At 46.3% G+C, this 56,286-nt stretch carries 65 protein-coding genes, 1 pseudogene and 2 riboswitches (2 of these 68 running past the window's edge); of the genes and pseudogenes, 14 read left to right on the top strand and 52 right to left on the bottom strand.

All coding sequences use genetic code 11. From position 1 onward, the window contains the following. A protein-coding gene (locus ACH33_RS06535) for a YktB family protein (RefSeq protein WP_057898279.1) crosses the window boundary here: on the top strand, positions 1-460 show its 3' portion. The gene continues 230 nt to the left of window position 1, outside the view; only the last 460 of its 690 coding nucleotides appear in the window; the start codon falls outside the window, past its left edge; its stop codon occupies positions 458-460. Positions 461-708: 248 nt separating this feature from the next. On the opposite strand, the gene ACH33_RS06530 is transcribed toward ACH33_RS06535, so the two are convergent. Further along, positions 709-1,686, bottom strand: coding sequence for an NAD(P)H-dependent flavin oxidoreductase (locus ACH33_RS06530; RefSeq protein WP_057898278.1), 978 nt, complete (start codon positions 1,684-1,686; stop codon positions 709-711). Positions 1,687-1,921: 235 nt separating this feature from the next. Between ACH33_RS06530 and ACH33_RS06525 the strand changes: the two genes are divergently transcribed. Continuing rightward, complete coding sequence (locus ACH33_RS06525) at positions 1,922-3,391, top strand: aminotransferase class I/II-fold pyridoxal phosphate-dependent enzyme (protein WP_057898277.1); 1,470 nt, start codon at positions 1,922-1,924, stop codon at positions 3,389-3,391. Positions 3,392-3,448: 57 nt separating this feature from the next. Here ACH33_RS06525 and ACH33_RS06520 read toward each other — a convergent pair whose 3' ends face one another. Next, positions 3,449-3,565 carry a GapA-binding peptide SR1P gene (locus tag ACH33_RS06520; protein WP_057898276.1) on the bottom strand — a complete coding sequence of 39 codons (117 nt, stop codon included), beginning with the start codon at positions 3,563-3,565 and terminating at the stop codon, positions 3,449-3,451. 341 nt (positions 3,566-3,906) lie between these two features. Further along, entirely contained in the window at positions 3,907-4,200 is a 294-nt protein-coding gene (locus ACH33_RS06515) for a DUF3055 domain-containing protein (RefSeq protein WP_057898275.1), read from the bottom strand. Positions 4,201-4,429: 229 nt separating this feature from the next. Here ACH33_RS06515 and ACH33_RS06510 point away from each other — a divergent pair, with 229 nt between their 5' ends. Beyond that, a complete protein-coding gene (locus ACH33_RS06510; protein ID WP_057898274.1) occupies positions 4,430-5,404 on the top strand; it encodes a 4Fe-4S binding protein in 975 nt (324 codons plus the stop codon). A gap of 28 nt (positions 5,405-5,432) precedes the next feature. Here ACH33_RS06510 and ACH33_RS06505 read toward each other — a convergent pair whose 3' ends face one another. Continuing rightward, entirely contained in the window at positions 5,433-5,954 is a 522-nt protein-coding gene (locus ACH33_RS06505; RefSeq protein WP_057898273.1) for a MarR family winged helix-turn-helix transcriptional regulator, read from the bottom strand. Positions 5,955-6,164: 210 nt separating this feature from the next. Here ACH33_RS06505 and ACH33_RS06500 point away from each other — a divergent pair, with 210 nt between their 5' ends. Then, entirely contained in the window at positions 6,165-6,632 is a 468-nt protein-coding gene (locus ACH33_RS06500; RefSeq protein ID WP_057898272.1) for a DUF1885 family protein, read from the top strand. A 47-nt stretch (positions 6,633-6,679) separates the two neighbouring features. Here ACH33_RS06500 and ACH33_RS06495 read toward each other — a convergent pair whose 3' ends face one another. From ACH33_RS06495 to ACH33_RS19115, 5 genes are all read right to left on the bottom strand, one after another. Beyond that, positions 6,680-7,060: a DUF4912 domain-containing protein gene (locus tag ACH33_RS06495; protein ID WP_057898271.1), complete on the bottom strand. Its 381-nt coding sequence runs from the start codon at positions 7,058-7,060 to the stop codon at positions 6,680-6,682. 117 nt (positions 7,061-7,177) lie between these two features. Further along, positions 7,178-7,801 carry a stalk domain-containing protein gene (locus tag ACH33_RS06490; protein WP_057898270.1) on the bottom strand — a complete coding sequence of 208 codons (624 nt, stop codon included), beginning with the start codon at positions 7,799-7,801 and terminating at the stop codon, positions 7,178-7,180. A 288-nt stretch (positions 7,802-8,089) separates the two neighbouring features. After that, positions 8,090-8,710: a superoxide dismutase gene (locus tag ACH33_RS06480; protein WP_057898268.1), complete on the bottom strand. Its 621-nt coding sequence runs from the start codon at positions 8,708-8,710 to the stop codon at positions 8,090-8,092. 345 nt (positions 8,711-9,055) lie between these two features. Then, the gene (locus ACH33_RS06475) at positions 9,056-9,610 is read right to left on the bottom strand and encodes a phosphatidylglycerophosphatase A family protein (protein ID WP_057898267.1); all 555 of its coding nucleotides are present in this window, start codon (positions 9,608-9,610) and stop codon (positions 9,056-9,058) included. A 285-nt stretch (positions 9,611-9,895) separates the two neighbouring features. Next, a complete protein-coding gene (locus ACH33_RS19115) occupies positions 9,896-10,057 on the bottom strand; it encodes a hypothetical protein (protein WP_156424006.1) in 162 nt (53 codons plus the stop codon). A 105-nt stretch (positions 10,058-10,162) separates the two neighbouring features. Here ACH33_RS19115 and ACH33_RS06470 point away from each other — a divergent pair, with 105 nt between their 5' ends. Continuing rightward, positions 10,163-10,609 (top strand): GNAT family N-acetyltransferase, encoded by a 447-nt coding sequence (locus ACH33_RS06470; protein ID WP_057898266.1) that lies wholly within the window; start codon positions 10,163-10,165, stop codon positions 10,607-10,609. Positions 10,610-10,656: 47 nt separating this feature from the next. On the opposite strand, the gene ACH33_RS06465 is transcribed toward ACH33_RS06470, so the two are convergent. Together ACH33_RS06465 and ACH33_RS20325 are read right to left on the bottom strand one after the other, a co-directional pair. After that, a complete protein-coding gene (locus tag ACH33_RS06465; protein WP_057898265.1) occupies positions 10,657-11,496 on the bottom strand; it encodes a PHP domain-containing protein in 840 nt (279 codons plus the stop codon). A gap of 6 nt (positions 11,497-11,502) precedes the next feature. Continuing rightward, the gene (locus tag ACH33_RS20325; RefSeq protein WP_257721586.1) at positions 11,503-11,631 is read right to left on the bottom strand and encodes a hypothetical protein; all 129 of its coding nucleotides are present in this window, start codon (positions 11,629-11,631) and stop codon (positions 11,503-11,505) included. 160 nt (positions 11,632-11,791) lie between these two features. Here ACH33_RS20325 and ACH33_RS06460 point away from each other — a divergent pair, with 160 nt between their 5' ends. Further along, complete coding sequence (locus ACH33_RS06460; RefSeq protein WP_057898264.1) at positions 11,792-12,004, top strand: aspartyl-phosphate phosphatase Spo0E family protein; 213 nt, start codon at positions 11,792-11,794, stop codon at positions 12,002-12,004. Between the two features lie 463 nt (positions 12,005-12,467). Here ACH33_RS06460 and spo0A read toward each other — a convergent pair whose 3' ends face one another. The 26 genes from spo0A to spoIIIAA form a co-directional block, all read right to left on the bottom strand. Beyond that, entirely contained in the window at positions 12,468-13,247 is a 780-nt protein-coding gene (gene spo0A, locus ACH33_RS06455; RefSeq protein ID WP_156424005.1) for a sporulation transcription factor Spo0A, read from the bottom strand. 227 nt (positions 13,248-13,474) lie between these two features. After that, on the bottom strand, positions 13,475-14,776 hold the full coding sequence (spoIVB, locus tag ACH33_RS06450; protein WP_057900272.1) for a SpoIVB peptidase: 1,302 nt from the start codon (positions 14,774-14,776) through the stop codon (positions 13,475-13,477). Positions 14,777-14,913: 137 nt separating this feature from the next. Then, the gene (gene recN / locus ACH33_RS06445) at positions 14,914-16,641 is read right to left on the bottom strand and encodes a DNA repair protein RecN (protein ID WP_057898262.1); all 1,728 of its coding nucleotides are present in this window, start codon (positions 16,639-16,641) and stop codon (positions 14,914-14,916) included. Positions 16,642-16,663: 22 nt separating this feature from the next. Further along, the gene (gene ahrC, locus ACH33_RS06440; RefSeq protein ID WP_057900271.1) at positions 16,664-17,113 is read right to left on the bottom strand and encodes a transcriptional regulator AhrC/ArgR; all 450 of its coding nucleotides are present in this window, start codon (positions 17,111-17,113) and stop codon (positions 16,664-16,666) included. 31 nt (positions 17,114-17,144) lie between these two features. Beyond that, complete coding sequence (locus ACH33_RS06435) at positions 17,145-18,002, bottom strand: NAD(+)/NADH kinase (protein WP_091259550.1); 858 nt, start codon at positions 18,000-18,002, stop codon at positions 17,145-17,147. A 128-nt stretch (positions 18,003-18,130) separates the two neighbouring features. Next, positions 18,131-18,943 (bottom strand): TlyA family RNA methyltransferase, encoded by an 813-nt coding sequence (locus tag ACH33_RS06430; protein ID WP_057898261.1) that lies wholly within the window; start codon positions 18,941-18,943, stop codon positions 18,131-18,133. Between the two features lie 3 nt (positions 18,944-18,946). Beyond that, a complete protein-coding gene (gene dxs, locus ACH33_RS06425; protein ID WP_057898260.1) occupies positions 18,947-20,830 on the bottom strand; it encodes a 1-deoxy-D-xylulose-5-phosphate synthase in 1,884 nt (627 codons plus the stop codon). A gap of 165 nt (positions 20,831-20,995) precedes the next feature. Next, positions 20,996-21,892 carry a polyprenyl synthetase family protein gene (locus tag ACH33_RS06420; protein ID WP_057898259.1) on the bottom strand — a complete coding sequence of 299 codons (897 nt, stop codon included), beginning with the start codon at positions 21,890-21,892 and terminating at the stop codon, positions 20,996-20,998. After that, positions 21,889-22,134, bottom strand: coding sequence for an exodeoxyribonuclease VII small subunit (xseB, locus tag ACH33_RS06415; protein WP_057898258.1), 246 nt, complete (start codon positions 22,132-22,134; stop codon positions 21,889-21,891). The genes ACH33_RS06420 and xseB overlap by 4 nt, the downstream gene beginning before the upstream one ends. Continuing rightward, positions 22,131-23,489: an exodeoxyribonuclease VII large subunit gene (gene xseA / locus ACH33_RS06410; RefSeq protein WP_057898257.1), complete on the bottom strand. Its 1,359-nt coding sequence runs from the start codon at positions 23,487-23,489 to the stop codon at positions 22,131-22,133. The genes xseB and xseA overlap by 4 nt, the downstream gene beginning before the upstream one ends. Before the next feature lie 20 nt (positions 23,490-23,509). Further along, complete coding sequence (gene folD, locus ACH33_RS06405) at positions 23,510-24,376, bottom strand: bifunctional methylenetetrahydrofolate dehydrogenase/methenyltetrahydrofolate cyclohydrolase FolD (protein ID WP_057898256.1); 867 nt, start codon at positions 24,374-24,376, stop codon at positions 23,510-23,512. A gap of 113 nt (positions 24,377-24,489) precedes the next feature. Further along, the gene (locus ACH33_RS06400; protein WP_091261144.1) at positions 24,490-25,473 is read right to left on the bottom strand and encodes a tRNA (adenosine(37)-N6)-threonylcarbamoyltransferase complex transferase subunit TsaD; all 984 of its coding nucleotides are present in this window, start codon (positions 25,471-25,473) and stop codon (positions 24,490-24,492) included. Next, entirely contained in the window at positions 25,474-25,908 is a 435-nt protein-coding gene (nusB, locus tag ACH33_RS06395; RefSeq protein WP_057898254.1) for a transcription antitermination factor NusB, read from the bottom strand. A gap of 252 nt (positions 25,909-26,160) precedes the next feature. Further along, positions 26,161-26,379 (bottom strand): DUF2273 domain-containing protein, encoded by a 219-nt coding sequence (locus ACH33_RS06390; protein ID WP_057898253.1) that lies wholly within the window; start codon positions 26,377-26,379, stop codon positions 26,161-26,163. Positions 26,380-26,389: 10 nt separating this feature from the next. Beyond that, positions 26,390-26,956, bottom strand: a complete 567-nt coding sequence (gene amaP, locus ACH33_RS06385) for an alkaline shock response membrane anchor protein AmaP (protein ID WP_057898252.1) — start codon at positions 26,954-26,956, stop codon at positions 26,390-26,392. 39 nt (positions 26,957-26,995) lie between these two features. After that, complete coding sequence (locus ACH33_RS06380; protein ID WP_057900269.1) at positions 26,996-27,412, bottom strand: Asp23/Gls24 family envelope stress response protein; 417 nt, start codon at positions 27,410-27,412, stop codon at positions 26,996-26,998. Positions 27,413-27,503: 91 nt separating this feature from the next. Continuing rightward, positions 27,504-28,856, bottom strand: coding sequence for an acetyl-CoA carboxylase biotin carboxylase subunit (gene accC / locus ACH33_RS06375; RefSeq protein ID WP_057898251.1), 1,353 nt, complete (start codon positions 28,854-28,856; stop codon positions 27,504-27,506). Between the two features lie 12 nt (positions 28,857-28,868). Beyond that, positions 28,869-29,399: an acetyl-CoA carboxylase biotin carboxyl carrier protein gene (accB, locus tag ACH33_RS06370; protein WP_057898250.1), complete on the bottom strand. Its 531-nt coding sequence runs from the start codon at positions 29,397-29,399 to the stop codon at positions 28,869-28,871. Between the two features lie 242 nt (positions 29,400-29,641). Next, positions 29,642-30,238 carry a SpoIIIAH-like family protein gene (locus ACH33_RS06365; protein WP_057898249.1) on the bottom strand — a complete coding sequence of 199 codons (597 nt, stop codon included), beginning with the start codon at positions 30,236-30,238 and terminating at the stop codon, positions 29,642-29,644. Between the two features lie 12 nt (positions 30,239-30,250). Continuing rightward, complete coding sequence (gene spoIIIAG / locus ACH33_RS06360) at positions 30,251-30,835, bottom strand: stage III sporulation protein AG (protein ID WP_057898248.1); 585 nt, start codon at positions 30,833-30,835, stop codon at positions 30,251-30,253. Position 30,836: 1 nt separating this feature from the next. Next, positions 30,837-31,517, bottom strand: a complete 681-nt coding sequence (gene spoIIIAF / locus ACH33_RS06355; protein ID WP_057898247.1) for a stage III sporulation protein AF — start codon at positions 31,515-31,517, stop codon at positions 30,837-30,839. A 13-nt stretch (positions 31,518-31,530) separates the two neighbouring features. After that, positions 31,531-32,730: a stage III sporulation protein AE gene (gene spoIIIAE / locus ACH33_RS06350; RefSeq protein WP_236781980.1), complete on the bottom strand. Its 1,200-nt coding sequence runs from the start codon at positions 32,728-32,730 to the stop codon at positions 31,531-31,533. A 17-nt stretch (positions 32,731-32,747) separates the two neighbouring features. Continuing rightward, positions 32,748-33,137: a stage III sporulation protein AD gene (spoIIIAD, locus tag ACH33_RS06345; protein WP_057898246.1), complete on the bottom strand. Its 390-nt coding sequence runs from the start codon at positions 33,135-33,137 to the stop codon at positions 32,748-32,750. A 12-nt stretch (positions 33,138-33,149) separates the two neighbouring features. Then, positions 33,150-33,353 (bottom strand): stage III sporulation protein AC, encoded by a 204-nt coding sequence (gene spoIIIAC, locus ACH33_RS06340; RefSeq protein ID WP_057898245.1) that lies wholly within the window; start codon positions 33,351-33,353, stop codon positions 33,150-33,152. 12 nt (positions 33,354-33,365) lie between these two features. After that, a complete protein-coding gene (gene spoIIIAB, locus ACH33_RS06335; protein ID WP_057898244.1) occupies positions 33,366-33,884 on the bottom strand; it encodes a stage III sporulation protein SpoIIIAB in 519 nt (172 codons plus the stop codon). Between the two features lie 5 nt (positions 33,885-33,889). After that, on the bottom strand, positions 33,890-34,831 hold the full coding sequence (gene spoIIIAA / locus ACH33_RS06330) for a stage III sporulation protein AA (RefSeq protein WP_057898243.1): 942 nt from the start codon (positions 34,829-34,831) through the stop codon (positions 33,890-33,892). A gap of 168 nt (positions 34,832-34,999) precedes the next feature. Between spoIIIAA and ACH33_RS06325 the strand changes: the two genes are divergently transcribed. Together ACH33_RS06325 and ACH33_RS06320 are read left to right on the top strand one after the other, a co-directional pair. Further along, complete coding sequence (locus ACH33_RS06325) at positions 35,000-35,803, top strand: alpha/beta fold hydrolase (RefSeq protein ID WP_057898242.1); 804 nt, start codon at positions 35,000-35,002, stop codon at positions 35,801-35,803. After that, positions 35,782-37,080, top strand: a complete 1,299-nt coding sequence (locus ACH33_RS06320; protein ID WP_057898241.1) for an MFS transporter — start codon at positions 35,782-35,784, stop codon at positions 37,078-37,080. The genes ACH33_RS06325 and ACH33_RS06320 overlap by 22 nt, the downstream gene beginning before the upstream one ends. 83 nt (positions 37,081-37,163) lie before the next feature. On the opposite strand, the gene efp is transcribed toward ACH33_RS06320, so the two are convergent. From efp to cccB, 4 genes are all read right to left on the bottom strand, one after another. Then, the gene (efp, locus tag ACH33_RS06315; RefSeq protein WP_057898240.1) at positions 37,164-37,721 is read right to left on the bottom strand and encodes an elongation factor P; all 558 of its coding nucleotides are present in this window, start codon (positions 37,719-37,721) and stop codon (positions 37,164-37,166) included. A gap of 64 nt (positions 37,722-37,785) precedes the next feature. Then, a complete protein-coding gene (locus ACH33_RS06310) occupies positions 37,786-38,856 on the bottom strand; it encodes a M24 family metallopeptidase (RefSeq protein ID WP_057898239.1) in 1,071 nt (356 codons plus the stop codon). Between the two features lie 5 nt (positions 38,857-38,861). Continuing rightward, complete coding sequence (aroQ, locus tag ACH33_RS06305; protein ID WP_057898238.1) at positions 38,862-39,311, bottom strand: type II 3-dehydroquinate dehydratase; 450 nt, start codon at positions 39,309-39,311, stop codon at positions 38,862-38,864. 141 nt (positions 39,312-39,452) lie between these two features. Further along, a complete protein-coding gene (gene cccB, locus ACH33_RS06300; protein ID WP_057898237.1) occupies positions 39,453-39,809 on the bottom strand; it encodes a cytochrome c551 in 357 nt (118 codons plus the stop codon). Between the two features lie 147 nt (positions 39,810-39,956). Here cccB and ACH33_RS06295 point away from each other — a divergent pair, with 147 nt between their 5' ends. Together ACH33_RS06295 and ACH33_RS06290 are read left to right on the top strand one after the other, a co-directional pair. Further along, positions 39,957-40,898, top strand: a complete 942-nt coding sequence (locus ACH33_RS06295; protein WP_057898236.1) for a DUF1385 domain-containing protein — start codon at positions 39,957-39,959, stop codon at positions 40,896-40,898. Positions 40,899-40,940: 42 nt separating this feature from the next. Then, positions 40,941-41,345, top strand: coding sequence for an SA1362 family protein (locus ACH33_RS06290; RefSeq protein ID WP_057898235.1), 405 nt, complete (start codon positions 40,941-40,943; stop codon positions 41,343-41,345). 6 nt (positions 41,346-41,351) lie between these two features. Here ACH33_RS06290 and ACH33_RS06285 read toward each other — a convergent pair whose 3' ends face one another. The 11 genes and pseudogenes from ACH33_RS06285 to ACH33_RS06240 form a co-directional block, all read right to left on the bottom strand. Next, the gene (locus ACH33_RS06285) at positions 41,352-42,257 is read right to left on the bottom strand and encodes a patatin-like phospholipase family protein (protein WP_057898234.1); all 906 of its coding nucleotides are present in this window, start codon (positions 42,255-42,257) and stop codon (positions 41,352-41,354) included. Positions 42,258-42,393: 136 nt separating this feature from the next. Continuing rightward, on the bottom strand, positions 42,394-42,828 hold the full coding sequence (mntR, locus tag ACH33_RS06280) for a transcriptional regulator MntR (protein ID WP_057898233.1): 435 nt from the start codon (positions 42,826-42,828) through the stop codon (positions 42,394-42,396). Positions 42,829-42,943: 115 nt separating this feature from the next. After that, a complete protein-coding gene (locus ACH33_RS19110) occupies positions 42,944-43,138 on the bottom strand; it encodes a spore photoproduct lyase family protein (protein ID WP_057898232.1) in 195 nt (64 codons plus the stop codon). Next, positions 43,062-43,244: pseudogene (locus tag ACH33_RS18625) on the bottom strand (spore photoproduct lyase family protein); the annotation flags it as partial. The gene ACH33_RS19110 and the pseudogene ACH33_RS18625, both read right to left, overlap by 77 nt. 113 nt (positions 43,245-43,357) lie before the next feature. Then, positions 43,358-43,849 carry a YajQ family cyclic di-GMP-binding protein gene (locus tag ACH33_RS06270; RefSeq protein WP_057898231.1) on the bottom strand — a complete coding sequence of 164 codons (492 nt, stop codon included), beginning with the start codon at positions 43,847-43,849 and terminating at the stop codon, positions 43,358-43,360. 116 nt (positions 43,850-43,965) lie between these two features. Then, positions 43,966-45,396: a dihydrolipoyl dehydrogenase gene (gene lpdA, locus ACH33_RS06265; protein WP_057898230.1), complete on the bottom strand. Its 1,431-nt coding sequence runs from the start codon at positions 45,394-45,396 to the stop codon at positions 43,966-43,968. Further along, positions 45,397-46,668: a dihydrolipoamide acetyltransferase family protein gene (locus tag ACH33_RS06260; protein WP_057898229.1), complete on the bottom strand. Its 1,272-nt coding sequence runs from the start codon at positions 46,666-46,668 to the stop codon at positions 45,397-45,399. A gap of 26 nt (positions 46,669-46,694) precedes the next feature. After that, on the bottom strand, positions 46,695-47,678 hold the full coding sequence (locus tag ACH33_RS06255) for an alpha-ketoacid dehydrogenase subunit beta (RefSeq protein ID WP_057900267.1): 984 nt from the start codon (positions 47,676-47,678) through the stop codon (positions 46,695-46,697). Continuing rightward, entirely contained in the window at positions 47,678-48,733 is a 1,056-nt protein-coding gene (pdhA, locus tag ACH33_RS06250; protein WP_057900266.1) for a pyruvate dehydrogenase (acetyl-transferring) E1 component subunit alpha, read from the bottom strand. The genes ACH33_RS06255 and pdhA overlap by 1 nt, the downstream gene beginning before the upstream one ends. 362 nt (positions 48,734-49,095) lie before the next feature. Further along, positions 49,096-50,442: a sigma-54 interaction domain-containing protein gene (locus tag ACH33_RS06245; protein ID WP_057898228.1), complete on the bottom strand. Its 1,347-nt coding sequence runs from the start codon at positions 50,440-50,442 to the stop codon at positions 49,096-49,098. Between the two features lie 48 nt (positions 50,443-50,490). Next, complete coding sequence (locus tag ACH33_RS06240; protein ID WP_057898227.1) at positions 50,491-50,871, bottom strand: Na-translocating system protein MpsC family protein; 381 nt, start codon at positions 50,869-50,871, stop codon at positions 50,491-50,493. 119 nt (positions 50,872-50,990) lie between these two features. After that, positions 50,991-51,148, bottom strand: a riboswitch (cyclic di-AMP (ydaO/yuaA leader). Positions 51,149-51,569: 421 nt separating this feature from the next. Beyond that, a riboswitch (cyclic di-AMP (ydaO/yuaA leader) is annotated at positions 51,570-51,715 on the top strand. A 501-nt stretch (positions 51,716-52,216) separates the two neighbouring features. Between ACH33_RS06240 and ACH33_RS20535 the strand changes: the two genes are divergently transcribed. The 4 genes in view from ACH33_RS20535 to kdpC are tightly spaced (at most 51 nt apart) and all read left to right on the top strand, a layout consistent with a single transcriptional unit that may run on beyond the window. Then, entirely contained in the window at positions 52,217-52,294 is a 78-nt protein-coding gene (locus ACH33_RS20535; RefSeq protein ID WP_082706161.1) for a potassium-transporting ATPase subunit F, read from the top strand. A 51-nt stretch (positions 52,295-52,345) separates the two neighbouring features. Then, a complete protein-coding gene (gene kdpA / locus ACH33_RS06235) occupies positions 52,346-54,013 on the top strand; it encodes a potassium-transporting ATPase subunit KdpA (RefSeq protein ID WP_057900265.1) in 1,668 nt (555 codons plus the stop codon). Between the two features lie 43 nt (positions 54,014-54,056). Next, a complete protein-coding gene (gene kdpB, locus ACH33_RS06230) occupies positions 54,057-56,093 on the top strand; it encodes a potassium-transporting ATPase subunit KdpB (protein WP_057898226.1) in 2,037 nt (678 codons plus the stop codon). Positions 56,094-56,114: 21 nt separating this feature from the next. Then, a protein-coding gene (gene kdpC / locus ACH33_RS06225) for a potassium-transporting ATPase subunit KdpC (RefSeq protein ID WP_236781979.1) crosses the window boundary here: on the top strand, positions 56,115-56,286 show its beginning. It continues 398 nt past the right edge of the window; the window shows 172 of its 570 coding nt (coding positions 1-172); it begins with the start codon at positions 56,115-56,117; its stop codon lies off the right edge, out of view.

The following is a 56,286-nucleotide window of genomic DNA, read 5'->3' as shown; positions in this document are numbered from 1 at the left end:
ACGCGGCTACAAAATGCTACCGCACTTCCAAGTAGGACTTTGGGAAAGCCATATGTTCATCTGGTTCGCCATCATCTACGAATGCCCGATAAAGCCAGCGTTTGCCGAACGCTTGGAAAAAGAATGGACAACCATTGAAAAAAACATCCCCAAATCGTTCGTTTGGTCATTTGATCATACGAAGCCAGACGTATTTCAACACAGTCAAATGGATGAAGACAAAGCACAAGAAATGATACATAAATTAAAAAAGAACAAGAAATCAGAAATTCTCTGCGGCATTACCATCGACCGCGAAAAAGCAATCGTCATGTCAGGAAACGAATTAATGAAAACAGTGGAAAACACGTTCCGTACGCTGCTTCCTCTCTACCGCTTGGCAAAGGAAGCGGGCGGACGCTTACCTTCAACACAAAGCTTTCCGGTAACTGAAAAGGCTACTGACTACGTACAAGCTTAGCCGTTCAGCTTATCGACGTTTTATGATGTTCATACCTGAATCCATTCCTCTCCTTCTCTTCTCCGGCGATTTTGCCTCACTCTAACAAAGCCGTTCGGAAAGCGAGAAAAGCACTCTGTTGTCTTCCTTTCGAGATATCCGGATGTTTTGTGCGCTCCGCTTGAAGAACGAATTGGCTTCGTGGATGAAAAAGACAATCAAGTCAAAAGAAAGAAGGAGAGGATGGCCTTGTTTTTAAATAATCCTTATTAGCGATGTACCTTGGCTCCGAAAATCATCTCCAGCCGCTTGCGGCCTTCCTCCGCCTGGGAAATGATCTCATCGAATAACTCCTGAACCGTCGGAATACTGTGGATCAGCCCGATCACTTGTCCTGCCCAACCATATCCAGCCTCTTCGTTTCCGTTGTAAATATACTCACGGTTTGCTTTGCCGCTAATCATATCCTTCAAATCTTCATACGTCGCTCCTTCCTGCTCGCGTGCAACAATGTTGAGCGCATGCGGCGTCTTCAATACGCGGCCCGGAGCGCCAAGCGTACGCTTAATGATAACTGTATCGGTTTCCTTGCTGGTGAGAATGGCTTGCTTATACGCTTCACTCGCATGAATACACTCCTGAGTAGCGATAAATCGCGTTCCCATCTCAATTCCTTCTGCCCCTAGCGCAAGCGCTGCCAGCAGTCCGCGTCCGTCACCAATACCGCCGCTTGCAAGTACTGGAATCGAAACCGATTCTACCACACGGGGGATAAGTACCATTGTCCCGATATCGTCACGTCCGAGATGGCCTCCGCCCTCCTGACCGACTGCCATCACCGCGTCCGCGCCCAATTCTTCCGCTTTTTGCGCCTGCCGTACCCCAGCCACCAGCACGAGTGTACGAATATCTTTTCCTTGCAGCCGCTCAAAAATCGGCTTTGGGTTCCCGCCAGTCACAGAGATGGCCGGAACTTTTTCCTCGATCGCCACTTCCAGCAATTCTTCATACGGTCTACCATGCTGTCCAATAGCGAAATTCACCCCAAAGGACTTATTGGTCATCGTGCGTACTTTCCGAATTTCTTCGCGCAATTTCTCCGCCGTACCTAACGTCATAGCCGTAATCTGCCCCAAACCGCCGGCGTTGGAAACAGCCGCTGCCAATTCAGCATACGCCAGATATGCAAGCCCGCCTTGCACAATAGGGTATTTAATGCCGAAAATCTCTGTTATGCGTGTTTTCATACCTTTCCCCACTCCTTCAACACAATTGTATATGATTGTATTCGCGTTCAGCTTCTAAAAATCCTTTCTGATTTTTAAGAACAATTAAAAATAAAAAAATAGATGGAAATCAGTTCCCCTTAACAAAGAAAGATTTAAATTAGAAATGCATTTTGATATACTCTAATTTGTTTGCAATGTAATGAATGATTATACCGCGTAAGGCGACATCACATACAGAAATGGGGAATGCTCTATGGATCAATCAAAAACTCCCCTGTTTACGGGGCTCCTGGAACACGCCCGGCGCAATCCAATCCAGTTTCACATTCCGGGCCATAAAAAAGGAAGCGGTATGCTTCCTGAGTTCCGCGATTTTATCGGAAAGAATGCACTATCGATCGACTTAATCAATATCGCCCCGCTCGATGATCTCCATCATCCAAAAGGGATGATTAAAGAAGCGCAGGAACTGGCGGCAGAAGCATTCGGCGCCGACTATACGTTTTTTTCCGTGCAAGGAACGAGCGGTGCCATTATGACGATGATTATGTCTGTCGTGGGACCGGGTGACAAAATCATCGTTCCGCGCAATGTGCATAAGTCCGTATTGTCTGCCATTATTTTCGCAGGCGCGATTCCGATTTTCGTGCACCCCGTTATGGATACAAACTTAGGAATTGCGCACGGCATTACAACCGAATCTGTACGCAAGGCATTGGAGCAACACCCGACAGCCAAGGCGGTACTTGTCATTAACCCGACTTATTTCGGCATTGCCGCCAACCTGAAGGAAATCGTGGATCTGGTGCACGAATACGACATTCCTGTGCTTGTAGATGAAGCGCATGGCGTGCATATTCATTTCCATAATGCTCTACCGTTGTCGGCAATGCAGGCAGGCGCTGATATGGCAGCCACAAGCGTGCACAAGCTGGGCGGTTCAATGACGCAAAGCTCAATTTTGAATGTGAAAGAAGGCCGCGTATCCGCAAACCGCGTAAAATCCGTAATCAGTATGCTGACGACAACATCCACTTCTTATCTGTTGCTCGCATCGCTTGACGCGGCACGCCGACAACTGGTAGAGCACGGCAAAGAGATGATAGACCATGTGCTTGAGCTGGCAGCGTACGCACGGGAAGAAATCAACGAAATTCCAGGCTTGTACTGTGTGGGCAAAGAAATTCTCGGCAGCGAAGCGACATATGACATGGACCCTTCAAAGCTTATTATTCAGGTGCGCGGAATTGGGCTAACAGGACACCAAGTAGAAGTGTGGTTACGCGAGAAGTATAACATTGAGGTCGAGCTAAGCGACCTGTATAACATTTTGTGTATCATTACGCCAGGTGATTCGATCTTGACCGTAACAACACTTGTACAGGCGCTCCGCGAACTGGCGCGCATTCAGCTCGGCAAAGATTCTATCCAACCACTCCCCGTGCATCTGCCAAACATTCCAGCACTATCGCTGTCACCAAGGGAAGCGTTCTATGCGGAAACAGAAATGATTCCTCTTCGTGAAGCGGCAGGACGCATTATGGCTGAGTTTATTATGGTATATCCGCCAGGTATTCCAATTGTGCTTCCAGGAGAAATCATGACACAAGATAATATTGACTATATACTTGAAAACCTGGAAGCTGGCCTGCCGGTGCAGGGACCGGAAGACGAATCAATTCAGACTGTTAAAGTCATTAAACGGGCACAAGCCATAAAATAAAAACTCGGTATCATATACGAAAACCCCCGCAAGAACCGCGGGGGTTTTTTACGCTTATTATTTCTCCTCATCACAAGTCGGACAGTTACCGCAGGATGTGTACAGCACTTCCACCTTCTCATGCTCATAGTGTTCAATAATTTGTTCGCAATGTTGGCATACGATTGTCCCCATAAATCTCACCCTCCATTTAGTAAATACGCGCTTTTAATGATGTATAATCACTAAATAAACGTACAATATGTTGTATTATTAATATAATATGACATACTAATTGTGTCAATCGTTTTTTAATTAAAAGGCGCACCTATTTTTCAAACAAATATTTGTACAAAAATAAAAAACTCGCGGGCAAGTGCCTCGCAAGTTTTTCTCTGCAACAGTAGGAAGAAAAGCATATATCACTTTATCGATTTAGAGTCATATACACTTTCCTCGCTACTTAAAAAGCCTCCAGACATTTCCTGAAGGCTTGCTTTTACGTATGCGTTTACATTTAATCTTGTCATTAAATACTAGTACTGAGGCAAGGCATGGTCTGTATCTGGAAGATGTCCCTGCAAAAACAAGGAAAGTTCCATCGCTTCCTCGTCGTCCTTAATCGCAAACTTATCTTTCAATACCTCGATGTTTCGCGCATCTTCGGCACAGAGCAGTGAAGAACGCCCCGTCTGCATGCAAATCACCAGAGGCTTTCCAAAAAATTGATTCGTGTAAATAAGCCCAAAATCGTAGCGGGACTTCTCAGATGCAAAGCCCACAAAATTCGCTTTTGTCGTCTCTGACGTCTCGTATAGGCGCTCGAACATTTTCAGAAACCCTCCTTGTAATTTGCTTGAATTTGTCATTAATCATATTTTACTGCAAAAACAATAATTTGACAATTCTGATTTAAAAAATAGTAAATCTGTACCTTCCAAGGGCAAAGGTCATAAATTATTCACTTTCTTTTCAAAAGTTCCTATGTGAAAATTTCAGTAAGTGCAACTCTATTGCTCTATAAAGAATTCAGGAAGAGAATATAAAGGAGTGTAGGCAATGAGTAAGCGCGCATTCATGCAAGTTACGATCCTTATTTTATTCTTTATTGTACCGTTGCTGGACATATTCCGGATTGATGTAACGCATCTGCACTTTTATGTGCTTACAAAAAGCTTTTCCTTCAATGAAGGATACATTCTCTTATTAACTGTTCTGGTGCTTGTTTTTACCTTCGTCTCCATCTCGCAGTGGTTCGGCCGCCAATTCTGTGGTTGGCTGTGTCCACACAACACGTTTTCCAAATACTTAACAAAAATCACTCATTCTAGAACGTTGCGCAATCATCCGGCACTGCGCACCGTTCTCGATATCGGTTTGTCACTCGTATTCGCTCCAATCATCGCTTTTAGCATGATCGCCTATTTTTACAATCCAAAAGACTTATTTCGCGAAATCACTTCTCTTGATACAGGAGCATGGGCGTTCTGGGCATACGTTCTAACAACAATCTTCTTTTTTATTATGGTTAACCGCCTGCGCCACGTGTTCTGTCGCAACGCCTGCCCATACGGGATGCTGCAAATGATTCTGTCCGATAAAAATTCGCGAACCGGCGGGATCAAAAATATGTTCCGCGGCACAGGCTTGGTGCTTACCGTTCTTATGGCTGTCATGGTGTCCATTTTGCTGTTCGCCATCTTCACAAGCACGGGATTCACCGTAAGTATTGACAAAAACTTGCAAGGTGTCCCCTCTGAAAACCATATCATTTATACGTATAATCTGCAGGTAGAAAATCTGCGCGACAAACCAGCCACTTATAAGCTGAAATACAAAAACATTCCAGAAAACTGGGATGTCATACTGCCTACAGAAATAAAAGTAGCTCCCCATTCGGTAGCGAATGAAAGCTTACTGTTCCGCATCGGCCGGAAGAGCATCGGCGAAAACACAACCATCACAATTGTTATCATAAACGAAGAAGGCAAAACAATCGAACGGAAAATCAGCATTTTTCCGATTCAAAAATGAAGGAGCGGCCTTTTCCGCTCCTTTGTCATTACATGGTAGCCATGCGACGCATCTTGTCTTCACTTTCGCGCAACCAGTGAATTTTTTCTGAACCATGAAGCTCTTCTGCTAAAAAGTCCAAACATTCGAAAAAGAGTGCAGACACATTACGACCATAGCGTTCCTCTAGGCTTTCAAGCGCCCGTGTAATGCGAAACACTTCCGGGGCCTGTACTTTACTTTTTTCGATAATTCCCTTTCCTTTTTCAGTCAAGTACACATTGACTACGCGGCCATCTTTGTCACTCTTCTCAATTGTGACGAGTCCCTTCTCCATCATCTTTTTCACATGAATGACAACAGAGGACGGATGCCAGAACGTCCATTCCGCAATCTGGGTGACACGTACTCCTTCGTAACAATACACAATCCATAAAATATTAAGCTGGACAGCCGAATCAAGCCCCAGACTTCTTGCGGCTGTTTCCCAATCCTCTTTATTGATGACGGCAATAGCGCGCAATGTGTTAAGTACTTCATGCAAATCCTGTGATTGGTTGTGGTAATCCATAATTAGCCTCTCCTTCCCCCTCCACAACATGAAAATATATCGAAAATTATTTTATCTACTATACAATAGTATATTTTTCTAAAAATTTAGTCAACAATAGAATCGGCAAAGATGTATAGAAATTCATCCGGTTTTCGGTTGTCAAAGATTGGGTACGGTGCTAAACTCAAGGTAAGATATCATAAGAACCCGGGGTGGGAGTGAGGATATATGAGCAGAAGCGCCTACATAAAATTTGTTGAAGGGTCAACTACAAAGCAAGTCACTCTTGATGATGTAAAACAGAAACTGCAACGTTATATCGAAATGACAACAAAGACAGGGGAACAGCTGGGATGGGAGTACCAGAACTCTGCGTTTCCGTATACGATCGAACAAAAGCCGGAAGCAAGCGATCAATGGTTTTACTTAAAAGGCACGGACGAAAAGCTGTATCGTTATATTCTGATCGGCGTTGGTTCACGCCAGACGGAAAAGCACGCCATACAACCGGACCTGAAAAGCGAAGGACAGACCAATCCTAACGAAGAACACTATATACAGGTAACGCTGACCGAACAATCTACACACGGGGATAAAGGAAAAGCTAACGAATTTTGCAAATATTTGGCCAAAGAGTACAAAGCCGAACTGCACCTGTTTAATGGTCGCATCATGTACTTCAACCCGCGTAAATAACAGCGATCAACACATGCGTAAAAAAGGGCAGATGCATCTGCCCTTTTTTACCCTGCATAGGGAAGGATCCGATCGGATCGTTTCAGCGAATAGTACCGACCGTCAACCATGCGCACCCCTAATTCTACACAATACTGACGGGTGGATTCGATTCCGTACAAAAGCCAATTTGACGCCTGCACGTTGATATCAAAATCAACATACGAGTCAAGGCCATCATTTTTGATCATCCGGTCTGTTACGTCATACAGCCGAAGTACAAACGGCAATTCAGAAACCGGAATCGCAAACCGCTGCTCAATAGCCTCCTTCTGACGTTCATCAATTTCCCAAGATGCCGTGAGCGACTGTGTATCATTCCATGCGACACGTATATTCGGTCCCTCTACATCAAGCTTAGAGGTGCGCCTTTTAGGCTTCGCTTTCATCCGCTGCTCTCGTTCCTTTCTTTAATAAAATATATGCAGTTTACAACGCTACCCTGTAGTATATCCTGATTATATCACTTTTTTACATAAATATAAATACAGGGATAAGTCAAAATGCTATCGCGAATGAATGATGTTTTCGCCAACGACCTGGTAATCACCGCTGTTACCCAGCTTCATAATCATCTGAACCTTATAGTCACCAGCCTCTTTAAACTGCATCTCTTTTACATTATGCGTATATAAAAAAGCGGTGCCATTCCGGACGGTTGAATAACTCTGGGGATAACTAACGTACTCTTCGGCACCGGAAGGGTTACGAATGACAAGCTTGAATACGAGGGAGTCCGATTTTGGAGCATTGTCCACATCAACAAAAATATCAAATGAGGCTTTGCTTCCTTTGGACACGATCATAAACGGGGACTCGATGGTATAATTCCGTTGTCGCTTCTCATCGATGGATGCCGCCACAATCATATTAATATTTGGCTTGACTACCGTCGTCTTTCCGCTTTCTTCATCTTTCATAACGAAAGCGCCTAGCTGTTCAGCGATCGTCTGTAGCGGAACAACTGTGGTGCCGTTTACAGAAAAAGACGGGGTGCTTTCTTGAAGCTTGTTGCCGTTTATTTCAACAGGCACAATCGGATATTTTCCGAGATATACATTGCTTGAAGCCGCAGCCGTTACGCTGGAAGCAAGTAGCGATAATAGCAGGACTATTGCTTTGCGTTTCATTCTTCAACCTCTTTCCCGATTCTTCGCCTACTATATTTATACGCGTCATTTGTCTTTTTGTTTTGTTTTTCTTTTGTCCCATCTTCCATTTCTTTTCGCTCATCACTTTCCGGGATAAAGATAAAAGAACAATATAAAAAATATTTATGCAAAAAATCAGGCTGCCTGAGTATATCGGCAGCCGAATGCAGAAACATATCCACAACCAAAAAGGATGTAATATTTTTACAATAAAATTATAACTTATATTTTTACCTAATGCAACTTTTTTTCTATAAGTAAATTTTTTTATACGCTCATTCTTTCTTTTGCTTCTTGATAACGTTTTTCTACTTCTCTCCAATTCACCACATTCCACCAAGCAGAAACAAAATCAGGACGCTTATTTTGATACTTCAAGTAATAAGCATGCTCCCACACATCAATGACCATAAGCGGGATTTTTCCTTCCGCAAGAGGAGTATCCTGGTTAGATGTACTCATAACTTCCAACTTCCCGTTATCAAAAACAAGCCAGCCATATCCGCTGCCAAAATGGCGAATCGCAGCTTGGGATACCATTTCTTTCATATTTTTAAAATTGCCAAAACAAGCAGCAATCGCCTCGGCGAGCTCCCCGATTGGTTCTCCTCCTCCAGTTGGACTCATCACCGACCAAAATAAAGAATGATTATAATGTCCGCCACCATTATTACGGACAGCCGTTCTAATAGATTCTGGAATATGCTCTAAATTGCTTAATAGCCACTCTATTGACTTATCAGCCAATTCATGTTGTCCTTCTAAAGCAACATTTAATTGGTTCACATAATTTGCATGATGCTTACTGTGATGAATTTCCAAAGTTCGAGCGTCAATATAAGGCTCAAGTTCATCGTATGCATACGGCAAATCCGGCAAGAAAAACATCCATAAAACTCCTTTCCATTATTCGCGTAATGTATATTCAATAGCAATTATATAAAAATATTTTTCGTTGATCAAACTTTTTTTCCTAAGGGAAACTTTCTGCATAAACACATATCCATTTCCTTCTAGCGTGTCTTTCCGATTCTCTCTGTCCCGTACACTCCACATAGAAAAAGCTACGTTTGGCACACACCTTACGAGTGTTCTCCTGTTTGCTCACAAAAAAAAAGGATATGTTGCTTTATCACTGTAAAACAACATATCCTTTCTCATACGCCAAAAAACAAGTTCCGGTTACTCCAGAACTCTTTCTCCACAATAGATACAGGTTAAAAATATAAAAGCTTAGCTCCCCTGTTCATTATTAGGTTGAGCGTTCAACTGTCGATCACGTTCCACTTCTTCCTCGTCGCGCAAGCGATGGGCCAGTCGGCTTGAAGCGGAAGCCGCAATGCTCGCCACCAAATCATCCAGGAACGTATGAATCCCATTCCCTCGCTTCGTGTCCAACCGTTTGATAACCCCCACTTTTTGCTTGTCAAGATGACCAAAAGTGGTGACAGCAATGCTTCCATAACCGAATACAGAACCGAGCGCCAATGTTTCATCGCAACCGAATAGCCCTTCATCAGCTTCTATAATCGATTGCAACGGCTCGGATAACATTTTCTTTTCAGCGAGAATATCCAATTCGGTGCCTACGAGAATAGCATGCTGAATTTCTCTTTTTTCCAGCACCGCCCGTACACTCTCAATGCAAACATTCATTTTTAGATTCACATTGTACGGTGCCTGCATCAAATAAACGATTTCCGCGATATCTTCAACGGTAACCCCTCTCTCAGCAAGACGCTGCAATGCTGCATTTTTTACTTCTTTGCTGTGTACTTGTCTTTTCATTTTTTATCTCCTTCCCCAAACCAATAACGCTACAAGTAAAAAAAAGATATAATTTCATCATATCACAACCGATCCGTAACGATGGTAATATTCTGGCTATAACAAATATTAAAGAAAAAAGATATAATTATATATATGTTCTTCTTGGTTTCTTTGCCAATAGCAAAACGCGTGAATGTTTCCTCATTTACTCATGAAAAGAAAATATATGTTGCTTTATACTGTAAAATAACATATCCTTTCTTAATAACATAAAAAAACCGGCGCTTAAGGCCGATTCTCGCCTTAATCCTCCGGTTCTTTGTCTTTAGACGCAAGCCTATATTCCGCTTTCCAATCCGCACGCGGCGGATTGATTTTGTTTAGCACGACCACCACCAGATAACTCGCACCAAAAAGCAAGAAAAGGGAAAGTAAAGACAAAATAACAATATAAAAAATAGCCAAAAAACCCCCCCTTTTTTCAATATGTATAAGGGTTTCCATCATCATAAAAAATATACAGAGAATCAATGTTACTTTACAGAAAAAGAAAAAAGGAGCTGATAAATAATGTCAATATATACTGTGAAGTGTGTACATAATGAAACCGAGAAACAGCAAGCTCTTGCTGTTAGACGCCAAGTATTTATTGAAGAGCAGAATGTGCCAGAAGAAATAGAATGGGACGAGTATGACCATCAAAGTGCTGATACACTGCACGTCCTGGCACTTGATGAGAATGGAAATGCCGTCGGTACGGGAAGGTTACGTCCTTATGGCGAGGGGATCGGTAAAATCGAACGGGTGGCTATCGTTTCTTCCTGCCGCAGAAGCGGACTCGGACGTTTGCTCATGGAGAAACTAGAAGCTGAAGCGAAAGCAAGCGGTTATCATACCTTAAAATTGAACGCGCAGGTACATGCCAAGCCGTTTTATGAACGCCTTGGCTATAAGGCACACGGGGAGACGTTTATGGAAGCGGGGATTGAACACATCGCAATGATTAAATCCATGTAACAAAAAGGAATGCTGACGAACATGTCTCTTTCGTGATTTTTATGTTTTTACCAGCTTTTGCTTAATTCACGCAGATAGCGCACGGTGTCCAGGGTGGTCGTGCATGTTCCTAAATCGGCATGAAATATAAGAGCGTTCCGCATGCCGTGAAAGTCTGAGCCTGCTGTCTTTACCAAACCGTATTCATCCGCCATTTCCCCGTATAGACGTCGATCCGCTTCATCGTTATCCGGATGGTGAATTTCAATCCCCTGTAAACCATGGCCGATCAGCCGTCTTACCATATCTGGCTTATCATACAGGCCAGGATGAGCGAGCACAGCTACTCCGCCCGCATCCTTAATCAAGTCAATCGCTTCCTCCGGTGAAATACGCGGCGGGTTCACATACGCAGCGCCAGAAAAACCAAGATATTTATCAAACGCTTCTCCCATGGATGCCACAATTCCTTTCTCCATCAATACTTCGGCAATATGTGGCCGCCCTATGTTCCCCTCTTGTTCTTTCTTGCGGCTTTCTACTTCTTCTACCGTAATATCAATGCCTAGTTCATTCAGCTTCGCAATGATCATCCGATTACGCCTGCTCCGTACCTGGCGCAGCTCTTCGAGATAGGAAAGAAACTTCTCGTCATGAATGTTAATATAATATCCAAGCACATGCACATCCTTCCCTTCATCTACAGAACTGATTTCAACACCTGGTACGATTTCCACTCCAAGGCGTTTTCCTTCCTCCAACGCTTCCGGTAAAGCTGCAACCGTATCGTGATCGGTAATGCCAAGAGCGCAAAGTCCTTTTTGCTTCGCCCGCTCTATTACCTCGCGTACTGTGAATGTTCCGTCAGACGCTACTGTATGAGAATGCAAATCCACTCTTGCCATCATGTCACCTCATCCATCCAATTGTGCATAGCGGATATTTTCCCGGCCAAGGCTAGATGCTAAATAACGCATGCCCATCTCAAGCGCCGTTTCCGCCACGTCCATAACAAAAATTTTCCTACTTTTCAGCATACTCATTCGTTTATTTTCTCCTGTTAATTTTACCTTATACAAGCATAGTCCAGCGGTAAACACTATATATTAAAAAACAAAAAGCAAACAAAAATCCACAAACTAATTTTAGGAATCATCAAGGAATGTGCGTTGCTTAAGCCAAGATACGGAAGGAGGAATTCAGATGCTTTCCTCGTATATGGAAAATACCCCGAACACAGACTTTGTCTATCAATTGGAAAATCTGCAACAAGAAATCACACAACTCCGCGAATCTATGTATAAAATCGCCAAAGAAAAGAACAGTTTATGCCATCCGGAAGTTGTGGAAATCAGCCAACTTCTAGATCAGAAGCTCAATCTTCATGCCCGTGTATCGAATCGCCGTTCACATTAATTTTTTTATCCATTGTCCATACTTTATCCCCTTATGGCAGGAACGGCACAATCATAGACAATATCAAAGAAATGGCAACAATAACCGAGATAATCACATATGCTTTTTTCATACGCATTGGCGTCACCCCTTCACAATCCGCCAACTTCCGGAAAGACAATATAAAAATATCATGTTATTCATCCCATTTCAACGCGATAAACATGATGGACTCCCAAGCGGTTCAGCGTACCATCACTTGGGAGTTTCTTTTAGGCATAGGCAGCGACACCATAAAAACAGGCGTCAGCTTTTGCTTTCATTACAGTTTAATATTTTCAATAGTCTTGCATGAAAAATTTGTTGGCATATGTCTTCATTGCGACTTGATGAAAAAATTATAGCTTTGAAAAGAAGGGAGCTGGTATTGTTTCACTGATTGGGTTTAATTTGCATAAATATAAAATACTTGATACAACTTACTCTATCCTACATGATGCTCAATTCTCAGCTTGTCCGCGACCATGGCAATAAATTCACTGTTCGTCGGTTTTGCTTTGCTGTTGCTCACCGTATAGCCGAACAGTTTGCCGATGGAATCCATGTTGCCACGACTCCATGCTACTTCGATCGCATGCCGAATAGCCCGTTCCACCCGACTTGCTGTCGTATTGAACTTCTTAGCAATTTCCGGATACAAAATTTTCGTAATCGATCCGAGCAACTCCACATCATTGTACACCATCGTAATCGCTTCACGCAGGTATAAATAGCCTTTAATGTGTGCTGGAACACCGATTTCATGAATAATATTCGTGATATTCTGATCAAGGTTTTTTCCTTTCGGCGGCAGAGAAGGCGAACGTAGATTATGGGCAGAAACAGGGGCCAGCTCTGCAACCTGCCGCAAGCGGTTCGCCAAAACTTCCATGTCAAACGGTTTCAAAATGTAATACGATGCGCCCAATTCTACTGCTTTCTTCGTAATTTCTTCCTGTCCAAACGCGGTCAGCATAATAATCTTCGGCATAGTCGGCAATTTCATGCTGCGGATTTGTTCAAGCACCGCCAGTCCGTCCAAGTGCGGCATAACAATATCAAGAATCAACACATCCGGCAACGTATGCTTCAATAAACTCAATACGTCGTTTCCGTTAAACGCAACTCCTACGACTTCAATATCAGGCTGGTCATTCAAATACTCCTGAAGCAATTCTGTAAATTCTCGATTGTCATCCGCCAAAATCACTTGAATCATTCTCAAAATGGTCTCGCCCCTTTTGCGCTACTGCTTTAATTATATTTTCATCACATTGCTTATAAATCCTCTCGTTTCATGTATATATGCGGCTAATTTCTGTATGGAAAAGCAATATGGCTCTGTCCACTTTGTAATTCGACGTTCTTCCTTTATCTCCTGCAAATAAAATCCAATGACTTTTCGACCAATATTTATCTGTTTCGACGAAACTCCAAAAAAAACGCAGGGAGTTAACTCGCCCTGCGCTTTTCTTCTGCTTGATGCCGAAGATCGATCCCCGCATCCTGCAACATCCATTCGATATACGTACCGTATCCACTGGTCGGATCATTTACAAACACATGAGTAACTGCACCAACAAGCTTACCATCTTGAATAATAGGGCTTCCGCTCATCCCTTGAACAATACCTCCGGTTTTTTTCAACAGTACCGGATCTGTTACTTTAATGATCAATCCTTTGGTGGCCGGGTATTTTTGCGGTATCGTGTTTACGATTTCAATTTTGAACTTTTCCACTTTCTGACCATTAACGACTGTATAAATTTCGGCTGGCCCGGTCTTTACCTGCTCGCTCAACGCAATCGGAATCGGCTCTGTTGTAAGTGCGTCATCCGGCAATTGCTTCATCGTGCCGAAAATTCCAAACAGCGTATTTTTTTCAATGGTGCCCAGTTTGACTCGTTCGTTGCGAAACTGCGCATACTTCTCGCCGGGCGCACCGTTTCTTCCTCTTTCAATGGATGTTACATTTGACTGCACAACATGCCCTTTACCGACCGTAATCGGCTTCCCGGTGTCCATATCGGAAATTACATGGCCAAGCGCGCCATACTTTTTGCTTTCCGGGTCATAAAACGTCAGCGTTCCAACTCCGGCAGCCGAATCACGAATATACAATCCCATCCGATATGTGTTGTCCTTATCCTCAAGAGCGGGCTTTAAATCAACGGTAAGCTTTTGCTTTCCCCGAAGAATCTTCAGTTTGATTGTTTTTCCCTGCTTCCCTGCTTCATTCACTATCTTTCCCACTTGATCCATGTTGTGGATGGTCACGTCATTAATTCCGATGATCATATCGCCCACTTTAACATCAGCAAATTCTCCAGGAGAAAACTTCTTGCCTCGGCTTTCCACCTGATGATGGCCAACGACCAAGACACCGGTAGTGTGCAATTGCACACCAATAGACTGTCCGCCCGGTATTACTTTTAGCTGAGGCAAAACCTCCACATCAACCGTTTTTACAGGAATATTGCCAAGCTTTAGCGTCACTTTAGCTTCGCCCGGTTTTCCGGGCTGAATGGTAAGGGGATTGCGTAAATCGACCTTTTTTGACGTAACGGCTTCCTTGACATGCGCCACATCAGGATCAGTCGATTCAAGCGTTGCCGTCACCGGCATGGTGAGCGAAAGCTGAGACAGAGAGCCCTGGAACATGCGGATTTTCTCAGGAAAAGAAGCAAATTGCTGAAAAGGGGTCGAAGAGAAAGTGAGAAGAGCGAGTGCAATTGTAATGCATCCAATCAGCATTTTCTTTTTGTTTCGGGTGGTCAATGGGTCATCACGCTCCTACACGTTCCCTACCTACACCTCCATATATCTGTAGTAATAATGTTGCCGTAGTTGGCTGCGTTTATAACCGCATAGCTCAAACAATCTCTTCCTGCTTACCCTTCCAGCTCCTGCTTGACTTCCTCAGCCTGCGCCAGCATTTCACGGGCATTGTCTTTCGTTGTCTCAGTTACCTGAGCGCCGCCGAGCATGCGAGCAAGTTCTACCACCCGCTCCTCGTACGACAGCGGATTGACTTTCGTCTCCGTTTCTTTCTCATTCATATGTTTCTCGATGCGCAGATGCGTATCAGCCATGCTTGCCACCTGTGGCAGATGTGTAATCGACAATACCTGACGTTTGCGGGAAACCCGCATCAATTTTTCCGCAATCGCCTGTGCGGCCCGCCCGCTTACTCCTGTATCTACCTCGTCAAAAATCATCGTATCCGTGCTCTCCGCATCGGCAAGAATCGTTTTCATCGCCAGCATAATACGGGACAATTCGCCGCCGGAGGCAATTTTGCTGACCGGTCGGAGCGGTTCGCCCGGATTCGGCGCAATCAGAAACTCGACGGTGTCGATCCCCTTGCTCGTCACACGAAAACGGTTACCGTTCACATCAAGTCCACGCTCATCTTCCTGCTGCCGAACGGCGATTTTAAACTGGGCACGGCTCATGTGCAGGTCTTTCAGTTCCTGCTCAATCGCCACGGCAAGTTTTTCTGCGATTTGCTTGCGAATTTGCGAAAGTTCTTGGGCCTCAACCGCTAAATCAAGAGCGACTTCCTTTAGCTTCTTTTGCAGTTCCTCAATGCGCGTCTCCCGATTTTCCATGCTGTCGAGTTCATCTTCAATGGAAGCACCGTATTCCAAAATTTCATCCACCGAAAGGCCGTATTTCCGCTTCAAACGATTGATTTCATCCAGCCTGCTCTCAATCTGTGTGAGGCGCTCCGGGTCGAATTCAATAGTATCGCGGTACGCGCGTATGAGTCGTGCTGCCTCTTCAATCTGGTAAAATGCGCTTTCTAACATTTGATGTGTTTCCCTTAGTTCTTCATCGTATTCAAGAATGGTTTCTAGATGGCTAACCGCATTCCCCACCCAGTCAATGCCACGCTGTTCTCCAATAAGGGAACGATACGCGTCTTCGAGACTATACACAAGCTTTTCGCCACCCGAAAGCTTTTTCTTCTCCTTCATAAGCTCTTCGTCTTCACCTGGCTTCAAGTTAGCGGATACAATCTCCTGTAATTGAAACCGAAGCATGTCCATTCGCTGTACCATTTCCCGTTCATTAGTGGATATATAATCCAATTCGGAACGGAGTTGCTGATACTGCGCGTACAGCTTAGAAAATTCACGAAAGGCGGGAACGATTCTCTCGTCACCAAATGCATCCAGCCAGTCAATATGCCGCTCACCCTGCATAAGCGATTGATGTTCGTGCTGGCCATGAATATTGATCAGCCACGGAGCCACTTCTCTAAGCATGGATAGAGTTACAAGCCGACCGTTCACCCGACATACCGTCTTGCCCGTACTCGCCAATTCACGGCGAATAATCAGCGTATTGTCTTCCACATCAATCCCCATCTCCTTGAGCATGCCAAGCACCGGGGCATCTGCTTCGAATTCGAACAGTCCTTCAATTTCCGCTTTTTTGCATCCGTAGCGAACATATTCAGAAGAGCCGCGTCCACCAAGAAGCATGCTGATGGCGTCAATCAAAATCGATTTCCCTGCTCCCGTTTCTCCGGTTAAAATCGTAAGGCCTCGTCCAAACGAAATGGAGACCTCTTTAATTACGGCAAAGTTGCGAATGTTTAATTCCAGAAGCATTAAACAGTCCCCCTCCGCCTGTTTACAGCATGTTAAGAAAACGCTGCGACATCTCGCCTGCCGCTTCTTTTGTCCGGCAAATAATTAGAATCGTGTCATCGCCGCAAATCGTACCTAAAATCTCGGACCATTCCAAGTTGTCAATCAACGCGCCGATCGCATGTGCGTTGCCCGGCATCGTCTTCATCACAAGCAGATTATCCGCCTGATCGATGCTGACAAAGCTGTCAATCAGGGTTCGCTTCAATTTATGATGGGGGTTAAAACGCTGATCAGCAGGCAAAGAGTATTTATAACGCCCATCGTTTGTCGGCACTTTCACCAGATGCAATTCTTTAATATCGCGTGAGACTGTAGCCTGTGTTACATTAAATCCTGCTTCACACAACAAATAAACCAATTCGTCCTGCGTCTCTACATCATTCCGAGCAATAATTTCTCTGATTTTAATATGTCGTTGACCTTTGTTCATATTCTTTCCTCCGGTACTGCTTTCTTTCATGTTATCCGTTCTCCCTTTGAAGTTTTTTTCGCACAACTTCGAAAAAGCTTCGCTCTTTCCATTTAATTAGCGGAGTAATGTAAGGTGAGCGGCAAATGACAATTTCATCATTAATCTTAAGCGGATATCCAAGCTGGCCGTCGATCGTTAAGCCAATATCATTATGAGTCGCATCAACTACCACATGAATTTCTTCGTTAGCTGGCAGTACAAGCGGACGGGCTGTCAGCGAATGTGGCGCCACTGGCGTTAACAAAATAACATTGATATACGGTACCACAATTGGCCCTCCTGCCGACAAGGAATAGGCGGTTGAACCCGTAGGAGTAGAAATAATGAGCCCGTCGCCGTTGTAGGTACCTACATATAAATCATCAACGTACACGCTGCATTTAATCATTCGACCGAAGCTTCCCTTTGCAATGCCAACATCATTCAGCGCAACGGATTGGTGAACCCGTTCCCCGTTACGGAATACCTCCGTTTGCAGCATCATCCTCTCTTCCACACAGTATTCACCGCTTAAGATGCGATCCACCGCACGTGGCAAATCGTCTGGCTCTGATTCAGAAAGAAAGCCAAGGTGCCCAAGATTAATCCCGAGAATCGGAATGGAATACGGAGCGATTTCGCGGGCTAAGCCGATCAATGTGCCGTCTCCGCCCAATACGAACACAATATCTACTTTTTCATGAAACTGTTCAAGCGGTAAAGATAAATCCTGCCGTCCAATATGGGCAGCAACCACATGGTCTATATATACGCCCGCTTTTTTCCCCTCCAGCAGGCGGACAAGCGCTTCGGCTACAAGCCAAGCATTGTGCTTATCTTTGTTCATTACGATGCCTATTGCCGTCACAAACAACACCTCGATTACGTAGGGTGATACTGCCTGCTCTCTTATTATACATGGTTTTATTTCCGAGTGCATAAAAATGCAAAAAAGCAGGAATCCTCTTTCAAGGCTCCTGCTTTTTACCTTTCTATTTAGAAAGCGGCATGCGCTTCTCGCACGATACGAGCAATATCTTCCGTATGGTCTTCCGGCACCACCGGCCCTTCTGTCCATTCCAAATATAGCAAAAACTCAATGTTGCCCTGGCCACCCGTAATTGGAGAAAATGATAGACCGCGCACCCGAAAGCCAAGCTGCTCGCTAAACCTCATCATTGTGGTGAGCACTTCCCTGTGCACAGCCGCATCACGAACGACACCATGCTTTCCAACTTGTTCGCGCCCTGCTTCAAACTGTGGCTTAACCAATGCTAGCACGCTGGCACCCGGATCTAGGAAATCTTTGAGGACAGGCAAAATCAACCGCAACGAAATAAAAGAAACATCAATCATGGCGAACTGGATACGCTCGCCTTCCCATTCGTCCGCTTTCAAATAACGAAAATTGGTCCGCTCCATCACGACTACTTTTTCGTTCTGACGCAACGACCAATCAAGCTGCCCATAACCTACATCAATCGCGTACACAAGACGTGCACCGTGCTGAAGTGCACAGTCGGTAAATCCACCAGTGGAAGCACCAATATCCATTACCACCGCATCCGTTACATCAATGCCGAATGTTTTGAGCGCTTTCTCAAGCTTTAATCCGCCACGGCTGACGTAAGGATGAACATGTCCTTTAACCGTAATCGACTTATCGACTTCCACTTTCACCCCTGGTTTGTCACAGCGTTCTTGCCCCACAAAGACAAGGCCTGCCATAATGGCGGCCCTTGCTTTTTCTCGGCTCGGGAAATAACCTTCCTGCACCAAGCGTACATCAATTCTTTCTTTTTTGTTCATTGACTACGCCCTCTGCCTCCTTGCCGGCCAAAGCGAACGAACCTTATGTGCTACCTTTTCAGAAGTTAAGCCTACCTCAGCGCGCTGTTCCTTCACACTGCCGTGTTCCACATAGTAATCCGGGATGCCCATTAATTCGACCGTTATATGATGATAACCGGCCTGCGCGTAACATTCGAGTACGGCGCTGCCGAAGCCGCCGTGCACCGCCCCCTCCTCAAGCGTCACAATCGTATAGCCGTCCCGCGCCAACATGAAAAGCAATTCCTCATCCAACGGTTTGGCGAACCGGGCATTGACCACCATCGGATTCATTCCTTCCGCCATCAGCATGTCCGCAGCTTTTTGCGCGATAGGCACCATGTTCCCAAATGCCAAAATCGCCACATGCACTCCTGGACGCAAAATTTCTGCTTTACCGATCGGAAGAAGCTTGAACTCTCCATCTAACGGCACCCCTTCTCCGCTACCGCGCGGATAACGGACAGCAATCGGACCGCCATCATACATAAGCGCCGTGTACAGCATATGCTGCAATTCATTCTCGTCCTTCGGCATCATAATTGTCATATTAGGCAGGCTGCGCATATATGCGATATCAAATACACCCTGATGTGTTTCCCCGTCCGCGCCGACCAAACCAGCTCGGTCAATGGCAAACGTCACATTCAGGTTCTGGCGGCATACATCGTGCACAAGCTGATCGTACCCACGCTGCAAAAATGTAGAATATACAGCAAACACCGGCTTTAACCCCTGCGTCGCAATTCCCGCCGCCATCGTTGTCGCATGTTGCTCTGCAATTCCGACATCAAAAAAGCGTTCGGGATATTTCTGCGCAAAGTGATCAAGACCTGTACCGTTAGGCATCGCTGCTGTAATTGCTACGATGCGGGAATCTTTTTCGGCCAGTTTTTCAATTGTACGTGCGAAAATACTTGTGTAACTCGGCGGGCCTTCACTTTTCAACACTTCACCGCTCTCGATCTTATACATACCCACACCATGAAATGCGTATGAGTCGAGCTCAGCCGGGGCATATCCTTTCCCCTTCTTAGTAATAACATGAACGAGTACAGGGCCTTTTGTGTGAGACGCCTGACGCAAAGCTTCCATCAACGCAGGCAAATTATGCCCGTCCACCGGTCCCAGATATGTAAAGCCCAGCTCTTCAAAAAGAATGCCGGACACGACTACATATTTCAGACCATCTTTAAGCCGCTCGACCAGCTTGGCCATTTTGCCGCCAACTGCCGGTATTTTCTTCAGCAATTGTTCAATCTCTTCCTTAGCGCGTCTGTAATTATGGTTCGTGCGCAGCTTTCCTAAGTGGTTGTGCATCGCCCCGACGTTCGGCGCGATGGACATTTCGTTATCATTCAATATAACAGTAACATCTCTGCCTTCGTGCCCCATATGATTCATCGCTTCCAACGCCATGCCGCCGGTTAGCGCACCGTCACCGATAATCGCAATGACCTTGTGCTTCTCACCTTTTAAATCGCGGGCGATTGCCATGCCCATCGCCGCGGAAAGCGAAGTGCTACTATGACCCGTCTCCCAAACATCATGTTCGCTCTCACTCCGCTTTGGATAACCGCATAATCCTTTATATTGGCGCAGCGTATCGAACCTTTCCATACGCCCTGTCAGCATTTTATGCACGTAAGCCTGATGCCCTACATCCCAAATGAGTTTATCTTTCGGGCTGTCAAAAATATAATGAAGCGCAAGCGTTAGTTCTACTACGCCAAGGTTCGGCGCCAAGTGTCCCCCGGTCACTGATAAATTTTCGATGAGAAACGCGCGAATCTCTTCCGCCAGTTCAGTTAGTTGAGATATATTTAATTTTTTTAAGTCTTGCGGGGAATTGATTGTAGATAACAAGGAAAACCCTCGCTTTCAACGTTTCATTCTAATTTTTCCATACATAGCACACATATCATACCTATTTTTTTATAAACGAATCAACAACATGGTATCACAAACGAACGATAAACTCCAATCTAAAAAAAAGGCCGCAGGTATAAACCTGCGGTCTGCGGTTTTTCTTTAATAGTCCCGTTCAATGATAAAGGCAGCTAAGGCGCGTAAAATACTATTATCTTCAAGAGCAGCTTCCACGAGCGCCAAATTTGCCTCTTCGATCAATTGTTTCAGGAGCGAGCGCGATTTCTCCATTCCGATAAGCGCAGGGTATGTTGATTTTTTGCGCTTTTCGTCACTGCCTACAGGCTTGCCCATTTTCGTTTCATCGCCCGTCACATCAAGAATATCGTCCTGAATTTGAAACGCAAGTCCGATATTGTTCGCATAGCGGGTCAAAAGCGATAACTGTCTTTCCGAAGCCCCGGCAAGAATGGCACCCGCGCGCACGCAAAAGACAAGCAAATCGGCCGTTTTATGCTGATGAATATACCGGAGTTGCTCAGGCGTTAGCGGAATATCCTCACCTTCCATATCCGCACTCTGTCCACCCACCATACCTCTTGGGCCGGCGTAAGAAGCCAGCTCCCGTACAATGCGCAACACACGCCCTGATGGCGCACCCGCTTCTTCCGCACTGCACACCGTTTCAAAAGCGTACGTCAACAGCGCGTCGCCAGCGAGAATCGCTGTTGCCTCCCCATACACTTTATGGTTCGTCGGCTTTCCACGCCGAAAATCATCGTTGTCCATCGCAGGCAAATCATCATGAATCAAAGAGTATGTATGCACCATCTCCACGGCACAGGCGACCGGAATCCCTGCATCAATCGACTTACCGAACGCTTCGAGCGTCGCAAGCACCAGCACCGGACGCAGGCGCTTTCCTCCTGCAAGCAATGAATACGCCATCGCCTGACGCAGTGTTTCCGGAATCTCCGGCGTTTCGATCAAATCCGCCAGCCGTTTCCCGACAAGATCGGCTTTGGTTTTCATATAGTCATGTAGCAGCGCCTGGTTCACTCGCCGTCTCCCTCCAATCGAAACGGAACCGCAATTTGCTCCCCTTCCTGCTCCAGCAACATTTCGATTTTTTGCTCCACATCCTCCAATTTCCGGCTGCACAGACGGGAAAGCTCCATTCCTTCCTGAAACAACGCGATCGCTCTTTCAAGCGGCACCTCTCCTGCTTCTAACTGCTGCACAACGTTTTCCAATTGTTTCATCGCTTCCTCAAATGACATATCCGCCGCTTTCTTGCTCATGACAAATCCTCCTTATGCTTATCCTCTACCTTGCACTGCAGCACCCCGTCAGACAAACGAACGGCCACCTGTTCGCCTGTTGTTGCTTCATTCACACTCTTTATCAATCTTCTCCCGTCTTCTTTAAATACAAGGGAATACCCGCGCCGCATCACCTTGAGCGGGCTTAACGCGTCCAGCCTAGCCAGCTGACGGTCAAGACGCTGTGTCTGCTCGCGCAACAAAACCTGCATCACCCTTTGTAACCGCTGCCACTGGCTTTCCGCGCGTTCTCGGGCGCGCTTGGCCGCTGCAACCGGACTCCGGGAAAGCAGGCGGCTATGCATCTCCTTCCACTCAGCGCGCTTTTGCATTCCGTATTGTCTGACGGCTCGCACCAGCCGTTCCTGCAATCGGTCTAATTCCTGTTCACACTGCATTACGCGCCGGTCAGGCTGACGTAGTACATACGAATTCCGAACCCGTTCCAAGCGCTCACGAAAGCGGTCGACTTTATAGCGAAGCGATACAGCCATCCTTTCCTTAAGCGTTTCAAGCTGACGATGCAATTCCTGAAGATGCGGCACCGCAAGCTCTGCGGCAGCGGTCGGTGTAGCCGCCCGCACATCCGCCGCAAAATCGGCAATCGTAAAATCCGTCTCATGCCCCACTGCAGAAATAATCGGAATCTGTGAACGGAAAATGCTTCGGGCTACCGCTTCCTCGTTAAATGCCCATAACTCTTCGATGGAACCGCCACCGCGCCCAACAATCAGCACATCAATATCGTGCCTTTTATTCATTTCATCTATGGCGCGGCATATGGACGGTACCGCATGCTCTCCCTGCACTTCTACCGGATAAAGCAGCACGTGCGCCACCGGATAACGGCGCCGGATCGTCGTAATAATGTCACGCACCGCAGCACCCGTGGGGGAAGTAATGATGCCAACTTTCGTCGGATAAAGCGGAAGAGGCTTTTTGTGCTTCGCATCAAACATCCCTTCTGTTTCCAACTTTTGTTTCAATTGCTCATACGCCATATACAGGCTGCCAATGCCGTCCGGTTGCATTTCTTTGGCGTACAATTGGTATTGTCCATCCCTCTCATACACAGAAACAGAACCTCGGATAAGCACCCGGGTTCCGTTTTTAGGAACAAACTTAAGATACCGGTTGTACCCGGCAAACATAACTCCTTTGATTCTGCATTCTTCATCTTTCACTGTAAAATACATATGGCCACGGGAATGGTGGACAAAATTGGACAACTCTCCCCGCACCCATACGTTTTGCAGCACTTCATCAAAATCAAACGTATCTTTAATGTAGCGTGTCAAATCTTTTACCGAAAAAATTTGCCGGGTATCCCCCACTGTTATCTTCCTTCCGTATCCTATTGCTTTTGCATGGTACGTGCAAGCTTCTTGGCCGCATCTACCGTGTTTTTCATCAGCATCGTAATCGTCATCGGCCCTACGCCACCTGGAACAGGTGTCAAGAAGCTTGCCACGTCCTTCACCGACTCGAAGTGAACGTCACCGACCAGTTTGCCAACCTCATTGCGATTCACACCCACATCAATAACGACTGCGCCGGGTTTCACATGCTCAGCACGAATGAGTTCCGCCCGGCCGACCGCGACGACGAGAATATCCGCCTGTCGCGTAATGGACGCGAGATCCTGCGTCCGTGAATGGGCGATCGTAACCGTTGCGTTTTCCTGCAATAATAACATAGCTACCGGTTTGCCGACAATATTGCTGCGGCCGATAACAACCGCATGCTTGCCTTCCATCTCGCGCCCGGAACGCTTAATCAATTCAATGATACCGTGTGGCGTACATGGAAGATAACACTCATCCCCAATCAGCATATTTCCTACGTTGACAGGTGTGAAGCCGTCCACGTCTTTCTCCGGACTGATGGCGTCAATGACCGCCTTTTCGGAAATATGTTTCGGCAACGGCAGTTGAACCAAAATCCCGTGAATGTTCGGGTTTTTGTTATATCCTTCGATCATTTTAAGCAATTCTTCTTGCGTTATGGAAGCTTCGCGGCGGATAACTTCCGAATAAATACCAATTTCCTGGCACGCCTTTTCTTTCCCTTTTACGTACGAATGGGATGCAGGATCGTCCCCGATTAAGATAACCGCAAGTCCCGGATGAATTCCCTGCTCTTTCAGTTGCGTAACTTCTTCTCTCAGCGCGGCGCGGATTTCCGCAGCCACTTCTTTGCCGCTGATAATCTGTGCTGACATTTTGCAAATCCTCCCGTCCAATTAGAAATGAGACAAAAGCTCAGCTTTTTGCTCTCTTCCTAAAGTGTAACGAATTGGGAGAAAGAAAGCAAAGGAAATTACGAAATATTCATCTAAAATTTAAAAAAATGTTCGTTTTTATTATGTAACTTCCATTTCGCCAGGCCGATCCGGGCTACGCCGAACGCGTTGTCCCCCGCGTACGCCGGATCGGCAAAATAAAGACGCGCCTTTATCGCTGGGTGTTCAAGCCGCTTGGTAAGGCGATTACGGATGTATGCATTTGCTGAAACTCCCCCGACAATCAAAATATCTTTCGGGTATCCGTCTTCCACCGCCTTGCGTAACACTTTTTCAAGCGTAATCGCCACGCACTTCTCCGCCGCGCGAGCGATATGGGATGCAGGCACCCCCTGCCGAACCGCGCGCATAAGCGCCGCCTCAGGCCCCGAAAAGCTAAACGTATAGCCGGTTACCGAAGACGGAACAAAAAAGCCCTCCCCTTCTGCTTCTTGCGCCATTTCTTCCAAGTATGGCCCTGCTGGAAATGGAAGGCCAAGCGCCACGCCAATCCGGTCGATCAACTGTCCCGCATGCAAATCTTGTGTGCCGCCGATGCATTCAATGTCATATCCTCCTGGAAGACGGGTACAACTTAGCACTTCGCTCGTCCCCCCCGACAGATGCACAGCAAGAAACTTTTCAGCGGAAATCGGCTCTGCCAGCGTATATTCTCCTGCTGCGATATGTCCTTCCTGGTGCGAAGTATAATACAATGGAACATGATAAAAGTGTGCCATCATCTCCGCCGCCATCTGGCCAGCCAGAAATACCGGCATATAGCTGCCTTCCACCGGACGGGGGGAACGGCTGACAGCAATCGCCACCACCCGGCACCCTTCCGTATTCATCCTGCGAGCCAATTCCGGCAAACGCTTCACATGCTGGAACAGCGCCTCTGACTGTTTAAGCCCCCTCTCTCCTGCTTCCACGGACAGCAGTTCTTTTTGCTCGGCGACAATCCGGCCTTGCATATCTACAAGACAAAGCGACGTACGATAGTTGCTCGTATCCACTCCAAGCACAACATCCATCAGCTACAACCCTTTTTGCTCGCTTCTTTCCAAGTCTTTCACTAGGCTGGACAGCACGCCGTTGATAAACTTCGGAGAGTCATCCGTTCCGTATCGTTTGGCTAATTCAATCGCCTCATTCAATGTTACCTTTATTGGGATGTCATCGCGGTACATCATTTCGTAACCGGCGAGGCGCAAAATCGCGCGATCCACGTTTGCCAAGCGTCCAATGGTCCATCCGCGCAAATACTGGCTAATTTTCCGATCGATTTCAGCCTGATGGGCTATGGTGCCTTCTACCAGATCAGTTAGAAAGTCAATGTTTCGCTCCTTCTGTTCGGCTTGTCCCTCGTCTTCCTCAAGCAAATTTTCTAGTACCTGTTTTGGTTCTGCCTGTGTCATATCAACTGAGAACAATACTTGTACCGCTTTTTCGCGGGATGTGCGTCGATTCATCTGTTACCACCTTTTAAATAAGTATTAAAAAAGCTGTAAGAGCGATTATACACCCAGTCAAAGTTATATAGCATATGTTTGCCTGCATGACAAATAACCATTCTCTGAGTGTATCAAATCCTTACTATGTTGGAAATACCTTGGTGTTCTTTTTTCATGGCATCAAAAAGCGCCAAATCCCGCACATACGAAATTTGACGCTTTTTTCTGTAATCTATAAGCTTGAAACTTAACTTCGTCCGGAGGGCATGGCTAACGCTTCGTAAACCTTCCCGGAAGAATGCGATCAAGCACTTCGCCTATATCTTCTTCATTGTCAAATTTGCGGCCAAAATAAAAGCCCGTTGCCACAAATACAGCGAATATAAGCGTCTTGAAAAAACCTACCCATAAAAACAGCAGTCCGAAAATAAACCCTGCTGCCAAGCCAAACACTTTTCCCCGGTTTTCGAGAATAAACTGCCAGAACATAGGCTCCCCTCTATTCTACGCGTCGAACGCGCGCTCCGCTCCCGGGCTGCGCCACTTCAGACACAAGCACCGTCACCTTGGAAATTCCGAGGCCGGCGATTGTTTCCACGCGCTCTTTAATGGTTTGCTGCACTTGTTCTACAAGGCCGGGAATTGGTGTTTCCCCATCCACCGCTACTTTGACATGAATGGAAGTCCGATTTTCTTCGGCGCGAACATGCGCCTTCAAATCGCGGATGCCCCGTATATGACGCGCCGCATTCATAGCAATGCTTTCAATCGTATCTAGCGTAATCTGCACGTCCCCGTATTCTGTTGGGTTGTGCACGGAAGCAGGTGTTCGCACTCGACCCTCACCGCGCACGCTCGTGAACAGAAATTTCAAGCTGATTAAAAGGAAGATAGCTGCCGCGGCGAAATAGGCAAGCCCCACTTCGGACGAAGAATAAATTTCATTAATTGTGTCTGTGATATAATCAGACGAAATGAGATTCAGGCCCGCCGCCATGACAAACAACGAAATGACAACAAGCGCAAGACTGTATAACGTCAAAATAAAACGGTCAAATAAATTCACAGGCGCCCTCCTAGCAACGAAATCTTACACAAAATCCGCCTATCGAACTCGGTGAACTTCTTCGGTGCCAGGTGCTTTTTTCTCTTTCTCCTGCTTTAGCTGAACATCGACAATATGCACATTTACCTGCGTGACCACAAGACCCGTCATATTCTGAATGGACTCGCGCACATTTTCTTGTACTTTGTATGCCACATCCGGAATCTGCTGTCCGTATTCTACAATGATATAAAGATCAATGGTTGCCTCTTTTTCTTTAATGTCAACCCGTACTCCACGGCTGCTCTTGCGCCCCAGACGTTCAACAAAGTCGCTAACGATACCGCTGCTCAATCCCGCGACTCCAGGCACTTCAGCGCTTGCCATGTGGGCAATGACCTCAATAACTTCAGGCGCGATTTCGATTTTCCCTAACTCCAATTGTGAAAATTCGATACCAGTATCCAAAAATAACACCTCCTCCAAAGTGCGCTTCTTTGCTTATTATAGCAAACGTATACCAAAGAATACAATTTGCGCCTTTTGAAGAAGGTATCGGATCTAGTCATTATTCTTTGATTTTTAGGTCGTATGTCTCCAGAAATTTTGTATTAAAGTTCCCTTCCACGAACATTTCATGCTCAAGCAGCTTAAGATGGAACGGTACGGTTGTATGCACACCTTCGATCACCATCTCGGACAATGCCCGCTTCATGCGCTGAATCGCATCGTTTCTATCTTTGCCCCAGGTGATAATTTTTGCCACCATCGAATCATAAAATGGCGTAATCTGATATCCTTGATACACTGCGCTGTCCACGCGTACGCCAAAACCGCCCGGCGGCAAATAAAACTTGATGGTTCCCGGAGAAGGCATAAATTTCTTGGCAGGATTTTCTGCGTTAATACGGCATTCTATTGCCCAACCGTTAATTTTAACATCTTCCTGTTTGAAAGACAGAGGGTATCCCGCGGCCACCATAATCTGCTCTTTAATCAGATCAATACCGGTAATAAGCTCTGTTACCGGATGTTCTACCTGAATGCGCGTATTCATTTCCATGAAGTAGAATCGACCATCTTTGTCCAGCAGAAACTCGACTGTGCCGGCACCATGGTAATTGACAGCTTTCGCTGCCGCTACCGCTGCGCTTCCCATCTGTTGGCGCGTTTCTTCGTCCAATGCCGGGGATGGCGCCTCTTCAACAAGTTTTTGGTGACGGCGCTGAATAGAGCAATCACGCTCCCCTAAATGGCATACATTTCCATGTTTATCCGCCATAATCTGAATCTCGATATGGCGTGTATCTTCTAAATATTTTTCAAGATATACGCCCGGATTTCCGAACGCACTTTTTGCTTCCTGTTGTGCCTGGCGAACGGACGCGATCAATTCTTCTTTGGAACGTGCCACGCGCATGCCTTTTCCTCCGCCACCTGCCGTCGCCTTAATAATCACCGGATAGCCGGCCTCCTCAGCGACGCGAACCGCCTCCTCGATATCTTCAATTAACCCGTCAGAACCTGGAACAATCGGAACGCCGGCGTTTTTCATCGTCTCACGCGCAACGTTTTTGTCTCCCATCTTTACAATCGCCTGCGGATCAGGGCCGATAAACGTAATATTGCATGCGGCACAAATTTCAGCAAAATCCGCGTTTTCCGCAAGAAACCCATAGCCAGGATGAATTGCGTCTACGCCAGCTTTCGTCGCAACGCTCATTAAATTCGTCATATTTAAATAACTGTCTTTAGACGCGGTCGGTCCTATGCAATACGCTTCATCAGCCAAACGCACATGCAGCGCATCTTTATCCGCCGTTGAATATACGGCAACCGTCTGAATTCCCAATTCATGACAGGCTCGAATGACACGGACAGCAATCTCTCCACGGTTTGCGATCAAAACTTTCTTAAACATGGAAGCCCTCCTTTATTCCGGCTTCACGAGGAAGAGAGGTTGTCCATATTCTACAAGCTGACCGTCCTCTACCAACACTTTCACGATTTCGCCCGTCACTTCAGCTTCAATCTCGTTGAACAATTTCATTGCTTCCACGATACATACGATCGTATCATTTTTTACTTTGTCGCCTACCTGCACATACGGAGACGCACCCGGCTCCGGCGCTTTGTAGAACGTACCTACCATCGGCGATGTGATTTTGTGCAAACCAGTATCATCAACTGGTTCTGCCGCGACCGGAGCTGTCTGAGAAGCTGGCGCTGGAGCCTCCTCGGTTTTCGGGGCCGGAACAGGAGGAACAGCTTGCGGCGCTGGAGCTGGTACTTCCTGAGGTGCAGGAACGGCTTGTGGCGCCGATTCGACCGCTACATAGGAAACGCTTGCAGAACCACCTTTCTTAATAACAACTTTCATTCCGTCCTCTTCCACTTTAAATTCGGTGATAGAGGACTGATCCACCAGTTTGATGATTTCTCTAATTTCATGAATTTTGAACATAATTTGTCCACTCCTAACTTAATATATGCTCTATGTATGTAAAAACGCTATCATGTATTATATCACAAAGCAATCCTCTTGTTACCATTTTACTGAATTATTTATCAATTTTTGTGTGTTTTTCTCCGGATCATTCTCTTGGCAAAACTACCTGCGCGCAAAACGCCAGGCGGCTCCTTCCCATTACGTTGGACATTTCCTAAGGAGCGCAGGCCTGGCTTTCTGCGCGCTCGTATTTTACCCTATGGCTTGTAACTAACCACAATATTGTTTCCTGGCACCTTCATATGTTGCTTTACAACATTAATAATTTCGACTACTTTGTCCTTTTTCAATGTTTCAGCTTGCACAACAACACGAACCATGTCGTCTTTAGCGATAACAACGACGTCTTTAAAGCTGCCGAGAGACTTCACAAGCTCTTCTACCTGAGTCTGATTATCCTTGAGCGCGGCTAACTCTTCTAATTTTTTCTTCGCCTCAGCAATGGCTTTCGGGTTCGCGTCGCCGTTCGTCATCACTTCCATAAACCGACCCATCTCCTGTTCCTGCTGAGCATCGCGCTGCATTTTATATCCGATGAAATAGTCATCCGAAGGTGTAGTGACCGGCATACCTTCCGGCTTGGGCGCCACTTGTTTCGTCTCTACACTTACCCCTTTCATATCTGTCTTAACATCGGTCGCCAGCGAAGATTGAGGCACCTTGGATGTATCGCTCATGTTGCCGGTCGCCACCTGAACCTGCCCGGAAGAACCCTGCACCAGATAATAAGCAGATAACACGACAAGAACGGCAAGCATTGACAGTAACCATACCGTTTGTTTTTTCAACACCATGCTTCAGCCTCCTTAAGCTTTTTTTGGTAAAATAGAGATTTTATAGGAAGGAACAGCAAGAACTTTTTGTACCGCCTCCATAATCCATGCCTTTACCTGTAGATTTTCCGCTCCGGCGGCAACGATAACGACGCCGCGCACTTTCGGTTTTACCGTTTTCGTAACGATCGGCTGTTCGCCGGCATCATCCTTCATTGTTACGACTTGCTCCTGGGTCGATTCATTGTTGATATCGCGAGTAGCACCTTTGTCAGCTTCTCTTGTCGTTTGTGTCTGGCTATTCCGATTTTTCTCTACGACGATTTCCTCTGTTGATTCCAAATTGACCATCACAGATACTTCTCCAACGCCGGTAATGTTCTGCAATACTTCTTTGAGCTTCTTCTCATACATCTCTTCGTATTCACCCATCGTGTATGATTCACGCTTTTGCTGTATGAACGCTGGTGCCTCTTGCTGTGCCGGCGGAGAATCATGATTCGTCTTCTGTTTATCAAGCTCCAGAAATGAACTGGACAGCAGGAATGCAACGCCTAATGCGCCTGCAACTACAAGCCACTGCAACGTACCCAGCTTTCCTTTTCCGTCTTTGCTCACTTTATCCCTCCTCTCCGGTGTTTCGCCAGGTTACGAGCACCGTGCTTTCAGGAACATTCCACGCATTTGAAATCGTGGTCGTAATGCTTTTTTCCATATGCGATTGTTCAGTGGTTGCAGCAACCGGTTTATCATTTGTGGAAGAGTTCGGCTTAGCCCCTAGCGAGATATCGATTTTTACAGGCTTCATCGGCTCGATACCAAGCCCTTGTTCCTGTGTACCCGTTTCCCTGGGCTTATCCAACGCTACGATGATAGAGATGCGTTCGATTGGCTGCTTTGCTTTTTGTCCGTCTGGATGCACATGCACATCCACCGTTTCTACCTTCACTCCGTGCTGGGCCTCAATCTGCTTTTTGATGAGTGCGCCGATCTGTTGCTCTACATAACGATTCGCCTGTTCATCATTGTCTGCTGCTAATCTTTTGGCCAACGCTTCGATTCTGGCAAAGTCGGGCGCTCCTTTCCCGGCTTCCCCTGCGGTAAACGACAGTTGTGTCAGCGAAATATCCTTATGAAATAAGTCAAGAATAGGCGACAGCAAAGCTAGCAAGATAATTAGACCCATTGCTAATTTTACGTACTTGCTGTACGCGCTGCTTGGAAGAAGCAAATCAAGAAACGTAGCCAAAAGCACAAGAAGAATGAGTTTTTTCAGCCAAAGAACAAGCATCGCCATCATCTGTGTTTCCCCCTTACCGCATCATAACCGAAACGTTAGCCGCCGAAATTATGATCATGATCGCCAGAAAAAACATTAGGCTGACCGTCGCCAACGCTCCGAAGATGTAAAGCAAGTTCTTTCCGATGATGCCAAGGCAAGATAACACCGGACTGTTGCCAAGCGGCTGCATCACCGCCGAAGATAAGTGATAAATGAGAGCAAGCATTAAAATTTTTAAGCTTGGAAACGCGACAAGGAAAAGCAGAATAAGCACGCCGGCTATCCCCACCGTATTTTTGACGAGCAGCGATGCGCCCACTACGGTATCCGCCGCATCCGCAAACACCCGGCCAACTACCGGAATAAAATTTCCAGCAACATATTTGGCGGTGCGAATGGCGATCCCATCAGCAACCGCCGCCGTCGCACCCTGCAATGAAAGCACGGCGAGAAAAATCGTTAGAAAACTTCCCATCACCCCCAGGCTCACCGTCCGCAACAACTGCGCAAGCTTCGTCAATTGATACTTGACGGAAAACGAGCTTACAATGCTTAAAATCGCCGAAAGAAACAGAAGTGGAAACACAATAGTGGAAATAAGCGTGCCGCTTGTATTCACCAAAAATACAACCATCGGATGGAATAAAGCCGCCGAAGTGATCCCTCCTGTCGATGCCAGAAGCACAAGTACAAGCGGCATAAGCGCCAGCATGAATCCTACCATATCTTGGATGGCGCCCTGAGCAAAATCAACCGCCACCCGGAAGCTATTGACTGCAAGAATGATTAGTACCATATAGGAAATCGCGTACGCGACCATGCTGACTGTATTTTTTTCAAATGCGGTTTGCAACGTTTCCAACACCATCGCGAACACGGTAATAATGAGAATAGCCCCAAGCAGCTTGCCGTTGATCAGCAATTCATGAAACAAAAATGCCCCCAATCCTTTCATCACTTCGGTAAAACTAAATCCTTTCTCTCCTGTCACCATTTCAAACAGGCTCCGGCCGTCGCTTTCTGGCAGATATCCGCCGTATTTTTCGAGCACCTTTTGCCAGAATGCCTCAATTTCTTTCGTGTCGAGCCGCTCCAGCTGACTTTGGACAATCGTGTCCTGCGGCGACGATACCGGGGACGTGGCTTCCGCCGCGTGTACGGGTCGCCACAAAAGCAACGAAAACAGCAGCAATGCCATGTAAAAACCAAACCGCGACCGTTTCTGTTTCATTCTTTCTCACAACCTTTTTATGACGGAAGTAGCTGGACAATCGTTTCGACAATGACGGAAAGAATCGGAATCGCCAGCACCATAATCAGAATTTTGCCGGCCAATTCAATTTTCGATGCGATCGCGCCCTGGCCAGCATCCCTCGTAACCTGCGCTCCGAATTCAGCGATATAAGCAATGCCGATAATTTTTAGAACCGTATCCAGATAAACAATGTTTACATGAGCCTGCATCGCGATCCCTTCCAGCACCCGGATAACATCAGAAATTTTGCCGATAAGAAACAGAAAAATAACAACCCCGGTAAATGTTGCAAGAATAAACGAAAACATCGGCTTCTGTTCCTTAACCACAAGGCTCAAAATGGTGGCGACAATTCCCAGCCCGACAATCTGGATAATATCCATGCGATCGTCCCCTTACTGGAATAAGAAAACTCGTTTAATTTCCTGAAACAGATCGTTAATAAATGAAGCTACCATAAATAATACGACAATGAACCCGATCAGCGTGACCCATTGCGCCCAATCATCCTTGCCTGACTGTTTCAGCACGGTATGAATCATAGCGATGATAATTCCGATGCCGGCAATCTGAAAAATGGCGTTCACGTCATATGCCATGTCCTCCACCTCTCAATAGAGTAAAATGACGATCAAAATCCCACTCAACACCCCCAAGCTCCGGCACATTTTTTCGTAGCGCCTCTGATTATCCCGGGCGTTCATTTCTTCATGTTCCAGATTGGCGAGCGCAAGTTTAAGATGTTTCTGCTGATCCTCACGATCGCTCTGACCAAGAACGGAGCCAAGCTGCAACAAAATCTCTTTCTCCGGTTCCTTCATGGCTGTATCTCTCCATACATACTGCACGGCTTGGTGCCAGCACTCACTCGCCGCTAAATCCGGCTCTTCCGCACTCAATTCCGCCGCGCGCGCGAACAAGCGGGCGACATCTCCCGTCAAGCGGCGCGAAATGGAAGCAAGCGCCTCCAGCAACGGACGAGAGCCGTACACGATCTCGGTCTCCAACAATGTTAGTCCGGCACGCAGCTGGCGAATTTGCAACGGGCGGTGGGCCAAATAGCTCCCCAGTTGCATACCAATAAACGTCCCGGCGAAAATAACAAGCGAAGCGCCAATCAGTTTAAGCATTTTTCTCACCTCCGGCACTCGGTGAAATGCTCATTATACACACCTGCTACCGTTCCCACTTTCGGACGTCGGGAAAGCACAAGATAACGCTGAAAGACGCCCGCTTGCAAAATCCGAGAAAGCGTAGGACGCCGCATAATATCTTTTAAATCGCGACCATGCACGCTTGCGATGACCGTAATCCCGGCATGTATCGCCTCCTCAAGCGCGTATCCATCTTCTGGACGCCCGATTTCGTCTGTAATCAACACTTCAGGCGACATCGAACGAATCATCATCATCATGCCTTCCGCCTTCGGACAAGCATCCAGTACATCCGTGCGCGGGCCGACGTCTTTTTGTGGTACACCAGCCACACACCCGGCAATTTCGGAACGTTCGTCCACAATGGACACCTTTTTTCCAGCCATTTCTTTTGAGCCATAGCTTATCTGTCGGGCCAAATCGCGAAGTAAGGTTGTCTTGCCGCACTGGGGCGGGGAAATAACGAGCGTGTTTTTTAACTGTCCCCCTTCTACCAGAAGCGGCAGCACACCATCCGCCACCCCTCTTTTTTCACGGGCAAACCGGATGTTAAAGCTGGTAACGTCCCGAATAAGTTTCACTCTCCCGTTTTCCAGCACCACTTTTCCAGATAGCCCTACCCTGTGTCCACCCTGGACGGTGATATAGCCGCGCCGCATTTCTTCCTCCATCATGTAAACTGAATGATGACTCAATCTGCTTAACAGTTGCATACCCTCTTCTTTCGTAAACGTTAGCGCTTCCTCGGCCCGTCTTGTGCCTCCTCCCTGCCCGCTTATAAACCAGGAGGCACCTCCCCCCACATATTCAATGGGGCGGCCTACGCGCAGCCGAATCTCTTCCATTTGTTCTATGTCCTGCCACGAAAGATTCTTAAGCTTTACACGCAAGCTGTCGGGCAACATGCGAAGAACCTCTTCCATCACCTGACTCTCCCCTTTGTCCTATCTACTTATCACATTCATATGGGAAGCCTGGACACTTTATGCCTAAGAAGATAGAGTTGGAAATGAAATGAAGGACAAATAAGAGTACCTGCGCCCTGTTTCGGGCACACTATGCATGCTTGCAGAAAAGGGAGGTGTTTACACATGCCTCATCTCAATATCCAAAACGTACCGCTCTATTACGAAGAAGAAGGAAGGGGATTTCCCGTGGTCTTCCTCCACGGAATGGGTCTTTCCCACGCGAATTGGCGCGGGCAAATTCAGCATTTCTCCAAAAAGTTCCGCGTTATCACATACGATATGCGCGGTCATGGACGCAGCGGGATTTCGCACAGGCAAGCGCCAGAAACGTATCTTGAGGTGTTAAGCCGTGATTTGCAGCTGATGCTCGAACATTTAGGCATCCAAAAAGCCCATTTCGTCGCATATTCAACTGGAACCCTGGTGCTGCTTCACTTTTTGCGCGATTTTAGCCATATGTGCGAACGTGCTGTCCTAACCGGAGCCTTTCCATGCTTAAGCGATGCCTATATGTATACGAAAGTTGGAGCCTCCTACTTACTTACACTGCTTCACGCTTCTCGATACGAAGCGCGCAAAGTGGCTCAGGCTAACGGAGCAACCAGCCGACAAGTTGATCTATTCATGAATGAAGCATTAAAAGCGCGTCGTTCGGAAATGCTTGTGCTTTTACGCGCGCTCGTTACATGTAATCTGACTTCGTTTCTGCCAAAGGTAAACATTCCGACATTATTGATTTACGGGGGGAATGAATGGTACATGAGGAAATATCGGCATATGATGCTTACTTCATTACCCCAAGCCGAGGTCTGCCTTATCCCCAAGACATCGCACGCTTGCCCGACAAAAGCGTGTCAAGTATTCAACATGCTTGTGGAAGATTTTCTGACTGGAGAGGGAATGCAATGCGGAAAAACCGTGGAGTAGAATTGCCAGCTCAAAATACGCGGAATACCGCACCGCCCGGTAGGGTGCTGTTCGCTTTAAGCCTTGTACCGCTTATTATGGTACTCGGTAATTCTATGCTCATTCCCGTATTGCCCGCCATAGCAAACGAGTATGACTTAAGCGCTCTGGAAAGCGGCTTGTTAATCACGCTGTTTTCTGTGCCAGCCGGCATGATCATTCCACTAGCAGGCCTTTTATCCGATCGGATAGGAAGAAAAAAAATTATTCTTACGGCACTGGCGCTTTATGGCACGGGCGGCCTTATTGCCGGAGGTTCGGCGCTATTTTTTGCCGAGCCATATCCCTGGATTATAGCCGGGCGTATCATCCAAGGAATTGGCGCAGCGGGAACGGCCCCCATTGCCATGGCGCTTATCGGCGATTTGTATCCGCCCGAACATCGCGGCCGAGCGTTCGGCATTATCGAATCAGCGAATGGGCTCGGAAAAGTACTAAGTCCAATTCTCGGTTCGCTTCTGGCACTTATCGCCTGGTATATGATTTTCTTCGCATTTCCATTCATGATTGCACCTGTGCTCTGGGCGATCGCGCGCTGGGTCGATGAAAAAAAACCGGAGGCCCAGCCTTCGCCTGCACAATATAAACAAGACATACTGCGCATTTTTCAAAAACAGGGCCGCTGGCTTACTCTGAGTTTTTTGCTTGGGGCTGGCCACATGTTTTTTCTGTTCGGAGCTCTATTCTTTCTCGCAGAAATGCTTGATACACGCACAACTTTCTCCGGCATCGTGCGCGGCCTGTATCTTGCGCTTCCGCTTCTTTCGCTGACTCTCGTTTCCGCCTGGGCAGGAAACGCGATCGAACGCCATCCATCCACCATTAAAATGTTCCTTATTTTAGGTACCTGTCTTTTAGGAAGCGTCTGCCTCCTGCTCCCGTTTATCGGGCAGCCATTTGTCGTAATCGCTTTGCTTTTTGTTTCCGGCATCGGCAGCGGATTGGTTTTACCTTCGCTCAATATCCTTATTACCTCCGCCGTCGGCAAGGCGGAGCGGGGTATTGTTACTTCGCTCTACAGCAGCGTACGCTTTCTTGGAATCGCGGCAGGTCCCGCGGCATTCGGCGCTTTACCTAGCCACCCGCTTTTACTGTTCTGGGGAACGGGAGGGGCCTGTTTTTTGCTTGCGCTGTTCGCAGCAAGACTGCTCCGCCGCCCGAGAAAAATCCAAAGCAAGCGAGGCCACTCCCGTCTGATTTTGCATACTTTGCCACAGGCTTCAGAAGATCCAGCATAAAAGAAAGAGCACCAGTACAATAGAATGCTGCCCAAAAGCAAAAGCCCACCGTTATAAACAGTGGGCTTTCTCTATGTTTCCGCTTACGCGCGGGATACGTATTCTCCTGTGCGGGTATCGATAACCAGTTTGTCTCCTACGTTTACGAAGAACGGAACTTGTACCACAAGACCGGTTTGCATGGTAGCCGGTTTCGTACCCCCTGACGCTGTATCGCCTTTAATGCCCGGTTCCGTGTCCACAACTTCCAGTTCCACCGTATTCGGCACTTGCACACCGAGGATTTCACCTTCGAACATGACGATATTCACGATCATGTTTTCCAGCAAAAACTTCAGCTCATGCTCGATTTGGCTCGTTGGCAGACTGATTTGATCATATGTTTGCATATCCATAAATACGTGCTCATCGCCGGAAGCGTACAGATATTGCATTTCTTTCGTTTCGATTCTCGCCTTCGCTACTTTTTCGCCAGCGCGAAACGTCATTTCCTTAATGGAACCATTGCGCAGGTTGCGCAGCTTCGTGCGGACGAACGCAGCCCCTTTACCAGGTTTTACGTGTTGGAATTCAATAACAGAATAAATCGCTCCGTCATGCTCGATGGTGATGCCCGGGCGCAAGTCGTTTACTGAAATCATGCATAAACCTCCTACAAGCCAGTTATTTCTTGTTTCCTAACTTTCAAATTATAACACAATCCCCCTACTGGATAACAAGCAGTTCCTTCGGAGATTTTGTAAGAATCTCGCAGCCGTCCCCGGTAATGAGCACATCATCTTCGATACGGACACCACCCATGCCCTCTAAATAAATGCCTGGTTCGATCGTTACAACCATCCCGGGTGCAAGCGGCCGATCTCCGCGCGCCGAAAGAGTCGGTCCTTCGTGCACTTCCAAACCAAGACCGTGACCGGTACTGTGACCAAACATCGAGCCATATCCCGCCGCGGCGATAATATCACGCGTCAGCGCATCCGCTTCCTTGCCGGTCATGCCAGGCCTAATATTCTGTACGCCGTTCAGTTGGGCGCGCAAAACAATGTCATAAATTTCCCGCATTTTCTTTCCCGGCTCCCCCACGGCAATGGTGCGGGTAATATCGGAACAGTATCCTTTGTAGTACGCCCCGAAGTCAAGCGTTACCATGTCACCGTCCTCGATCACTTTATCAGAAGCGACTCCGTGCGGCAACGCGGAGCGGATGCCGGAGGCAACAATAATGTCAAATGATGAACCGGAAGCGCCGAGGGAACGCATATAAAATTCCAGCTCATTTGCTACCTCAAGTTCCTTCATACCGGGCCTTATATATGTGAGAATATGCGAAAACGCTTTATCGGCAATTTCTGCTGCTTCTTTAATAATCTGCACTTCTTCCGGCGTTTTCATGAGTCTCGCTTCTTCTACAATCCCGGCGACAGGCACCAGTTCAATATCCCCGGCCCACTCTTCCAAGCGCTGAAAAAGAGCATATGTGAGATGATGTTTCTCGAAGCCAAGCCTTCTTACGCCGTGATGCTTCGCCCGATTGACTGCCATATCCAACATATCCGCTTGATGGCGCACAATTTCAAAGAAAGGGGCCTGTTTCGTCGCCTGTTCCACATAACGAAAGTCAGTAATTAAATCGGCAGCTTCCATTGTCAGAAGACAGCAGCCGGAAGAGCCGGTAAAGCCGGACACATACCGACGGTTGTATCCGTTTGTGATCAACATTCCATCCAGCTCCTGCTCCTGCATGCCGGAACGAATCATTTGTAACCTTGTTTCCATTTTTATCATCTCCGGTTTAGATGGTTTAGATGGTGTACCAAGCCTTCAAGTGCCAGCTCATATCCATACGTGCCAAGACCGCTAATTTGCCCGACGGCAATAGGCGCGATTACCGATTCTTTACGAAACGCTTCGCGCGCGTGAATATTCGAAATATGAATCTCAACAAAAGGGATATTCACACTTGCAAGCGCATCCCGAATCGCATAACTATAATGAGTAAAAGCCCCTGGATTTATAATGATACCGTCACACAATTCGTGCGCCTGGTGAATCCGGTCGATAATCGCTCCCTCATGGTTCGATTGAAAGCATTCAATCGTGACACCAAGCTCGTGGGCGCGCCGCTTGATGCGTGCTTCCACGTCTTCCAATGTTTCGTATCCGTAAATGCCCGGTTCGCGCCGCCCAAGCATATTTAGATTAGGCCCGTTGATGACAAGAATCGCCGCCATATCTTCACCTACTTTCCTCTACTATCCTTGACATTCATTGTTTTGCTTATTGTAACACACATCATTATTTTCTGAATAACAAAAGCACCTCCCTTTTCATGCAGCGGGAGATGCCACAATGAGTTAATACATTGCTTTCTTCTATTTCTGTTCGGATAAATAGGTAGCTACCGCTTCCAGCTCCTGTTCGTCCTTAATCAAACCGGGTGGCATTCCACCACGTCCCTCTTTGATGATTTGCTTAATTTCATCCTTGGACAGTCTGCTTCCTACATTGTTAAGGGCAGGACCTGAAGCTCCTTGTAAGTTTTGGCCATGACATGAAGTACAGTTTTTCTGCTGAATAATTTTTTGCACGTCCGCTCCTCCGCCGCTTGTTGCGGTGGATTGACTTTGTTTCTGATCAGCTGGGGCTTCTGTCGCTTTATCCCCGCCTCCACAAGCGGACAAACTTACCGCCAATGCCATCAGCAAACTGAAAGTTGTAAATTTTTTCATATTTAATTCACCTCCCCTCATTCATTGTACCTATGCCTTATCACATATTTCAATACTTTCCATGCGTTCCGGAAGCATTCCCCCGTTTTTTCCGCTAGAAACCACCAAATAAATCCGGTAAAATATAGGATAAGGAAGGTGTTTAATTTGTCAAAACAAACAGTACCAGCATACGGCGGGCAAGCCGTCGTAGAAGGTGTGATGTTCAGCGGAAGACGCTATACTGTAACCGCGATTCGCCGTAAAGACAACACAATTGAATATTATGAGGAATTGAAGCATGAGAAGCCTTGGGTCAAGAAGCTGCAGAAAGTTCCATTTATCCGAGGGATTGTCGCCCTTATTTTGGCCAGTGCCAACGGTTCTAAACACCTGAACTTCTCTACTGAACGCTATGACATGGTGCCGGGCGAAGAGGAGAAAAGCGAATCGGCTTCCTCAAAATTGGCGATGATCCTTGGCGTGGCCGTCATCGGTGTACTTTCCTTCTTATTCGGAAAACTTATCTTCACCATTGTTCCGGCTATTCTCGCCGACGTACTGTTCCAAAAAATAACGAACAATGTTTTGCAGAACATAATCGAAGGCACCATTAAGATCGTCCTTCTTCTCACATATATTCTTGTGATCGCAAGAACCCCCATGATTAAAAGACTTTTTCAGTATCATGGTGCAGAACATAAAGTGATTAATGCATACGAAGCTGGGGTAGACTTAACAGTAAAGAACGTTCAACAATTTTCCACGCTACACTATCGGTGTGGCAGCAGTTTTATTATGTTTACGATTCTTGTCGGCGTGGTCATTTATTCGTTTTTTCACTATGATTCTCTCTGGGAAAGAATCTACCAGCGCATTCTTCTCCTGCCTGTTGTCATTGGCGTTTCCTACGAAACACTCCAAGTCACCAACAAGTTGCGCGACATTCCCGTTTTACACATGCTCGGCTATCCAGGGTTATGGCTCCAGAAGCTAACAACACGCGAACCGGATGATAAACAGGTAGAAGTAGCCATTGCCTCATTTATGCGCATGCGCGAACTGGACGAAGCAAGCAATCCCTCCACGACGACAGTCTCGATTAGCTAGCTTTCTAACATATCGTAATCCAATACGAAATGAGGTGTTAGGGTGTCGCGGAAGTCTCAGATCTTCACAGTTGTGTTGCTTGCCCTTGTCGGAGTCGGATTGGCCACTCAGCTTTACAACAATCCTTGGGGTCTGTTCAAGTCCATTCTCGTTTTCGCGGTAATCGCCGGAGTGATGTATTTTCTGGTAAACCGTCTGCTCCTCTCGCGCGGGACAGGGTTCACGGGGGCTCCAACGGATAAGGGATACCAGAAAGCGCTGCGCCAACAAAAACGACGCAATAAGTTAAAACAACCAGGACAGCATGCTTCAGTTTCTATGCCCTCCCCTTTAAAACTTCGGAAAATGAGCCGCCTTAAGCCTTCTCTGCGTCGAGATAATCCTTTCCGGGTCATCGAAGGAAAAAAAAACAAACAGAAAACGAATAAAAAAACCAAAACCTCTTGAGCAAGCTCAAGAGGTTTTTCTTTTGATGCGCAAAGACGGCAGGCGAACCATGAATTGCTTCGCCGCTTGTTTCCCCGATTGGTAGAGCCATTCCCGCTCTTGTTCGGTTAAATCAAATTTGACCGCCGATATACCTTCGGTCGGAATAAAAACGGTACGCGCGGCGTGTTGCTTCTCCACATAGCGCTGGTCGTGCGCCTGCATCATCGTCCGGAGCATGGCGTGCATGTATTCAGGCAACCCATTAATTTTATACGACTTCACCTCGTAACTGGCCGAGAGACGAAATCCGATCGTCGGATAAGCGGACTGGCTGTTTTCTTCAAACAGCCAGAGCGGGAATCGGCTTAAAATCCCCCCGTCCACCACATAGATCGACACACTCTTATTTCTGACAATAACCGGCTCAAAATAAAAAGGAATGCTTGCGCTCATGCGTACAGCGAGCGCCACCGGAAGCGAACAAGGATCAAGCCCGATTTTTCCTGCATCATCCGGTAACACAAGCAAACTTCCGTTCGTAATGTCAGAAGCAATGACTTTGAGCATTCCCGTCGGCAAATCAGCAAATGTGTAGATATTTTTGTTAGCAAGGCAATCTTTCATCCAGTTATATAAATAATCCCCCGTATAAATGCCTTTCTTTATCCAAAGATTCAGCCATGGCCCGATCAGTGGCAACCTCCCCACACCTTGCTTTTTTTGCAGCGCCATATAATCGAATCCACGCATTAATTCGCCCAGTTCAGCGGCCCGGTATCCCGCTGCAAGCAAGGTGGCAATCATAGCACCCGCCGAAGTTCCCGCCACTCTATGCCAGCTGAATCCCTGCCGCTCAAATTCCGCGATCGCACCTACAAAAGCGATCCCTTTAACCCCGCCCCCCTCAAACACCGCGTCAACTTTTTTCACGGTCTCTCCTCCTCAACTCTTTTCATGTTAAATGTACTCCAGCGGGCCAGGTTTCAGAATCGGAAAAATAAGTTTCTAAACAATAAAGAAATAAGGAGCAGCCATTCCAACCGCTCCTTTCCATAAGGTATATATACTATTCTATTCCTTCTTCATCGTTCTGGGCTTCGCGGAATTTACGAAGGTCTTCGATGCGCTCAGGATTTTTCTGGAAGTACTGTACAAGACATTCAATGCAAGTAATCGAATCCCAGCTTAAATGATGTTCGATGCCTTCCACATCTTCGAAAATAACGTCTTCCGAAACACCAATAAGGCGCAAAAAATCTTCAAGTAACGTGTGCCGATCCACAAGGCGTTTGCCCATTTTTTTACCTTTGCTCGTCAACACAAGGCCCCGGTATTTCTCGTATATCAAATACTGGCTCTTATCCAATTTTTGCACCATTTTCGTAACTGAAGATGGATGAACGTTAAGCGCTTCCGCAATATCGGAAACGCGCGCATATCCCTTTTCTTCAATTAGAGTGTAAATTCGTTCTAAATAATCTTCCATGCTTGGCGTTGCCATTCCGTTCCCCCATCCTTACACACTTCTCATCCGAACATTCAGCTCGCTATTCTTTTATAATACCTTACTTTAAAAAAGAAATGCAAGAAATTCAGGTAAAATACTCAATTTTTTCCTATGGAAAACAATAGGCGAGCGTTGCCTCAAGTTGTTCCAGCAAATCGCGATATCCTTCTTTCCAGCCGGCAAATCGGTACAGCGGTGCAATAATCAATCCAAGCGGATATACGGCTTGGCTTGTTTCCCATTGTTGTCTGCAAATAGCAGTAATGGCAATGACCCTTGCAGCCCGTGGAAAGTGGGATCGCATACTCGGCAGCCAGCTTGGACGTATCCAATTTCAACGCTTTGCGCACACCGACAACGAGCGTCCGCTTAGCGTTCCGATATTGTTCTAATTCCTTCTCACCAGGAATGCCTCATACTGATTATGAGACATAATCATGTGAAAAGAAAAGGTTTCACCCCCGGCATGCAACAAATGGAAGCGATAAGAAAAACCCTGACCATAACGCCAGGGCTCTCCTCGTTATCTAAAATTGACAAACTGCAAATCGATCGGCAAATCAGCCGCCTTTAGCATGGTGATAATCTGCTGCAAATCGTCCCTGCTTTTCCCTGAGACACGCAACTGATCGTCTTGAATCTGGCTTTTCACTTTGAGTTTGGTGTCTTTAATCAGCTTATTGATTTTCTTCGCATTTTCTGCGTCGATGCCCTGAGCGATCTTGGCGCGCTGACGCACCGTCCCACCGGCAGCCGGCTCGATTTTGCCGTAGGAAATGTTCTTAAGCGAGATGCCACGCTTGACCAGCTTGCCGCTCAGCACATCTTTTACCTGGCCGAGCTTAAACTCGTCGTCCGAGACAATGACCAGTTCGTCCTTTTCCAAAGTAATCTGACTTTTGCTTCCTTTGAAATCATATCGGTTCTCGATTTCCCGCATCGCTTGATTTATCGCGTTTGTTACCTCTGCCATATCAACTTTGGAAACAATATCAAAAGAGTTCTCCTTGCTCATTCTCTTCCTCCTTGCTATATACTTCCGGTTCTATGTCTTATCGTACCAGATTTTGCAACCGGATGGGAATGAGAATGTTCTTCTCTGCCCTTCAAGAGACGATCGCAAGGGATTTTTTATACAAGTTTATTCACAACATGGATAGCGTGTCCTAAAGCTGCCTCCGCCGCTTCCAGCCATCCTTCCGTCAAGGTCGGATGTGGATGAATCGTCAGGGCCAGATCTTCTACTCGCGCCGCCAGTTCGAGAGCCAGTACGCCCTCCCCGATAAGATTGGAAGCATCGGCACCAACCACATGCATCCCTAACAATACATGGCTTTCCGCATCTACAATCACTTCCACGAATCCGTCCGGCTCATCGGTAGCAAGCGCCCGTCCATTGGCCCGGAAAGGGAACTGTCCCACTTTCACATTACGCCCTTGCCGCTCGGCTTCCTCGCGCGTCAATCCAACTCCTGCAACTTGCGGATCCGAGAAGATGACGTACGGAACAAATGGAGAATCCATGGCGCTCGGCAGTCCGCCAATTACCTCTGCAGCTACCACGCCTTGCTTGGAAGCCCGGTGGGCCAGCGCCGGCCCTAACGTGACGTCGCCGATCGCAAATATGTGGCGGACATTTGTCCGGCACTCTACATCTACCGATATATAGCCGCGTTCATCTATCATAACCCCTGCCTGTTCCAAACCGATTCCCTGTGTATTGGGAACCCGGCCGATAGTGACCAGCGTCTTTTCGCTCACAATCATTTCAGAACCGTGTTTTTCGGAGTAAACACGGAGATGCACCCGATCATCATCAACAGTCACCTGCTCAACCTGTGTCGCCGTCTTAATGGCTATGCCAAGCTTCTTGGCCTTTCGGGCTACTTCTTTTGCTACATTGCCGGCAACCTGGGGAAGAATCCGCTCCGCCATTTCAATAATCGTAACCTGACACCCCAGCTTGGCAAACGCCATTCCCAATTCGATACCAATATAACCGCCGCCGATAATGGATAGGCTGGACGGAACTTCGCGCAGCTCCAGAGCCGCTGTGGAATCCAGAATGTTCGCTCCGTCCACCTTCAGAAACGAAGGGATAGACGGCCTGGAACCGGTTGCAATAATCGCCTGCTCAAACTTATACGTTTCAAAAGCTCCATCGGTTTCTACTCCTACGCGATCATCCGACAAAAAAATGGCATGACCTTTGACGACGGTGACACCATTCTCTTTGCACAAATGACCGATCCCCTTGTTCAGCTGCATGACAATCTCTTCCTTCCAATTCTGCCAAGTACGTAAATCAAAGGAAACATTGTCTGCTGGAAGCCGAATCCCCATTTTGGCAAAATCGGCCAATTTATGATAGTACCCAGCCGTATGAATGAGAGCCTTGGATGGAATACAGCCGCGGTTCAGACATACTCCGCCTAACGTATCCTTTTCAATAAGAACAACGGACTTTCCTAATTGTCCGAGACGGATTGCCGCCGTATATCCACCCGGCCCCCCGCCAATGACGACAACATCGGTTTCTACCGCTACTTCTCCTACAACCATTTATACCATCTCCGCAAATAATCGTTCTGGTTTTTCTAACAATTCTCTGATCCGATTCGTAAATTTCACCGCCGTAACACCATCGATCAGACGATGATCAAACGATAAGGATATATTCATCATCATGCGAATAACACCTTCTGCATCCCGGACAACCATGCGCGGTTCCATCTTATGCAAAGCTAAAATGGCGACTTCCGGATGATTGATAATCGGAGTTGCATACAATCCGCCGATCGGGCCTACATTGCTGATGGTAAACGTACCACCGGTAATTTCGTCCAAAGTCAACTTTCCTTCCCGGGCGCGGGAAGCAAGATCACGGATTTCCTCGGCCAGCTGGAAAATGGTCTTCCGATCCGCATCCTTAATTACAGGAACAAGAAGGCCATCCTGCGTATCTGTAGCAATACCAATATGATAGTAATTCTTTAAAACAATTTCATTCGTGGCGTCGTCAATCGAAGCATTTAATGTTCTAAACTCCTTTAAAGCAATGACAACCGCCTTAATAAAGAACGGCAGGAACGTCAGTTTGATCCCTCTTTCCTCAGCATAATCCTTCAATCGCTCCCTTAATGCCTTTAACGCATCCATTTCCAATTCATCTATATGGGTCACATGCGGAATAATGGTAACGGATTTCACCATATGCTCGGCAATTTTCTTACGGATGCCCTTTAGTGGAATCCGCTCCTCCGCTTCTTGTTCTTTGGGTACTGCTTTTCTAACGCTATCAGCAGGCTTCGCTTTAGTCACATCGTCAACGGCAACCCAATTTTCTGGAACCGTTGCAACTGTTTCGTTCTGCTTATCTTGAGCGAAACGCCGTACATCTTCTTCTGTAACCCGACCCGCAGGCCCGGTTCCCCTGATCTGTTCAATATCTATTTTCATTTCCCTTGCCAACTGACGCACATACGGAGTAGCCAACGCGCGATGTACCGTCGCGGTTGCCGGACTGGCATGGTTTTCGCTCATTTTGACAAGAGAAGCTGGCATTTTTGATTCAGCTGCGGGCGGTGCTGCAGCTTCTGTTTCCTCCTCAATAATGAGAAGAGTTGCTCCTACTTCAACGATGTCTCCTTCAGAAAACATGATTTTTTTGATAACGCCTGTTACTGGCGAACTTAATTCTGCATTTACTTTATCAGTTTGCACTTCCACAACCGGTTGATCGCGCGTGACAAGCTCCCCTTCTCTGACCAACCACTTAGAAATTTCTCCTTCATGCATACCCTCCCCTACGTCAGGAAGCTTAAATTCAACCATGCTTTTCCCCCCTATTTATCTTTCAGCTAAAACAAAACCGTTTCCACAATTCCTTGTCTAACCCTTTCGACATTTGGAAGGTAGTCATCTTCAATGCAGAATTGAGGAACAGGTACATCGAAGCCGGTTACCCGCTTTACGGGCGCCTTCAAATAAATGAGGGCTTCATCATTAATAATGGAGATAATCTCCGCGCCCAACCCTGCCGTTTTATGCGCTTCATGGACGACGAGCGCGCGACCAGTCTTCTGTACCGATTGCACAATCGTATCGCGATCCAAAGGATAAAGGGTACGCAAATCAATGACTTCACACTTCCAACCTTTTTCCTGTTCCATTCGTTTCGCAGCCTGTAAGGCTTCACGCAACATGGTTCCCCAAGCAAAAATCGACAAATCGTTGCCCTCCTGTACCACCCTTGCCTTGCCGAGCGGCACGCGATACATTTCTTCCGGCACCTCTTCTTTAAAGGCACGATACAGTTTAGTAGGTTCGAGGAAAATCACCGGATCCGGGTCTTCAATAGCCGAAATCAACAACCCTTTCGCATCGTACGGATTGCTAGGAACAACAACTTTAAGTCCCGGAGTATGCACAAAAAATGTTTCTACGCTTTCGGAATGCAGTTCAGGCCCGCGAATACCTGCCCCGTAAGGCGTACGAATGACCATAGGCACAGCGAATTGACCGCGGGTCCGGTATCTCATCCGGGCAGCATGGGAAACAATCTGCTCGAATCCAGGATAAATAAAGGCCAAAAATTGTATTTCCGCCACCGGAATCATACCGTTAAGGGCAAGCCCGATGGCTGAGCCGATAATGCCCGCTTCAGCCAACGGCGTATCAACAACGCGCTCGGAGCCGTATTTTTCGATTAATCCTTCCGTCGCCCGAAAGACCCCTCCATTGATCCCGATGTCCTCGCCAAGAAGCATCACGCGCTCATCTTCTGCAAGCTTCTGATCCAACGCTTCCGTTATGGCTTGAATAATTGTAAGTTTTCGGCTCATCATTTCTTCCCTTCCTTATCCAGGATGTTTTGCAATTCTTGTTGCTGCTCCCGAATATGCCAAGGCATCTCAGCGTAAACATGGGTAAACATATCGCCTGGCTTTGATTTCGGATAGCTCTCCGCCTTTGCTAACTCCTCATCTATCTGAATATTGATTTCCTTCAGCCATTGCTCTTCCATGATCTCGTTCCATAAACCTTTTTTCTGCAAAAATAATTGAAGACGTTTGAGCGGATCGCGCTTCTCCCGCCATTCCCGGGAAAGAAGTTCCTGGGCGCGATATTTCTTTGGATCATCCGCCGTAGTATGCGCTCCGTAGCGGAAGGTAATCGCTTCAATTAATGTCGGGCCTTCGCCTTTTATTCCCCTTTCAACCGCTTTCTTTACAGTAAGCCAAACCGCGAAAATATCGTTGCCGTCTATGCGCACGCCTTTCATATCATAGGCATCCGCGCGTTGGGCAATCGTTTTCGAAGCCGACTGTTTTTCAAAGGGAACACTGATCGCATACCCGTTGTTTTGACAGAAGAAAATAACGGGAACCTTGTATACGCCGGCAAAGTTAAGCGATTCGTGGAAGTCCCCCTCTGAAGTCGCACCATCCCCCAAATAAGCGATGCTTACACTCTGTTCGCCTTTCAGCTTGCTGGCCCAAGCCGTGCCAACAGCGTGTACCGTTTGTGTAGCGATCGGAACACATGGAGGCATAATCTTTTTCCCTTCCGGACTTATGGAACCTTCCATATGCCCCATCCAATATAAGAAGACGCGAAACATCATCTGGCCATGGGTAATCGCTGCCGCGTGATCGCGATATGTCGGAAACAACCAATCGTGAGGCGATAAAGCCATCGCACTTCCTACCTGAGATGCTTCCTGACCTTCAAAAGGCGCATAGGTTCCCATCCTACCTTGTCTTTGTAAGATGATGGACTTCCGGTCAAACATTCTAACACGCAGCATATTCTTATACATCCTAAGCATAAGCGCTTCATCAATTTTTCCTTCGATACTTTCGCGAAGCTCCCCTTCAGGAGTTAAAACCTGGTACATCTCCGCCGTATTTTCCTCGCCCGGTACCGGTGTATTCGCTTTCAATTTGTCAGCCTGCTCCGGTAATCCATTTATGCTTACCGACATTTTTACCTCTCCCTTCATAAAATGTGATGACAACTGTATACATTCCATTGGATACATTGACATCCTATTATCGTTCAAGAGTAGAGAAGAAGTCATGATACTTTCTTTAATTAGCAAGAAGTATACCAAGAAGAAGAGGTTATGTTTTCAATATTTTCAGATTTCATATCAGATTAAATGTAAAATAATGATACATTTTGTTTTTCTTTATGTATCAAAATGAGAAAACAAAGTGAGCATCTCTTATTTTTGTTTAAAAATGATACATAAATTTATCATGAGATACCATATGCTTCCATTTTTCTGTATAAAGTAGCCCGTGATATTCCTAACATTTGGGCAGCTTCCGCTTTGTTTTTGCATTTGCTTACTGCCTCTTTTATTAAAGACATTTCCATTTCTCTCAAAGTAGGGAGTTGAATGGTTGGGGAAGAATCGGATGACGCGGAAGCAATATGCTCTGGCAAATCAGCCAAATCGAGGACTTGATTGTCATCCATAATAATGGCGAGTTCCAGAATATTTTCCAGCTCGCGGACATTCCCGGGAAACGGGTAAGCAAGCAAATGCCGGATAACATCTGGATGTACCTTTTTAACCGTTTTGTTCAACTTATGTCTCATCTTCTTTAAAATATGATGAACAAACAACGGAATATCCTCTTTCCTTTCGCGCAAAGCAGGAATTTCTACCCGTACGACATTCAGACGATAATAAAGATCCTCACGAAATTTCTTTTCCTTGACCAGTTTTTCCAGGCTTTGATTGCTGGCTCCTATAATACGTACATCTACTTTTTTCGTTTTCGTTCCGCCTACTCTAATTAATTCCTTAAATTGAAGCACCCGAAGAAGCTTGGCCTGAACAGATGGAGTTAAATCCTCCAATTCATCCAGAAACAATGTCCCCCCATCCGCGAGTTCAAACATTCCCTGTTTTCCTCCCCGCCTTGCACCGGAAAAAGCGCCCTCTTCATAGCCAAATAATTCACTTTCCAACAAAGTTTCCGGAATGGAAGCACAATTTACAGCAACGAATGGCTGTTTCGCTCTCTCGCTATGGTTATGAATAAAACGGGCCAGCATTTCTTTTCCGGTTCCGCTTTCCCCTTCAATCATGATCGTGGAGTCAACCCGCGCTGCTTTTAAAGAAATTTCCACAATTTTTTTCATGGCAGGACTATTTCCGATCAGCATATCATTCCCGTCAGCTAAATCGGCAAGCGATAACTTTTGCTGGAGATCTTTTATCGTATTTTCCGCTTCTGACAATCTGTGATTCAGCCGCAATATTTCGGTTAGATCGCGGAAGATCGATACAGCTCCCAGAAGCTGTTGCGTTTCGTCATAGATAGGCACAATATTTGAAATAACGACGCTGTCTCCTGCACGCGCTGGAATATCCAGCGCCGGGTAACCAGACTGTAAGACTTTTAAAATATTTGTATCAGAAACGACATCTTTTACATATTTCCCAATGAGCTCCTGTTTTGGGATTCCTGTGATTCGCGAGCATGCTTCATTTACATATAAAACTGTTCCCCGCTGATCAACGATAACGACCCCTTCATGGAAGAGGTTCATAATAGCGCCGCCCTCATCAATAAAATTTTTTACGTTCAAAGCGATCACCTTCCTGTTTTATTCTCGGTGCAAAATGTCTCAAAATTTTTATTTTACATCTACTTTTAGAATTTTCTCTAAATCACAATCTAAAATAAACAATTCCACCTGCTCCCCAAGTTTAGTACTTATATCACTGTGGCTTGAAATCACCTGACAACCGGTAATACGTGAAATCATCTCCTCCGTTTCCACGCTGTGTGACTCACGCAAAATACGCCGCATCTCCTTAACCAGCGGCTTCCCTCGCTCAATTTTCACCAGCGTCTTTTCTTCCTGGGTCAGTACCTCTTTTAAACGTATAATCACCATATCTTTAATAATATATGTCTTCGTTTCTCTTGGTCCTCTGCCGAGAATCTCCCGTAAAAATTTGATATACGCTTCACTGATCGTTGCTTCCATCCTGTTTTTTGATGATTGTCCCATAACAACGTCCCCCCTTTTTTTTCTACCTGTTTTTCTTCATAAAAAAAACCGAAAGAAGAGGATGTCTTCTTCCGGTTTTTCGCACTACAAACAAAGCTGTCACGATAGCAAGACAACGTTCCTCCTCTCGACACGCTTACGAGGTTAGCTGACGGATTCGGGCGTGAGAGTCGCCCTACTTGAATTTGCTATTCAAGATTCACCCCGTGCGGCTTATAATTTTGAATACCGCGGTTGGTTCCCCCGTTCCCTATTTGGGACTCAGCGATCAGGTTGGATGTGAATATTTACTTTTTATCAGCACTTCGATTGCCATCATTTCAAAATACATCAATGGGATGGATTTATATTATGTGTGCTGTTCACTTTTTGTAAAGAAGGATTAGCATTTATAAAGCGAAGAAAATCTAAATTTTTTTCAAAAAAACTTTTACTTTTCTTCTATATTCTCTTTTTTTTACTCTTTTTCTTTTGTTTGCTCCACTGCATAAAATAAAAATATTTTTCTTGCATGGCCCTGCTTCAACATAAAAAAAACAGATAATACGAAGAAATCGTAAAAAATAAGGAGATATAGTAAGAATATAAATGATTTTATCATTTTATTATTTTAACAAAACGTAATTTAGCTATTTTTTGTTTAAATTTTGGGTTTTGTTTTTTGTTTCAGTCCTCTTATAATGATTCACATAAAACAATTGCAAATTCGGCCTAATTCCGGAGCATCCGGAAGCGGAGGACCCACGTATTTGGGGTTAATCCTTACTTTTGTAAGGAGGGATGAGAATCGCTCTTTCGCCATCCTACCCGTCAGCTAACTTCGTCGGCTAAAGCGAAGGAGGTCTTGAGACCGCCTATTTGAGCAGTCTTTTTTTATTGTGCTTTACCGCCAGTAAAATGAGCCGCTCTTATATTTTGCAGGTCTTTTTATTTTTGAAAAAATCAAATAACACTGTTTCAAGAAAAAGAACAGGGAGACAGAATGCAAGTCCAACCAGAAGGGATGGGCAGGCATTAGGTAGACCGATCGTGCTTTTTCTCCAGCAGTGAATCGCATGATAAACCGGACTTACATGGGAACTTTTTTATCCGTTGCCTCTAATGGAATGAAAAAGTTCTAGTGTACTGGCGTCTATTACACCCGGTTTTCTTTCATCATGCGTTTCAAACGGAGAAGAGGTATGCATCGGTCTATTTTTTTTTAGAAAAAACTACGCGATATCCAAAAAAGGAGGATGGAGGAATGTTTCATGATGTCATCACTATCGCTCTATTTGTAGTATCATTCCTGATTTTTTGGGGATTTGCCTGGTTTTGCGATCGAGCATAAGGAGGTGATTGATCGATGGTTGCACTTAGCATGATTGCATTCCTTGCTATTGTTTATTTAATTTTCGTCCTTATGAGACCCGAAAAATTCTAATGCTACCTCTAATGCTACCAATGTCGATGACGAGGAGGAACGAAAATGAGTATAGGAATTATACAAGTAGCTGTCACTCTATTGATTGCATTACTATTAATCAAACCGGTAGGAAGCTATCTGGTTAACGTATTTAGCTATGAAAAAACCAGACTGGATCGTGTATTTGGGCCGGTTGAACGTTTATTTTATCGGATAATGGGTGTGCATGAAGAACAATCCATGGACTCGAAACAGTATGTGACCGCTGTGCTATTCTCTAACTTCGTTATGATGATACTCATATACGCTGTACTACGTCTCCAAAAATATCTGCCGTTCAATCCGGATGGTATTGATAATATGCCAAGCGCACTGGCTTTTAATACAGCAGCATCTTTTATTACGAATACCAACTGGCAGGCCTACAGCGGAGAAAGCGGACTGTCCTATCTCTCCCAAATGCTGGCCATCACATTTCCGATGTTCACATCTAGCGCAACAGGATTTGCAGTAGCTATCGCTTTTATTCGCGGTATATCTGGCAATAAAAATGAACTGGGTAACTTCTATGTTGACCTTGTCCGTCTAATAACCCGTGTACTCCTACCGCTTTCTTTCATCGCCGCGCTCTTTCTTGTCTTTCAAGGCGTACCGCAGACGTTACATGGTGCAGTGACCGCGACAACGCTGGAAGGGGCAAATCAGGTGATTACCAGAGGGCCGGTAGCTTCTCTGGAATCAATCAAACACTTAGGTACAAACGGCGGTGGTTATTTCGGAACAAACGCAGCGCACCCGTTTGAGAACCCGACACCGCTGACAAACCTTCTGCACATTTTATTTATGCTGCTTCTGCCCACTTCGCTTATTTATGCATTTGGCGTGATGATTAAAAACAAACGTCAGGGCTGGAGTGTCTTTGCAGCGATGAGCGTTATTTTCCTCATTATGCTCGGCACTGTACTCTTTCAGGAATATAAAGGAACGCCAGCGTTACATGCAATGGGCATTCACGGCAACATGGAAGGAAAAGAAGTTCGCTTTGGCTTTTTTGAATCTGCATTATTTACAGCGGTAACGACAGCTGCTACCACCGGCTCGGTTAACAATATGCATGATTCATTGACTCCGTTAGGTGGTTTTGTTCCGCTCGCAGAAATGATGCTCAACAACGTATTCGGCGGTAAAGGTGTCGGTTTATTAAATGGCCTGCTCTATGTCATTTTAAGTGTATTTATCTGCGGCTTAATGGTTGGTAGGACGCCGGAATTTCTTGGAAGAAAAATTGAAGCAAAGGAGATGAAGCTGGCCTCCATTGCTCTTCTGATCCATCCGATTCTTATCCTGGTGCCAACTGCACTTGCCTTCCTGCGTCCAGAATCCATGGCATCTATCCTAAATCCGGGTTCGCACGGTATTTCTGAAGTGCTATACGCTTTTACATCCGGCGCAGCGAACAATGGGTCTGCTTTTGCCGGTCTTACAGCAAACACAAATTTTTATAATATATCAATCGGACTTGTCATGCTGTTCGGCCGCTACATCTCCATTATCGCTATGCTTGCTATCGCTGGCTCGCTGGCAACCAAGTCGAGAGTCGCTGCCTCTGTCGGAACTTTCCGTACTGATACGCCGCTGTTTACCGTCATTCTGCTAATGATGATTCTGATTATTGGCGCGCTAACTTTCTTCCCTGCTCTGGCGCTCGGCCCTATCGCCGAACATCTGGGGATGTAAAGGAACCTTTTGTCCGTTTGACTATAAATGAGGAGGATGTTGTATGGCTATCAAGCAGAAAAAGACGCTCAGCAAAGAAATGATCACTCAAGCCGTTATCGACTCTTTTAAAAAATTAAATCCTGTCATGATGATCAAAAATCCCGTCATGTTTATTGTTGAAATCGGGACATTCATTACTTTTGTTTTATGTGTGGTGCCAGATGCATTCGGTCCGAGCACCGTAAGCCGTGGATACAATGTTACGATCTTTCTGACTCTTTTGTTTACCGTCCTGTTCGCCAACTTTGCTGAGGCACTTGCAGAAGGACGCGGCAAGGCTCAGGCTAATACGTTGCGAAAAACAAAATCTGATACAATAGCTAAACTCTTGCAAAAAGACGGTTCGATTAAAGAGGTATCATCCACCCAGCTGCGTAAGGGTGATATTGTCCGCGTTGACGCAGGGGAGCTTATTCCATCTGACGGTGAAATTATCGAAGGCCTCGCTTCCGTTGATGAATCAGCCATTACAGGAGAATCTGCCCCAGTAATTAAAGAAGCAGGCGGTGACTTTTCTTCGGTTACCGGAGGGACGCGCGTAGTCTCCGATTATATCATTGTAAAAGTAACGACTGACCCGGGGGAGTCATTCCTTGACCGCATGATTTCTCTTGTTGAAGGGGCAACACGTCAAAAAACACCGAACGAAATCGCTTTGACTACCCTCCTGACCGTACTAACGCTCATTTTCTTATTCGTTATCATAACGATTGTACCGCTGGCTAACTACCTGCACATTAAGCTGGATACCGCAACATTAATTGCACTTCTAGTTTGCCTGATTCCAACAACAATTGGCGGACTGCTTTCCGCAATTGGAATCGCCGGAATGAACCGTGTTACCCAGTTTAACGTGCTGGCGATGTCAGGCAAAGCGGTCGAGGCAGCCGGCGATATTGATACGATGATTCTTGATAAAACAGGAACGATTACCTTTGGTAACCGTATGGCAGCCGAGTTTATCCCTGTAGACGGTGTATCGCAAAAAGATATAACGCTGGCAGCTCTACAATCCTCCGTTAAAGACGAAACCCCGGAAGGACGTTCTGTTGTAGAGTTAGCAAATAAGCTTGGTGTTACGTGGCCAGAAAATGAATATGCAGATGCAGAGATTATTGAATTTACCGCAGAAAGCCGGATGTCTGGCTTAAACGTAAGCAACGGCACAAAGATTCGCAAAGGGGCGGTGGATGCGATTAAAGCGTTTGTTATAACAGCCAACGGCTCGATTCCGAATGATTTAGAAGAAAAAGCAAACCAAATCGCCAAGGCGGGCGGAACACCGCTTGCCGTGTCCATTAACAATCGCATCTACGGTCTTATCTATTTAAAAGATACGGTAAAACCAGGCTTAAAGGAACGGTTTGCTGAACTGCGGGCGATGGGGATTAAAACCGTTATGTGTACGGGTGATAACCCGCTCACAGCTGCGACGATTGCCCAGGAAGCCGGGGTAGATGAATTCATCGCTGAAGCCAAGCCGGAAGATAAAATCGAGGCGATCAAGCGTGAACAGGCACAGGGCAAGCTGGTTGCCATGACCGGAGATGGCACAAACGATGCTCCTGCTCTCGCCCAGGCTGATGTTGGTCTTGCCATGAATTCAGGTACGATGGCTGCGAAAGAAGCGGCGAATATGATTGACCTGGATTCCGATCCGACAAAGCTTCTTTCCGTGATCGCAATCGGAAAACAACTGCTGATTACACGCGGCTCGCTCACAACATTTTCCATTGCCAACGATATCGCTAAATATTTCGCGATTATTCCAGCATTGTTCATCGTGGCTCTGCCGCAGTTGCAGGCACTCAACATTATGCGACTCACCTCGCCGCAATCCGCAATCCTGTCGGCGCTCATCTTCAACGCTATTATTATTCCCCTGCTGATTCCGGTGGCGATGAAAGGTGCGAAGTATAAAGCGATGGATGCTAACCGATTGCTGCGTCGAAACTTATTGGTCTATGGTCTTGGCGGTATGGTCGCGCCCTTTATCGGTATTAAAGTCATTGATATGATGATCGCCGGACTCATGTAATTTAAACAAAGACAAGGAGGAATGATGATGAAATCGTTATATACTGCCATACGAGCTTCCATTCTCTTCATGATTGTCTGCGGCCTCCTGTATCCCTTACTTACAACAGAAGTTGCACAGATTCTTTTTCCCTTCCAAGCGCAGGGGAGTTTAGTTGAAGATAATGGAAAAGTTAAAGGCTCTGTATTGTTAG

Source organism: Aneurinibacillus sp. XH2, assembly GCF_001439585.2.
GTDB classification, from domain to species: domain Bacteria; phylum Bacillota; class Bacilli; order Aneurinibacillales; family Aneurinibacillaceae; genus Aneurinibacillus; species Aneurinibacillus thermoaerophilus.
The sequence above is the reverse complement of the archived record's forward strand: the minus strand, read 5'-3'. Positions and strand labels throughout refer to the sequence as shown.

Bases quoted from the DNA above. Each gene is read 5' to 3' on its own strand.
- ACH33_RS06325 (WP_057898242.1), top strand. From the start codon at position 35,000: ATGCCTCATCTCAATATCCAAAACGTACCGCTCTATTACGAAGAAGAA.
- ACH33_RS06530 (WP_057898278.1), bottom strand. From the start codon at position 1,686: ATGAAAACACGCATAACAGAGATTTTCGGCATTAAATACCCTATTGTG.
- accB (WP_057898250.1), bottom strand. From the start codon at position 29,399: ATGTTCAAAATTCATGAAATTAGAGAAATCATCAAACTGGTGGATCAG.
- ACH33_RS06520 (WP_057898276.1), bottom strand. From the start codon at position 3,565: ATGGGGACAATCGTATGCCAACATTGCGAACAAATTATTGAACACTAT.
- ACH33_RS06480 (WP_057898268.1), bottom strand. From the start codon at position 8,710: ATGTTTTTCTTGCCGGATTTGCCGTATGCATACGATGAACTTGAGCCT.
- ACH33_RS06505 (WP_057898273.1), bottom strand. From the start codon at position 5,954: ATGGATTACCACAACCAATCACAGGATTTGCATGAAGTACTTAACACA.
- ACH33_RS06260 (WP_057898229.1), bottom strand. From the start codon at position 46,668: ATGGTTGAATTTAAGCTTCCTGACGTAGGGGAGGGTATGCATGAAGGA.
- spoIIIAB (WP_057898244.1), bottom strand. From the start codon at position 33,884: ATGCTTAAACTGATTGGCGCTTCGCTTGTTATTTTCGCCGGGACGTTT.
- ahrC (WP_057900271.1), bottom strand. From the start codon at position 17,113: ATGAACAAAGGTCAACGACATATTAAAATCAGAGAAATTATTGCTCGG.
- ACH33_RS06310 (WP_057898239.1), bottom strand. From the start codon at position 38,856: ATGGAAACAAGGTTACAAATGATTCGTTCCGGCATGCAGGAGCAGGAG.
- ACH33_RS20325 (WP_257721586.1), bottom strand. From the start codon at position 11,631: ATGAGTATGCTGAAAAGTAGGAAAATTTTTGTTATGGACGTGGCGGAA.
- ACH33_RS06475 (WP_057898267.1), bottom strand. From the start codon at position 9,610: ATGAAAAGACAAGTACACAGCAAAGAAGTAAAAAATGCAGCATTGCAG.
- kdpB (WP_057898226.1), top strand. From the start codon at position 54,057: ATGGCTATCAAGCAGAAAAAGACGCTCAGCAAAGAAATGATCACTCAA.
- accC (WP_057898251.1), bottom strand. From the start codon at position 28,856: ATGTTTAAGAAAGTTTTGATCGCAAACCGTGGAGAGATTGCTGTCCGT.
- ACH33_RS06430 (WP_057898261.1), bottom strand. From the start codon at position 18,943: ATGAACAAAAAAGAAAGAATTGATGTACGCTTGGTGCAGGAAGGTTAT.
- ACH33_RS19110 (WP_057898232.1), bottom strand. From the start codon at position 43,138: ATGCGATCCCACTTTCCACGGGCTGCAAGGGTCATTGCCATTACTGCT.
- xseB (WP_057898258.1), bottom strand. From the start codon at position 22,134: ATGAGCAAGAAAGCGGCGGATATGTCATTTGAGGAAGCGATGAAACAA.
- spoIIIAF (WP_057898247.1), bottom strand. From the start codon at position 31,517: ATGATGGCGATGCTTGTTCTTTGGCTGAAAAAACTCATTCTTCTTGTG.
- ACH33_RS06515 (WP_057898275.1), bottom strand. From the start codon at position 4,200: ATGTTCGAGCGCCTATACGAGACGTCAGAGACGACAAAAGCGAATTTT.
- spoIVB (WP_057900272.1), bottom strand. From the start codon at position 14,776: ATGCTGATTGGATGCATTACAATTGCACTCGCTCTTCTCACTTTCTCT.
- folD (WP_057898256.1), bottom strand. From the start codon at position 24,376: ATGTCAGCACAGATTATCAGCGGCAAAGAAGTGGCTGCGGAAATCCGC.
- efp (WP_057898240.1), bottom strand. From the start codon at position 37,721: ATGATTTCAGTAAACGACTTGCGCCCGGGCATCACCATCGAGCATGAC.
- recN (WP_057898262.1), bottom strand. From the start codon at position 16,641: ATGCTTCTGGAATTAAACATTCGCAACTTTGCCGTAATTAAAGAGGTC.
- ACH33_RS06255 (WP_057900267.1), bottom strand. From the start codon at position 47,678: ATGAGCCGAAAACTTACAATTATTCAAGCCATAACGGAAGCGTTGGAT.
- ACH33_RS06465 (WP_057898265.1), bottom strand. From the start codon at position 11,496: ATGATGGCAAGAGTGGATTTGCATTCTCATACAGTAGCGTCTGACGGA.
- ACH33_RS06490 (WP_057898270.1), bottom strand. From the start codon at position 7,801: ATGAAACGCAAAGCAATAGTCCTGCTATTATCGCTACTTGCTTCCAGC.
- mntR (WP_057898233.1), bottom strand. From the start codon at position 42,828: ATGGCAACGCCAAGCATGGAAGATTATTTAGAACGAATTTACACTCTA.
- ACH33_RS06500 (WP_057898272.1), top strand. From the start codon at position 6,165: ATGAGCAGAAGCGCCTACATAAAATTTGTTGAAGGGTCAACTACAAAG.
- ACH33_RS06460 (WP_057898264.1), top strand. From the start codon at position 11,792: ATGCTTTCCTCGTATATGGAAAATACCCCGAACACAGACTTTGTCTAT.
- cccB (WP_057898237.1), bottom strand. From the start codon at position 39,809: ATGAAAAAATTTACAACTTTCAGTTTGCTGATGGCATTGGCGGTAAGT.
- ACH33_RS06320 (WP_057898241.1), top strand. From the start codon at position 35,782: ATGCGGAAAAACCGTGGAGTAGAATTGCCAGCTCAAAATACGCGGAAT.
- ACH33_RS06510 (WP_057898274.1), top strand. From the start codon at position 4,430: ATGAGTAAGCGCGCATTCATGCAAGTTACGATCCTTATTTTATTCTTT.
- ACH33_RS20535 (WP_082706161.1), top strand. From the start codon at position 52,217: ATGGTTGCACTTAGCATGATTGCATTCCTTGCTATTGTTTATTTAATT.
- ACH33_RS06270 (WP_057898231.1), bottom strand. From the start codon at position 43,849: ATGAGCAAGGAGAACTCTTTTGATATTGTTTCCAAAGTTGATATGGCA.
- ACH33_RS06495 (WP_057898271.1), bottom strand. From the start codon at position 7,060: ATGAAAGCGAAGCCTAAAAGGCGCACCTCTAAGCTTGATGTAGAGGGA.
- ACH33_RS06390 (WP_057898253.1), bottom strand. From the start codon at position 26,379: ATGTTCTGGCAGTTTATTCTCGAAAACCGGGGAAAAGTGTTTGGCTTG.
- spoIIIAE (WP_236781980.1), bottom strand. From the start codon at position 32,730: ATGAAACAGAAACGGTCGCGGTTTGGTTTTTACATGGCATTGCTGCTG.
- ACH33_RS06525 (WP_057898277.1), top strand. From the start codon at position 1,922: ATGGATCAATCAAAAACTCCCCTGTTTACGGGGCTCCTGGAACACGCC.
- spoIIIAD (WP_057898246.1), bottom strand. From the start codon at position 33,137: ATGGATATTATCCAGATTGTCGGGCTGGGAATTGTCGCCACCATTTTG.
- spoIIIAA (WP_057898243.1), bottom strand. From the start codon at position 34,831: ATGGAAGAGGTTCTTCGCATGTTGCCCGACAGCTTGCGTGTAAAGCTT.
- nusB (WP_057898254.1), bottom strand. From the start codon at position 25,908: ATGAATCGACGCACATCCCGCGAAAAAGCGGTACAAGTATTGTTCTCA.
- ACH33_RS06470 (WP_057898266.1), top strand. From the start codon at position 10,163: ATGTCAATATATACTGTGAAGTGTGTACATAATGAAACCGAGAAACAG.
- aroQ (WP_057898238.1), bottom strand. From the start codon at position 39,311: ATGGCGGCGATTCTTGTCATCAACGGGCCTAATCTAAATATGCTTGGG.
- ACH33_RS06365 (WP_057898249.1), bottom strand. From the start codon at position 30,238: ATGGTGTTGAAAAAACAAACGGTATGGTTACTGTCAATGCTTGCCGTT.
- ACH33_RS06240 (WP_057898227.1), bottom strand. From the start codon at position 50,871: ATGGGACAATCATCAAAAAACAGGATGGAAGCAACGATCAGTGAAGCG.
- pdhA (WP_057900266.1), bottom strand. From the start codon at position 48,733: ATGTACCAGGTTTTAACTCCTGAAGGGGAGCTTCGCGAAAGTATCGAA.
- lpdA (WP_057898230.1), bottom strand. From the start codon at position 45,396: ATGGTTGTAGGAGAAGTAGCGGTAGAAACCGATGTTGTCGTCATTGGC.
- spoIIIAC (WP_057898245.1), bottom strand. From the start codon at position 33,353: ATGGCATATGACGTGAACGCCATTTTTCAGATTGCCGGCATCGGAATT.